The 56,427-nt window shown below is 65.9% G+C and carries 50 protein-coding genes and 3 pseudogenes (2 of these 53 running past the window's edge); 20 read left to right on the forward strand and 33 right to left on the reverse strand.

Features of this window, described 5'->3' with window-relative positions:
- From PKB_RS02080 to gshB, 6 genes are all read right to left on the reverse strand, one after another.
- Window positions 1–419, reverse strand: partial view of an aspartate carbamoyltransferase catalytic subunit gene (locus PKB_RS02080; RefSeq protein ID WP_043248624.1) — the 5' portion only. Its footprint begins 586 nt before the window's first position; only the first 419 of its 1,005 coding nucleotides appear in the window; the start codon lies at window positions 417–419; its stop codon lies beyond the left edge, outside the window.
- 41 nt (window positions 420–460) lie between these two features.
- Complete coding sequence (gene pyrR, locus PKB_RS02085; protein WP_043248627.1) at window positions 461–970, reverse strand: bifunctional pyr operon transcriptional regulator/uracil phosphoribosyltransferase PyrR; 510 nt, start codon at window positions 968–970, stop codon at window positions 461–463.
- 114 nt (window positions 971–1,084) lie between these two features.
- Window positions 1,085–1,513, reverse strand: coding sequence for a Holliday junction resolvase RuvX (gene ruvX, locus PKB_RS02090; RefSeq protein ID WP_043248629.1), 429 nt, complete (start codon window positions 1,511–1,513; stop codon window positions 1,085–1,087).
- On the reverse strand, window positions 1,513–2,079 hold the full coding sequence (locus PKB_RS02095) for a YqgE/AlgH family protein (protein WP_043248630.1): 567 nt from the start codon (window positions 2,077–2,079) through the stop codon (window positions 1,513–1,515). The genes ruvX and PKB_RS02095 overlap by 1 nt, the downstream gene beginning before the upstream one ends.
- 71 nt (window positions 2,080–2,150) lie before the next feature.
- Window positions 2,151–3,044, reverse strand: a complete 894-nt coding sequence (locus tag PKB_RS02100) for an energy transducer TonB (RefSeq protein WP_043248631.1) — start codon at window positions 3,042–3,044, stop codon at window positions 2,151–2,153.
- An 84-nt stretch (window positions 3,045–3,128) separates the two neighbouring features.
- Window positions 3,129–4,100, reverse strand: coding sequence for a glutathione synthase (gene gshB, locus PKB_RS02105; RefSeq protein WP_043248632.1), 972 nt, complete (start codon window positions 4,098–4,100; stop codon window positions 3,129–3,131).
- A 243-nt stretch (window positions 4,101–4,343) separates the two neighbouring features.
- On the opposite strand from gshB, the gene pilG reads away from it, so the two are divergent.
- From pilG to PKB_RS02160, 11 genes and pseudogenes are all read left to right on the forward strand, one after another.
- Window positions 4,344–4,751 carry a twitching motility response regulator PilG gene (gene pilG / locus PKB_RS02110; RefSeq protein WP_009615249.1) on the forward strand — a complete coding sequence of 136 codons (408 nt, stop codon included), beginning with the start codon at window positions 4,344–4,346 and terminating at the stop codon, window positions 4,749–4,751.
- A 44-nt stretch (window positions 4,752–4,795) separates the two neighbouring features.
- Window positions 4,796–5,161: a twitching motility response regulator PilH gene (gene pilH / locus PKB_RS02115; protein WP_043248635.1), complete on the forward strand. Its 366-nt coding sequence runs from the start codon at window positions 4,796–4,798 to the stop codon at window positions 5,159–5,161.
- 47 nt (window positions 5,162–5,208) lie between these two features.
- A complete protein-coding gene (locus tag PKB_RS02120) occupies window positions 5,209–5,745 on the forward strand; it encodes a chemotaxis protein CheW (protein WP_043248637.1) in 537 nt (178 codons plus the stop codon).
- A gap of 82 nt (window positions 5,746–5,827) precedes the next feature.
- Complete coding sequence (locus PKB_RS02125) at window positions 5,828–7,873, forward strand: methyl-accepting chemotaxis protein (protein WP_043248639.1); 2,046 nt, start codon at window positions 5,828–5,830, stop codon at window positions 7,871–7,873.
- A gap of 60 nt (window positions 7,874–7,933) precedes the next feature.
- Window positions 7,934–8,791: a protein-glutamate O-methyltransferase gene (locus tag PKB_RS02130; RefSeq protein ID WP_043248641.1), complete on the forward strand. Its 858-nt coding sequence runs from the start codon at window positions 7,934–7,936 to the stop codon at window positions 8,789–8,791.
- A 24-nt stretch (window positions 8,792–8,815) separates the two neighbouring features.
- Window positions 8,816–12,985: pseudogene (locus PKB_RS30675) on the forward strand (FimL-related protein); the annotation flags it as partial.
- Window positions 12,986–13,426: 441 nt separating this feature from the next.
- Window positions 13,427–17,222, forward strand: a pseudogene (locus PKB_RS30680) (hybrid sensor histidine kinase/response regulator); the annotation flags it as partial.
- Window positions 17,215–18,252 carry a chemotaxis protein CheB gene (locus PKB_RS02145; RefSeq protein ID WP_043248645.1) on the forward strand — a complete coding sequence of 346 codons (1,038 nt, stop codon included), beginning with the start codon at window positions 17,215–17,217 and terminating at the stop codon, window positions 18,250–18,252. The pseudogene PKB_RS30680 and the gene PKB_RS02145, both read left to right, overlap by 8 nt.
- Window positions 18,249–18,761 carry a chemotaxis protein CheW gene (locus tag PKB_RS02150; protein ID WP_084166553.1) on the forward strand — a complete coding sequence of 171 codons (513 nt, stop codon included), beginning with the start codon at window positions 18,249–18,251 and terminating at the stop codon, window positions 18,759–18,761. The genes PKB_RS02145 and PKB_RS02150 overlap by 4 nt, the downstream gene beginning before the upstream one ends.
- A gap of 7 nt (window positions 18,762–18,768) precedes the next feature.
- Entirely contained in the window at window positions 18,769–19,557 is a 789-nt protein-coding gene (locus PKB_RS02155) for an AraC family transcriptional regulator (protein WP_084166554.1), read from the forward strand.
- Between the two features lie 73 nt (window positions 19,558–19,630).
- A complete protein-coding gene (locus PKB_RS02160; RefSeq protein ID WP_043248647.1) occupies window positions 19,631–20,242 on the forward strand; it encodes a LysE family translocator in 612 nt (203 codons plus the stop codon).
- Window positions 20,243–20,246: 4 nt separating this feature from the next.
- Here PKB_RS02160 and PKB_RS02165 read toward each other — a convergent pair whose 3' ends face one another.
- Both PKB_RS02165 and PKB_RS02170 read right to left on the reverse strand, forming a co-directional pair.
- On the reverse strand, window positions 20,247–20,966 hold the full coding sequence (locus PKB_RS02165; protein ID WP_043248650.1) for a 16S rRNA (uracil(1498)-N(3))-methyltransferase: 720 nt from the start codon (window positions 20,964–20,966) through the stop codon (window positions 20,247–20,249).
- Window positions 20,967–21,043: 77 nt separating this feature from the next.
- Entirely contained in the window at window positions 21,044–22,447 is a 1,404-nt protein-coding gene (locus PKB_RS02170; RefSeq protein ID WP_043248651.1) for an adenosylmethionine--8-amino-7-oxononanoate transaminase, read from the reverse strand.
- 151 nt (window positions 22,448–22,598) lie between these two features.
- On the opposite strand from PKB_RS02170, the gene PKB_RS02175 reads away from it, so the two are divergent.
- The 3 genes from PKB_RS02175 (at window position 22,599) to PKB_RS02185 (ending at window position 25,497) form a co-directional block, all read left to right on the forward strand.
- Window positions 22,599–24,089 (forward strand): flavin monoamine oxidase family protein, encoded by a 1,491-nt coding sequence (locus PKB_RS02175; RefSeq protein ID WP_043248653.1) that lies wholly within the window; start codon window positions 22,599–22,601, stop codon window positions 24,087–24,089.
- Window positions 24,090–24,336: 247 nt separating this feature from the next.
- Window positions 24,337–24,891, forward strand: coding sequence for a cytochrome b (locus tag PKB_RS02180; protein WP_043248655.1), 555 nt, complete (start codon window positions 24,337–24,339; stop codon window positions 24,889–24,891).
- Window positions 24,892–24,921: 30 nt separating this feature from the next.
- Window positions 24,922–25,497 carry a YceI family protein gene (locus PKB_RS02185; protein WP_043248658.1) on the forward strand — a complete coding sequence of 192 codons (576 nt, stop codon included), beginning with the start codon at window positions 24,922–24,924 and terminating at the stop codon, window positions 25,495–25,497.
- Window positions 25,498–25,540: 43 nt separating this feature from the next.
- Here PKB_RS02185 and PKB_RS02190 read toward each other — a convergent pair whose 3' ends face one another.
- Window positions 25,541–25,990: a MarR family winged helix-turn-helix transcriptional regulator gene (locus PKB_RS02190; RefSeq protein ID WP_043248660.1), complete on the reverse strand. Its 450-nt coding sequence runs from the start codon at window positions 25,988–25,990 to the stop codon at window positions 25,541–25,543.
- A 268-nt stretch (window positions 25,991–26,258) separates the two neighbouring features.
- On the opposite strand from PKB_RS02190, the gene mexA reads away from it, so the two are divergent.
- From mexA to PKB_RS02205, 3 genes are read left to right on the forward strand one after another with little or no spacing between them, the layout of a single operon-like run.
- Window positions 26,259–27,407: a multidrug efflux RND transporter periplasmic adaptor subunit MexA gene (gene mexA, locus PKB_RS02195; protein WP_043248663.1), complete on the forward strand. Its 1,149-nt coding sequence runs from the start codon at window positions 26,259–26,261 to the stop codon at window positions 27,405–27,407.
- Between the two features lie 15 nt (window positions 27,408–27,422).
- Window positions 27,423–30,566, forward strand: a complete 3,144-nt coding sequence (locus tag PKB_RS02200; protein ID WP_043248665.1) for an efflux RND transporter permease subunit — start codon at window positions 27,423–27,425, stop codon at window positions 30,564–30,566.
- A gap of 1 nt (window position 30,567) precedes the next feature.
- Window positions 30,568–32,019: an AdeC/AdeK/OprM family multidrug efflux complex outer membrane factor gene (locus PKB_RS02205; RefSeq protein ID WP_043248666.1), complete on the forward strand. Its 1,452-nt coding sequence runs from the start codon at window positions 30,568–30,570 to the stop codon at window positions 32,017–32,019.
- An 88-nt stretch (window positions 32,020–32,107) separates the two neighbouring features.
- Here PKB_RS02205 and PKB_RS02210 read toward each other — a convergent pair whose 3' ends face one another.
- The 14 genes and pseudogenes from PKB_RS02210 to ubiE all read right to left on the reverse strand — a co-directional run bounded on the left by PKB_RS02210 (window position 32,108) and on the right by ubiE (window position 42,960).
- On the reverse strand, window positions 32,108–32,536 hold the full coding sequence (locus tag PKB_RS02210; RefSeq protein ID WP_043248668.1) for a UPF0158 family protein: 429 nt from the start codon (window positions 32,534–32,536) through the stop codon (window positions 32,108–32,110).
- Window positions 32,537–32,601: 65 nt separating this feature from the next.
- Window positions 32,602–33,027, reverse strand: a complete 426-nt coding sequence (locus PKB_RS02215) for a UPF0158 family protein (protein WP_043248669.1) — start codon at window positions 33,025–33,027, stop codon at window positions 32,602–32,604.
- Window positions 33,028–33,079: 52 nt separating this feature from the next.
- Window positions 33,080–34,651, reverse strand: a complete 1,572-nt coding sequence (locus PKB_RS02220; protein WP_043248671.1) for a methyl-accepting chemotaxis protein — start codon at window positions 34,649–34,651, stop codon at window positions 33,080–33,082.
- Window positions 34,652–34,855: 204 nt separating this feature from the next.
- Entirely contained in the window at window positions 34,856–35,728 is an 873-nt protein-coding gene (locus tag PKB_RS30465; protein WP_422613531.1) for a methyl-accepting chemotaxis protein, read from the reverse strand.
- Window positions 35,711–36,769, reverse strand: a pseudogene (locus PKB_RS30470) (methyl-accepting chemotaxis protein); the annotation flags it as partial. The gene PKB_RS30465 and the pseudogene PKB_RS30470, both read right to left, overlap by 18 nt.
- 157 nt (window positions 36,770–36,926) lie before the next feature.
- Entirely contained in the window at window positions 36,927–37,634 is a 708-nt protein-coding gene (locus PKB_RS02230; RefSeq protein ID WP_043248674.1) for a 16S rRNA (uracil(1498)-N(3))-methyltransferase, read from the reverse strand.
- Complete coding sequence (tatC, locus tag PKB_RS02235; RefSeq protein ID WP_043248675.1) at window positions 37,631–38,431, reverse strand: twin-arginine translocase subunit TatC; 801 nt, start codon at window positions 38,429–38,431, stop codon at window positions 37,631–37,633. Before tatC ends, PKB_RS02230 begins: the two co-directional genes overlap by 4 nt.
- A complete protein-coding gene (tatB, locus tag PKB_RS02240) occupies window positions 38,428–38,868 on the reverse strand; it encodes a Sec-independent protein translocase protein TatB (RefSeq protein ID WP_043248677.1) in 441 nt (146 codons plus the stop codon). Before tatB ends, tatC begins: the two co-directional genes overlap by 4 nt.
- Before the next feature lie 3 nt (window positions 38,869–38,871).
- Window positions 38,872–39,108 carry a twin-arginine translocase TatA/TatE family subunit gene (locus tag PKB_RS02245; protein WP_043248679.1) on the reverse strand — a complete coding sequence of 79 codons (237 nt, stop codon included), beginning with the start codon at window positions 39,106–39,108 and terminating at the stop codon, window positions 38,872–38,874.
- Window positions 39,109–39,136: 28 nt separating this feature from the next.
- Window positions 39,137–39,475 carry a phosphoribosyl-ATP diphosphatase gene (locus PKB_RS02250; protein ID WP_043248682.1) on the reverse strand — a complete coding sequence of 113 codons (339 nt, stop codon included), beginning with the start codon at window positions 39,473–39,475 and terminating at the stop codon, window positions 39,137–39,139.
- Entirely contained in the window at window positions 39,468–39,872 is a 405-nt protein-coding gene (gene hisI, locus PKB_RS02255; RefSeq protein WP_043248683.1) for a phosphoribosyl-AMP cyclohydrolase, read from the reverse strand. The genes PKB_RS02250 and hisI overlap by 8 nt, the downstream gene beginning before the upstream one ends.
- An 82-nt stretch (window positions 39,873–39,954) precedes the next feature.
- A complete protein-coding gene (ubiB, locus tag PKB_RS02260; protein ID WP_043248685.1) occupies window positions 39,955–41,556 on the reverse strand; it encodes a ubiquinone biosynthesis regulatory protein kinase UbiB in 1,602 nt (533 codons plus the stop codon).
- Window positions 41,553–42,176 (reverse strand): ubiquinone biosynthesis accessory factor UbiJ, encoded by a 624-nt coding sequence (locus tag PKB_RS02265; RefSeq protein ID WP_043248687.1) that lies wholly within the window; start codon window positions 42,174–42,176, stop codon window positions 41,553–41,555. Before PKB_RS02265 ends, ubiB begins: the two co-directional genes overlap by 4 nt.
- Before the next feature lies 1 nt (window position 42,177).
- Window positions 42,178–42,960, reverse strand: a complete 783-nt coding sequence (gene ubiE / locus PKB_RS02270; RefSeq protein ID WP_043248689.1) for a bifunctional demethylmenaquinone methyltransferase/2-methoxy-6-polyprenyl-1,4-benzoquinol methylase UbiE — start codon at window positions 42,958–42,960, stop codon at window positions 42,178–42,180.
- Window positions 42,961–43,090: 130 nt separating this feature from the next.
- On the opposite strand from ubiE, the gene PKB_RS02275 reads away from it, so the two are divergent.
- From PKB_RS02275 to PKB_RS02285, 3 genes are all read left to right on the forward strand, one after another.
- Complete coding sequence (locus PKB_RS02275) at window positions 43,091–43,366, forward strand: polyhydroxyalkanoic acid system family protein (protein WP_043248690.1); 276 nt, start codon at window positions 43,091–43,093, stop codon at window positions 43,364–43,366.
- Between the two features lie 159 nt (window positions 43,367–43,525).
- On the forward strand, window positions 43,526–43,948 hold the full coding sequence (locus PKB_RS02280; RefSeq protein ID WP_043248692.1) for a phasin family protein: 423 nt from the start codon (window positions 43,526–43,528) through the stop codon (window positions 43,946–43,948).
- Between the two features lie 10 nt (window positions 43,949–43,958).
- Window positions 43,959–44,804: a phasin family protein gene (locus PKB_RS02285; protein ID WP_043248693.1), complete on the forward strand. Its 846-nt coding sequence runs from the start codon at window positions 43,959–43,961 to the stop codon at window positions 44,802–44,804.
- Window positions 44,805–44,860: 56 nt separating this feature from the next.
- Here the strand turns inward: PKB_RS02285 and PKB_RS02290 are convergent, their stop codons facing one another.
- The 10 genes from PKB_RS02290 to PKB_RS02335 form a co-directional block, all read right to left on the reverse strand.
- Window positions 44,861–45,475, reverse strand: a complete 615-nt coding sequence (locus tag PKB_RS02290) for a TetR/AcrR family transcriptional regulator (RefSeq protein ID WP_043248695.1) — start codon at window positions 45,473–45,475, stop codon at window positions 44,861–44,863.
- Between the two features lie 167 nt (window positions 45,476–45,642).
- A complete protein-coding gene (gene phaC / locus PKB_RS02295; RefSeq protein ID WP_043248697.1) occupies window positions 45,643–47,325 on the reverse strand; it encodes a class II poly(R)-hydroxyalkanoic acid synthase in 1,683 nt (560 codons plus the stop codon).
- A 224-nt stretch (window positions 47,326–47,549) separates the two neighbouring features.
- Window positions 47,550–48,566 (reverse strand): poly(3-hydroxyalkanoate) depolymerase, encoded by a 1,017-nt coding sequence (phaZ, locus tag PKB_RS02300; protein ID WP_242411206.1) that lies wholly within the window; start codon window positions 48,564–48,566, stop codon window positions 47,550–47,552.
- Window positions 48,563–50,242 (reverse strand): class II poly(R)-hydroxyalkanoic acid synthase, encoded by a 1,680-nt coding sequence (phaC, locus tag PKB_RS02305; RefSeq protein WP_043248698.1) that lies wholly within the window; start codon window positions 50,240–50,242, stop codon window positions 48,563–48,565. The genes phaZ and phaC (PKB_RS02305) overlap by 4 nt, the downstream gene beginning before the upstream one ends.
- A 381-nt stretch (window positions 50,243–50,623) precedes the next feature.
- Window positions 50,624–50,995 carry a gamma-butyrobetaine hydroxylase family protein gene (locus PKB_RS02310; protein WP_043248701.1) on the reverse strand — a complete coding sequence of 124 codons (372 nt, stop codon included), beginning with the start codon at window positions 50,993–50,995 and terminating at the stop codon, window positions 50,624–50,626.
- A 132-nt stretch (window positions 50,996–51,127) separates the two neighbouring features.
- On the reverse strand, window positions 51,128–52,468 hold the full coding sequence (gene hslU / locus PKB_RS02315) for an HslU--HslV peptidase ATPase subunit (RefSeq protein WP_043248703.1): 1,341 nt from the start codon (window positions 52,466–52,468) through the stop codon (window positions 51,128–51,130).
- 29 nt (window positions 52,469–52,497) lie between these two features.
- Window positions 52,498–53,034, reverse strand: a complete 537-nt coding sequence (hslV, locus tag PKB_RS02320; protein WP_043248705.1) for an ATP-dependent protease subunit HslV — start codon at window positions 53,032–53,034, stop codon at window positions 52,498–52,500.
- Window positions 53,035–53,180: 146 nt separating this feature from the next.
- Window positions 53,181–54,023 (reverse strand): SPOR domain-containing protein, encoded by an 843-nt coding sequence (locus PKB_RS02325; protein ID WP_043248707.1) that lies wholly within the window; start codon window positions 54,021–54,023, stop codon window positions 53,181–53,183.
- 6 nt (window positions 54,024–54,029) lie between these two features.
- Window positions 54,030–55,769, reverse strand: a complete 1,740-nt coding sequence (gene argS / locus PKB_RS02330; RefSeq protein WP_043248709.1) for an arginine--tRNA ligase — start codon at window positions 55,767–55,769, stop codon at window positions 54,030–54,032.
- A gap of 144 nt (window positions 55,770–55,913) precedes the next feature.
- Window positions 55,914–56,427: the end of a primosomal protein N' gene (locus tag PKB_RS02335; protein ID WP_043248711.1), read on the reverse strand. 1,706 nt of this gene lie beyond the right edge of the window; 514 of the gene's 2,220 nt are visible here — the last part of the coding sequence; its start codon lies off the right edge, out of view; the stop codon is at window positions 55,914–55,916.

The following is a 56,427-nucleotide window of genomic DNA, read 5'->3' on the forward strand; positions in this document are numbered from 1 at the left end:
ACGGCCACTTTCGGGCTGACGTGCTCGGCGATGAAGTGCGCAGCGCCTGAGTCGCTGTGGCGCACGACGAACATGTCGGCAGCCATGGCCTCGAGGTTGCGCAGCGTGTCGGTGAGGGTCTCACCCTTGCTGGTCGAGGAGGTCGACACGTTCAGCGTGATGACGTCGGCGGAAAGCCGTTGGGCGGCCAGTTCGAAGGTGGTGCGGGTGCGCGTGGAGTTCTCGAAGAACACGTTGCACACGGTCTTGCCGCGCAGCAGCGGGACTTTCTTGACCGCGCGGGCACCCACTTCGAGGAAGGAGTCGGCGGTGTCGAGGATCTCGGTCAGCAGCTCGCGGGGCAGGCCGTCGAGCGAGAGGAAATGGCGCAGCTGGCCCTGGTCGTTGAGCTGCAGCGGGCGCTTGGCGTCTGTCGGCATGTGGCAGGCCCTGAAAGGTCGGAAGAAGGGTGCGCGCGTGCTCAGAGCGCGCCGATGAGGGTGCGCTCGAGTGCGAGTGGTGCGGGACCGCGCAATTTTACCCGTTCATTGGGTGCCAGCGACAGGGTTTGTCCCACCACATCGGGGCGAATCGGCAGTTCACGGGCATTCAGGTCGAGCAGGCAGACCAGCGTCACGCTTGCCGGACGGCCGTAGTCGAACAGCTCGTTGAGCGCGGCACGGATGGTGCGGCCGCTCATCAGCACGTCGTCCACGAGGACCAGGTGCTGGCCGTCGATCTCGAACGGCAGCTCGGACGGGCGCACCTGCGGGTGCAGGCCGCTGCGAGTGAAGTCGTCGCGGTAGAAGGAGACGTCGAGGATGCCGAGGATCTCCTCGCTGTGCAGTTCCTTGAGCAGCGCCTGGGCGACCCAGATGCCGCCGGTGTGGATGCCCACGAAGCGCGGCGAGTCTATGCCGCGGGAGGCGAGGTGGTTGCGCAGCTCGGTGGCCATGCGCGGCAGGAGTTCGGCGGGGCTTGGCAGGGTCATGTCATCTCCTGGGGCTCGGGGCAGCCCGCAGGCCGCCGGTGATTCCATGTGTGCCCGACGGCGCGGGCACAGGCTCTAGATTAGCGGTTGCAGCGAATCCGGCGCTGTCGCAGATCAAGCGGCGCCGTGTTCGGCCAGCCAGCCTTCGAGCAACAGGGCAGCGGCCAGCGCGTCCACCGGGCGTTCGCGATAACCATCGCGCTGGCCCTGGGCCAGGCGTTCGCCCTTGGCGGCGTAGGTGGTCAGGCGCTCGTCGTGGGTGTGCACCGGCAGGTTGTAGCGGCCGTTTAGGCGGCGGGCGAACTTCTCCGCGCGCTCGCTCATCTCGCTGGGCGTGCCGTCCATGTTCAACGGCAGGCCGACGACGATGGCGTCTGGTTGCCATTCCTTGATCAGCGCTTCGACGCGGTTCCAGTCCGGCACGCCGTTCTGTGCCTTGAGCACGCACAGCTCGCGGGCCTGGCCGGTGATCGCCTGGCCGACGGCCACGCCGATTTGCTTGGTGCCGTAGTCGAAACCGAGAAGCAGGCGGGGCGCGCTCATCAGGCGTGCCCGGCTTGCGCGGTGAGCAGGGCGAGGTTGATGCCCAGGCGCTCGGCGGCAGCGGCCAGGCGCTGCTCGTGGGGGACGTCGAAGAGCACCGAGGGATCGGCCGGGCAGGTCAGCCAGGCATTGTCGGCGAGCTCTGCTTCCAGCTGGCCGGCTTCCCAGCCGGCGTAGCCGAGGGTGATCAGGCTCTTCTGCGGACCGCTGCCGTCGGCGATGGCGAACAGCACGTCCTGCGAGGTGGAGAGGCTAAGCTCGCCCAGCTCCAGGGTGGCCTGGAACTGCTGGCCGGCTGGATGCAGGACGAAGCCGCGATCGGTCTGCACCGGGCCGCCGTTATAGATAGTGATGCCCTGGCAGCGCGCCGGCGGCAGTTCGTCCGCGCGCAGTTGTTCGAGCACGTCGCTGAGCGTGAGGCCGCTCGGGCGGTTGATCACCAGGCCCATGGCGCCCTGCTCGTTGTGCTCGACCAGGTAGGTGACGGTCTGGGCAAAGTTGGGATCGGCCATGTGCGGCATGGCGATCAGGAAGTGGTGCTTGAGGTAGGTGGGCGCTGTATTCATGCCGGCTAGTTTCCGGCTAAGCGAAAGGCCCTGCAAGCACCAGGGCCCCTAAAACAAGGGAGGCGCACGGCCTACCGGCTCGACAGGCGGTCGCCGCGCTCGAAGCGCCAGGTGCGGATGATTTCCAGGCGGTCGATGTCCGCCAGATCGCCGGTGAAGGGCGCGAAGGGCGCGGCCAGGCGCACGATGCGTTGGGCGGCCTGGTCGAGCAGTGGCTGGCCGGAAGACTCCAGCACCTGCACTTCGTACAGCGAACCGTCGTGGTTGATCGAAACCAGCAGCCGTAGGCTGCCATAGACACGCTGGCGACGGGCCTCGTCGGGGTAATTGAGGTTGCCGATGCGCTCGATCTTCTTGCGCCACTCTTCCTTGTACCAGGCGCCCTTGTCGCGCATGGTCGAGGCGGCGGTCAGGCGCTGGATGCGCGGACGCTTGGCGTAGGCCTGGCGATCCTTGGCGAGGTCGGCCTCGAGGCTGGAAATCTGCGCCGAGAGCTCGCTGGAGTCGAATTGCGGCACAGGATCGGCAACAGGTTCGGCCTTGGGCGTCTGCTGCTTGGTCTGCACTTTCTGCTGGCGCGGCGACTTGGTGGTCACGGCAGTCTTGGGTGCTTCTTCCTTTTGCACCTGCTTCGGCGTCTGCGGAAGGGTGACCTTCTTCGCCTCCGAGTCCTGGAAGGGGGCCTTCTCTGTGGTCTTGGGCACCGCTTTCTTGTCCAGGGTGCCGCTGCCCTGCTGGTTCATCTGTGCCAGGTAATCGGCCTTCTCCGGCTTCTTCTCGCTCTTGAAGGTGGCCAGGGTGATTTCCAGGGTCTTGCTCAGCAGGCTCGGCTTGGGCATGGAGAAGCCCACGCCGAGGATTAGCGCGACGTGCAGCACGGCGGCCACGAACAGGGTGAAGCCCAGCCGGTCCGCCGGGCGGACGCCGGAGGATTCGAAGGCTTGGGGGGAGGTTGCAGCGTTCATTACGGTTCGAGCTGGCCGGGGTGGGCGAAGTCTGCTTTCCCCGGCCGTCGCCTGCAAGCGGCAAGCGTCAAGTTGTCGGCTGCGTCAAACTTGCGGCTGCGCAGCGTGCGCCTTGAGCTTGCCCTCGATGGCGTCCATCAGACGCTCGCCGATGCGCGTGTCGTAGGCCTTGTCGATCTCGCGGATGCAGGTCGGGCTGGTGACGTTGATCTCGGTGAGGTAGTCGCCGATCACGTCCAGGCCGACGAACAGCAGGCCGCGTTCGCGCAGCTGCGGGCCGACCTGTTCGGCGATCCAGCGATCGCGCTCGGACAACGGCTGGGCCACGCCGCGGCCACCGGCGGCGAGGTTGCCGCGCGTCTCGCCCTGCGCCGGAATGCGCGCCAGGCAATATTCCACCGGCTCGCCATCGATCATCAGGATGCGCTTGTCGCCATCCTTGATCTCCGGGATATAGCGCTGCGCCATGATTTGCTGGTGGCCATGCAGGGTCAGGGTCTCGAGGATCACCGACAGGTTCGGGTCGCCCTCGCGGTGGCGGAAGATCATGGTGCCGCCCATGCCTTCGAGGGGTTTGAGAATGATGTCACGATGTTCGGCGGCGAACTCGCGCAGAATGTCCCCGCGCCGGGTGACCAGGGTCGGCGGCGTGCATTGGGGGAACAAGGTGGCGAAGAACTTCTCGTTGCAGTCGCGCAGGCTCTGCGGGCGGTTCACCACCAGGGTGCCGGCGCGTTCGGCCTGCTCCAGCAGATATGTGGAATAGATGAACTCGTTGTTGAAGGGCGGATCCTTGCGCATCAGGATCACGTCCAGCTCGGACAGCGGCAGGTCGGTCTCCTCGGCCAGCTCGTACCAGTGCTCGGCATCGTTGAAGACTTTCAGGGCGCGAACCTTCCCATGGGCAGTGTTCGCCTTCTGGTAAAGATCCTGTTGTTCCATATAGAAGAGCGACCAGCCTCGTGCCTGGGCCGCCAGCAGCATCGCCAGGGAGCTGTCCTTCTTGAAGTTGATGCTCGCGATGGGGTCCATCACGATGCCCACGCGTACGCTCATGGGGGGGCTCCGAAAGGGGCAGGGTGCGGCGAGAAACCGCGCCGAAAAGGGCTGAAAAGGACGCTCAGAGTGGCGCTGGAGGCGATCCCGGTCAAGGAAAAGCCGGTGCCTCCGGGGTGTTATGGATGGAACGGGGAGAGTGTGCTAAAAGACTCCGACGATTGGGTCGCAGCCCGACGGTGGCAGGGCGTTAGCGCACTGAATATAAGACAGTAACGATTCACCGAGATGCTAAGGGCGAACATGGAACAGCATTCCGATGGTTTGAAGGTAATGGTGATCGACGATTCCAAAACGATTCGTCGCACCGCGGAAACCTTGCTGAAGAAAGTCGGCTGTGACGTCATCACGGCGATCGACGGCTTCGACGCTCTGGCGAAGATTGCCGATACCCATCCCAACATCATCTTTGTCGACATCATGATGCCGCGACTCGACGGCTATCAGACCTGCGCCCTGATCAAGAACAACAGCGCCTTCAAATCCACCCCGGTGATCATGCTGTCCTCCAAGGACGGCCTGTTCGACAAGGCCAAGGGTCGAATCGTCGGCTCCGACCAGTACCTCACCAAGCCTTTCAGCAAGGAAGAGCTGCTCGGCGCCATCAAGACCCATGTGCCCGACTTCACCCCGGTGGAGCAAGCTTCCTGATGTCCGGCCTTTGTGCCGGTGATGCCTTTTCCTAGGGGAACCCCATGGCTCGAATCCTGATTGTTGATGACTCGCCGACCGAGATGTACAAGCTGACCGCGATGCTGGAGAAGCACTCGCATCAGGTACTCAAGGCGGAAAATGGCGCCGACGGCGTGGCCCTGGCTCGCCAGGAAAAGCCGGACGTGGTCCTGATGGACATCGTCATGCCCGGGCTGAACGGCTTCCAGGCCACCCGGCAGCTGTCCAAGGACCCGGAAACCAGTGCCATCCCGGTCATCATCGTCACCACCAAGGATCAGGAAACCGACAAGGTCTGGGGCAAGCGCCAGGGCGCGCGCGACTACCTGACCAAGCCGGTCGACGAAGACACCCTGCTCAAGACCATCAATGCAGTGCTGGCCGGCTGAAGCCGGACGGCGCGCTAATAACTATTAGAAAAAAGGCCAGGGCCGGCATGTCGGAAGTCCAGACTCCCTTCCAGCTCCTCTATGAAATCGACCAGCGTTGCCGCCTCCTGGCTGCGGGCCTGCCCGCGCAGCGCGAGGTCGTGCAGAGCTGGAACGGTATCGGCTTCCGCATGGCGGGCCGGCTGTTTGTCGCACCCATGGGCGAGGTCGCCGAGGTTCTCCATGAACCCCGCTACACCTTGCTGCCGGGCGTGCGCGACTGGGTAAAGGGCGTGGCCAACGTGCGTGGCCGCCTGCTGCCGATCATGGACCTGTGTGGCTTCCTCGGTGCCGAACTGTCGGCCCTGCGCAAACAGCGTCGGGTGCTGGTGGTCGAGCATGGCGAGGTATTCGCCGGACTGATCGTCGACGAAGTATTCGGTATGCAGCATTTCCCGGTGGATACATTCAGCGAACAGCTGCCACCTCTGGAGGCCGCGCTGCAGCCATTCATCCATGGTGTCTTCCATCGGGAGCAACCCTGGTTGGTGTTCAGCCCACACGTGCTGGCACAGCACCCGGGCTTCCTCGAAGTCGCAAGCTAGTTGGAACCGGTTGGGTCGGGACTCCGGCCCTTAGTCGAGACATGGAAATCGTAAGCGTGGTAGGTCCAGGCGGGGGCCGCATATGAAGAAAATCAAGACTGGCAATCTCTTTTCGGGCGCGCGTAGCAGCTCACTGATCGCGGTGCTGTTCATCGTTCTGATCGTCGCGATCGTGTTGCTGTTCGCCAACTTCGCCTACCTCAACACGCAGTCGAACCACGACAAGCAGTACATCGGCCACGCCGGCGAACTGCGCGTGCTCTCGCAGCGTATCGCGAAGAACGCCACCGAAGCGGCGGCGGGCAAGAGCGAGGCGTTCAAGCTGCTGAAAGAAGCACGCAACGACTTCGAAAAACGCTGGAACGTGCTGCAGAAGGGTGACGAAACCACCGGCCTGCCGCCGAGCCCGGCGATGGTTCAGCCGCAGATGGCCGACGTGCAGAAGGACTGGGACCAGCTGCGCAAGAACACCGACTCCATCCTCGCCAGCGAGCAGACCGTACTGTCCCTGCACCAGGTGGCAGCGACCCTCGCCGAAACCATCCCGCAGCTGCAGGTCACCTACGAGGAAGTCGTGGACATCCTCCTGGAGAACGGCGCCCCGGCCGAGCAGGTCGCGGTAGCCCAGCGCCAATCGCTGCTCGCCGAACGTATCCTCGGCTCGGTGAACAAGGTGCTCGCCGGCGACGAGAACTCGGTGCAGGCCGCCGACAGCTTCGGTCGCGACGCCAGCCTCTTCGGCCGCGTGCTGAAAGGCATGAAGGAAGGCAACGCGGCAATGAACATCACCAAGGTGACCAACGCCGAGGCGCTGGACCGCCTGAACGAGATTTCCGAGCTGTTCGAATTCGTTTCCGGCTCGGTGGACGAAATCCTCGAGACCTCGCCTGAGCTGTTCCAGGTGCGTGAATCGGCGAACACCATCTTCACCAGCTCGCAAACCCTGCTGGACAAGGCGTCCAAGCTGGCCGACGGCTTCGAGAACCTGGCCGGTGGCCGTCACCTGAACCAGTTCGCCAACATCGCCCTGGCGATCATCGCGTTGGGTTCGATCATCCTCATTGGCCTGGTGATGGTGCGTGAAACCAACCGCCGGCTGTCCGAGACCGCGGAAAAGAACGAACGTAACCAGGCGGCGATTCTGCGTCTGCTCGACGAAATTGCCGACCTCGCGGACGGTGACCTGACCGTGGCCGCGACCGTGACCGAAGACTTCACCGGCGCCATCGCGGACTCCATCAACTACTCCATCGACCAGCTCCGCGAGCTGGTGGAAACCATCAACCAGACCGCCGTGCAGGTGGCCGCCGCCGCCCAGGAAACCCAGGCTACGGCGATGCACCTGGCCGAGGCTTCCGAGCACCAGGCGCAGGAAATCGCCGGCGCATCCGCGGCGATCAACGAGATGGCGGTGTCCATTGACCAGGTATCGGCGAACGCCAGCGAATCCTCCGCGGTAGCGGAACGTTCGGTAGCCATCGCCAACAAGGGCAACGAGGTGGTGCACAACACCATCACCGGCATGGACAACATCCGTGAGCAGATCCAGGACACCTCGAAGCGGATCAAGCGCCTCGGTGAATCGTCCCAGGAGATCGGTGACATCGTTAGCCTGATTAACGACATCGCCGACCAGACCAACATCCTCGCCCTGAACGCCGCGATCCAGGCGTCCATGGCCGGCGACGCGGGCCGTGGCTTCGCGGTGGTAGCGGACGAAGTACAGCGCCTCGCGGAACGTTCCTCCGCGGCGACCAAGCAGATCGAAGCGCTGGTAAAGACCATTCAGACCGACACCAACGAAGCGGTGATCTCGATGGAGCAGACCACCTCCGAAGTGGTCCGCGGTGCTCGCCTGGCGCAGGACGCCGGTGTGGCCCTGGAAGAGATCGAGAAGGTATCCAAGACCCTGGCGGCGCTGATCCAGAACATCTCCAACGCCGCCCGTCAGCAGGCCTCTTCGGCCGGCCACATTTCCAACACCATGAACGTGATCCAGGAGATCACCTCGCAGACCTCCGCCGGTACCACCGCCACTGCGCGCAGCATCGGTAACTTGGCGAAGATGGCCAGCGAGATGCGCAACTCGGTGTCCGGCTTCAAGCTGCCGGACCTGGAACAGGCCTGAGCAGGAGGTGCGCGGCCCTGAGAGGGGCCGCGCGCGAAAGCCTTGAGCGAGGGGCGCGACATGCAGGCACCGGGCGTCTGGTCGTTGCAGCCGTTGGCCGACATGTCGGCAGCGGAGTTCCGCGACTGGCAGGCTCTGCTGGAGGATCGGACCGGCGTCGTGGTCAACGAGCAGCGCCGCGCCTTCCTGCAGACCAGCCTGGGCGCGCGCATGCGCGAACTGGGCATCAACGACTACGCAAGCTATTACCGCCAGGTCACTGACGGCCCGCGCGGTGCGGTCGAATGGTCGAACCTGCTGGATCGCCTGACCGTCCAGGAGACCCGCTTCTTTCGCCATCGGCCGTCCTTCGAGCTTCTGGTCGAGTACCTGCGCGGCCGCCTGGTTGGTCTGGACCGGCCACTCGCGCTATGGAGCGTAGGTTGCTCAAGCGGGGAGGAGCCCTACTCGCTGGCGATGGCTGTTGCCGAGGTGCTGCGTGAGCAGGAGCTGCCGGCGCTCTACGGGGTGACCGGCACCGATATCAGTCTCAATGCGCTGGGCAAGGCGCGCGAAGCCTTGTACCCGGCACGCAAGCTGCAAGATGTCGACGCGGAGCTGGCGCAGCGCTACTTCCGCGAGGAGTCCGAGGGCCGCTTCCGGGTGCTGCCGGAACTGACCGAGCGGGTCTGCTGTACGCGATTGAACGTGCTGGAACTGGCGCAGGCGCCTATGTCCGGCCTGGACGTGATCTTTTGTCAGAACCTGCTGATCTATTTCCGCCGTTGGCGACGCCGGGAAATCCTCAACCGCCTGGCCGAGCGCCTGGCGCCGGGAGGATTGCTGGTGGTGGGCCCGGGTGAAGTGGTCGACTGGCGCCACCCGGAGCTTGAACCGGTGGCCGATGAGCGCGTTCTGGCCTTTACCCGCAAGGGATGACACAGACACATGAGTGGAGTGGCTATGGGTGATCGGCACGATTATGTCGCCCTCGAATGGGTGAAAGGCGAGATTGCCGAAACGCTCAAGCAAGCGCGGCAGGCTCTGGAGTCCTATGTCGAAAATCCGCAGGATCCGACGCGCATGGGCTTCTGCCTGGCCTATGTGCATCAGGTGCGTGGCACTCTGCAGATGGTGGAGTTCTACGGCGCAGCCTTGCTCGCCGAAGAAATGGAGCAGCTCACCCAGGCCCTGATCGACAAGCGCACCCCCAGCCAGGGCGAGGCGCTGGAAGTGCTGATGCAGGCCATCCTGCAACTGCCGGTCTACCTCGATCGCATCCAGAGCGCGCGCCGCGACCTGCCGATGGTCGTGCTGCCACTGCTCAACGACCTTCGCGCCGCGCGGGGCGAAAAGCTGCTTTCGGAAACCAGTCTGTTCGCCCCCGACCTGTCCCACGGCAAGCCGGTACTGCCGGTAGATGCGCTGGCCCGGCTGCAGACCGCCGAGCTGCCAGCCCTGCTGCGCAAGCTGCGGCAGATGCTGCAGGTCGCGCTGGTTGGCGTGATGCGCAACCAGGATCTGGCCACCAACCTGGGTTACATGGCGCGCGTCTTCGCTCGCCTCGAAACGCTGTGCGCTGAAGCGCCGCTCGGTCGCCTGTGGACTATCGCCTCGGCCATCGTCGAGGGGCTGGCCAACGGCAGCGTCGCCAACGGTACTACTGTTCGCAACCTGCTGCGCCAGGTCGACCGCGAGGTTAAACGCCTGGTCGAGCAGGGCGTCGAAGGCATGAACCAGCCGGCGCCGGACGAGCTGGTGAAGAACCTGCTTTTCTATGTCGCCAAGGCATCGGACCAGACGCCCAAGGTGCGTGCGGTCAAGGACGAGTACCGCCTGGACGAAGCCCTGCCGGGTGCTGCAGTGGTCGACGAGGAACGTGCGCGCCTGGCCGGTCCCGACCGCGACGCCATGCGCTCGGTGGTCGGCGCCCTGTGCGAGGAACTCGTTCGCATCAAGGACAGCCTCGACCTGTTCGTGCGCAGCGACCGTTCCGCAGCGGCTGAACTCAAGGGCCTGGTGACTCCGCTCAAACAGATCGCCGACACCCTTGCGGTGCTCGGCTTCGGCCAGCCGCGCAAGGTGATCCTCGACCAGATCGATGTGGTCGATGCACTGGCTGCTGGCCGGCGCGAGCCCAGCGACGCGACCCTGATGGATGTCGCCGGTGCGCTGCTCTATGTCGAGGCGACCCTGGCTGGCATGGCCGGCCCCGCCGAAGAGCAGGGCAGCGAAGAGAACCGTCTGCCGACCACCGACGTCGAGCAGATCCACCAGGTGGTGATCCGGGAAGCGCGCAATGGCCTGGAGCTGGCCAAGGACGCGATCATCGAGTTCATCGCCTCGCAGTGGAATCACGAGCATCTGGCTCGCGTGCCGGAGCTGCTGACCCAAGTCCGCGGCGGCATGGCGATGATCGGCCAACCGCGCGCGGCCAAGCTGCTGGAGTCGTGCAACAGCTACATCCAGGAGCAGTTGCTGGCGCGCAAGGCCGTGCCTGATTGGCAGAGCCTGGACACCCTGGCCGACGCCATCACCGGGGTCGAGTACTACCTCGAGCGCCTGTCCGAGGACCAGAGCAGCTCGGGCGAGCTGATTCTCGATGTCGCCGAGGAAAGCCTGGGCGCCCTCGGTTATCCGTCGCAACCGCGTCCCTCGATCCTCGACCTGCCGCCGGTCATCGAGCCAGAGGCGCTGGACGAAATCGCGTCATTGGCCGCCATGGGCGCTGCCGAAGCTGCCTTGGAGCAGGGCCTTGAAGCGCCGCTCGAGCCTGTCGAGGCTGAGCTGCCCGAAGCTGAGCCGCTGGCGGACGCACCGATCTTCGAGCTGCCGGTGGTCGAGGAGGAGCTCGCCGCTGCTCCAGATATCGACATCGCCTGGGAGCTGCCCGCGGCCAACGAAACTGCTGCTGAGGCAGAGGCCCCGAACGGGGCGTCGTTCACCGAGAGCGAGCCGGAGCTGCTGGTTTCCGATGACAACTGGACCCTGGCGGAAAGCAAGCCGGTCGAGGCCGCCGAAGCCGGCGTCGACCTGAGCCTGGATGCCCCGCTGGACGCCCCGGTCGAAGCGGCCGGTGAGTCGGACTGGGCGCTGTCGGAGGAACTGTCGGCCATTCCGACCGTTGAGCCTCTGCCGGAGGTCGTCGACTTCTCCACGCTTGGCGAGTCGACGGAAGCTGTCGAACCCGGCTGGGAGCTGGCAGAGCCGGCCCCCGTTGCCGCGCCGAACGATCTCGAGCAGACCTGGAGCCTGGACGAACTGCCGTCGCTCGACTCGCCCGCGGCGCCGGTCGACGACGAAGCCTGGAGCATTTCCGAAGAACCTTTCAGCGCGCCAGGCGAAACCCTGGGGTCGAGCTGGACCCTCGATGAACTGCCGGCGCTGGATGCCAGCGCCGAACTGCCCTTGGCCGATGAAGCCTTGAGCGAGCCGGCAATTGGCGCCGGTGCCGAACTGAGTTGGGACATCGAGTTGGAGGCACTCGCGCCTGCAGCAGGCAACGAGGCAGCTGAGCAAGCCCTGTCCGGCGCTGACGAGCCCGTGACCTTCGAGGCGCTGGAGTCGCAACCCGCCGAGCTGCCGACGCTGGAATCCTGGGCAGAAGAAATCCCTCTCGAGACGCTGGTTTCCGAGGAGCAGCCAAGCGCCGCCGAGCAGGCCTGGGATGCCCTGGACATGGCCGCCCTGGATCTCCCCGAGGTCGAATTGCCGTCGCCGCCCGCCGCCCTTGAGGTGGCCGAAGTCGTCGAGAAGCCCCTTTCGCTCGCGGAAGTGATGGCCGCGCCGACCCAGGCGATCAACCCGCCCGCCCGCGAGGTGCCGCCGAGCCTGTTGCCGCCGCCCGCCGACGAGGAGCCAGTGGATGACGACCTGCGCGAAGTCTTCATCGAGGAAGCCGGCGAGGTCCTGGAAACCATCCACGAATACCTGCCGCGCTGGCACGCCGACGGTGACGACCGCGAGGCGCTGACCGAGATCCGCCGCGCCTTCCACACCCTCAAGGGCAGCGGACGGATGGTCCGCGCGCTGGTCATCGGCGAATTGGCCTGGTCGATCGAGAACCTGCTCAACCGCGTGCTCGACCGTAGCATTAGCGCGCATCCGGCCGTTCTGCAGGTAGTGGGCGATGTGGTTGCTCTGATGCCCGAGCTGGTCGAAGAGTACGCCGCAAGCGCCCAGCGCCAGCGCGATGATGTCGATCTGCTGGCCGCCACCGCGCACGCCCTGGCCAAGGGGCAGCCGCTGCCGCCGCAGCCGCAGCCCTCTGATGAAGAGGCCGAGACCGTCGCGGAAAGCGCGGATGTGGACGCCGAGGACAGTGAAGAGGCGCTCGATCCGCAACTGCTGGAAATCTTCCGCAACGAGGCCGAAGCGCACCTGGAGACCCTGGTGCACTTCCTCGCCGACTGCGATCGCGAATTGCCGCAGGCCGTCACAGACGACCTGCAGCGCGCGCTGCATACCCTCAAGGGCAGCGCGCACATGGCCGGCATTCTGCCGATTGCCGATATCGCCACGCCGCTGGAGCGGCTGGTCAAGGAGTTCAAGACCAACCTGCTGCAGATCGACCTGCGCGAAGCCGAACTGCTGAAGGAGTCCGAGCGCCTGATTCGCGCCGGACTCGAGCAACTCAGCGCCCGCCAGCCGTTGGCGCCGATCGAGGGCAGCGACGAACTGCTCGCCCGTATCGCGCAGATCCAGCAGGAGCGCCTGGACGCCGTCGCGGCTCAACGTCGCGGCGATACTGCGACTGAAGTGGCCGATCCACACATGCTCGGCGTGTTCCTCGCCGAGGGCATGGATATCCTGCTCGACGCCGAAGACCTGCTGCGTCGCTGGCGCGAGCACCCCGAGGAGCGCCTCGAACTGGGCGCGCTGCGCGATGAACTCGCGACCTTGGGGCGCGGTGCGCAGCAGGCTGAATTGCCGCAGATGAACGAACTCTGCGAGGCGTTGCTGGCGGTCTACGAGGCTGTGCAGCAGGGCCGCCTGAAAGTAGGTGAAGCCTTCTTCTCCGCCGCCGAGGAGGCGCACGAAGCGCTGATCGGAATGATGGACCAGGTGGCGGCCGCCCTGCAGGTTTCGCCCTGCCCGCGCGAAGTGGCTGCGCTGCTCGGTCTGCTGGACGCCGACCCGTTGCAAGACGAGCCTGCCGAAGCCGAAGCCGAAGCCGAAGCCGAAGCCGAAGCCGAAGCCGAAGCCGAAGCCGAAGCCGAAGCCGAAGCCGAAGCCGAAGCCGAAGCCGAAGCCGAAGCCGAAGCCGAAGCCGAAGCCGAAGCCGAAGCCGAAGCCGAAGCCGAAGCCGAAGCCGAAGCCGAAGCCGAAGCCGAAGCCGAAGCCGAAGCCGAAGCCGAAGCCGAAGCCGAAGCCGAAGCCGAAGCCGAAGCCGAAGCCGAAGCCGAAGCCGAAGCCGAAGCCGAAGCCGAAGCCGAAGCCGAAGCCGAAGCCGAAGCCGAAGCCGAAGCCGAAGCCGAAGCCGAAGCCGAAGCCGAAGCCGAAGCCGAAGCCGAAGCCGAAGCCGAAGCCGAAGCCGAAGCCGAAGCCGAAGCCGAAGCCGAAGCCGAAGCCGAAGCCGCTGCCGAAGCCGAAGCCGAAGCCGAAGCCGAAGCCGAAGCCGAAGCTGCATCGCCGCTGGCCGGGCTGCCGGAGGTCGAAGAGGAGTTCATCGATCTCGATGCCCTGACCGCGGAAGATTTCCCCGCCGAGGACGAAGAGCTGCTGCTCAACCCGCGTCCCACGGCGCCGGAAGACTTGCCCGAAGGCCTGCACTGGCCAGCCGAAGCGCCCGAGTCGCGCGAGCCGGAAAGCGAAGCGACCGGCGTGGTCGACCTGCAAGTCGCGGGCGCTCCGTCGCGTGTGCTCGACGACGAGATGGTTGCGATCTTCCTCGAAGAGGCAGTCGATATCCTCGAAAGTGCCGGCCAGGCCCTCGAACAATGGCGCCAGGCGCCGGAGACCCTGGCGGCCTTGTCGACGCTGCAGCGTGACTTGCACACCCTCAAGGGTGGCGCACGCATGGCCGACATCCGCGAGATCGGCGATCTTTCCCACGAGCTGGAGTCGCTTTACGAAGGCCTGCTGGATCGTCGATTCCAGGCTTCCGCCGGTCTCGCCGACCTGCTCCACGCCTGCCACGACTGCCTGGCCGTGCAGCTCGATCAGCTGCAGGCGGGCCAGGTGCTGGTCGATCCGGCGGCGCTGATCCAGAGCATTCGCAATTTCCGCAACAACCCGACGGCGGACTTGACTGAGTCCGCCGCCGCCCCCGAGCTTGCCTCCGAAGCCGAAGCCGAAGCCGAAGCCGAAGCAGTGGCCCTGCTGCCCGAGGTCGCGGAAGAACTGTCGGCGGAGGTCGTCGAGTGGCCGGAGCCGGCTGTCGAGGTCGAGCCTGCGCCGCTCAAGGAAGTCGATCTGCAGACCTTCCTCGACGAAGCGGAGAGCGAGCCCGAGGCGCTCGAGGCCTCGGGCCGAAGCCGAGGCCATCACGCCACCGGCCGCCGTCGAGAGCAGCTTCGAGGTGCATGACCAGGAGCTGGTGGAAATCTTCCTGGAAGAGGGTTTCGACATTCTCGAAAGCGCTGCCGGCGAGCTGCAGCGCTGGATGGCCAATGTCGACAACAGCGTCGAACTCGAAGCCTTGCAGCGCGACCTGCATACCCTCAAGGGTGGCGCGCGCATGGCCGAGATTCGCCCCATCGGCGATCTCGCCCATGAGCTGGAATACCTCTACGAAGCGCTTTGCGCCGGCCGTCTGCGCGCCAGTTCGCAGCTGTTCGGCCTGCTACAGAGCTGCCATGACCGCCTGGCAGAAATGCTGGAAGCTGTTCAGGCGCATCGTGCCGTGCCCGACGGCACTGCGCTGATCGAGGCCATCAACCACTTCCGTAGCAATCCCGACGAGCAACTGAACGTTCCCTCCAGCGTCAGCCTGCAGCCGCTGATGGACCGCCTGCCGTTGCTGGACGAGCCGGCAGCGGACATCCTGGACATCTTCCTCGAAGAGGCGGATGACCTCCTCGAAGGCATGGAGCAGGCACTGGGCCGCTGGGACGCCGAGGGCGACCACGGCGCGCTCGATGAACTGCTGCGCATCCTGCACACCCTCAAGGGTGGCGCGCGCCTGGCCGGGCAGGTCAGTCTCGGCGACCTCGCCCATGATCTCGAAGAGCACCTTACCGATGCCCAGCGCCAGGGCGCGCCCTGGCCGGACAGCCTGCTGCTGGACGTGCAGTCGGGCTTCGAAGGGCTGCAGAGCGAGGTCGATACCCTGCGCCAGCGCATCGACGAGGCCGATGCCGCCGTCGAGGCCGAGGCTGCGCCGCGCCTGCAGGAAGTGCTGGAGCAGCCTGAGCTGCCGGAACCGATCGAGGCGATGGTGCGCGCGCCGTCGCTGCCCGGCGGTGCGCTCATGGCCGTTGCCGAGCCGGTGCGTAGCGAAGCACCGAAGGTCCTGCCCTTCGTTCAGCGTGCCCAGGAGGCAGCGCAAGCCGCCGCCGCACGCCGCGCTCCGCAAGAGCTGGTCAAGGTGCCGGCGCCGCTGCTGGAGAGCCTGGTCAACCTGGCCGGTGAGACCTCGATCTTCCGTGGTCGCGTCGAACAGCAGGTAAGCGATGTCGGCTCGACCCTGGCGGAAATGGAAGCGACCATCGAGCGGGTGCGCGACCAGCTGCGCCGCCTCGACACCGAAACCCAGGCGCAGATTCTCTCGCGCCACCAGGCCGACGCCGAGCGCGCCGGCTACGAAGACTTCGATCCCCTGGAGATGGACCGCTACTCGCAACTGCAGCAGCTGTCGCGTGCCCTCTTCGAATCGGCTTCCGACTTGTTCGACCTCAAGGAAACCCTGGCGACCAAGAACCGCGATGCCGAGACCCTGCTGCTGCAGCAGGCGCGGGTGAACACCGAACTGCAGGAAGGGCTGATGCGTACCCGCATGGTGCCCTTCGACCGCCTGGTGCCGCGTCTGCGGCGTATCGTCCGGCAAGTTGCCGGCGAACTGGGCAAGCAGGTCGACTTCATCGTCGGTAACGCCGACGGCGAAATGGACCGCACCGTGCTGGAGCGCATAGTCGCGCCCCTGGAGCACATGCTGCGTAACGCCGTCGACCACGGCATCGAATCGGCCGACGTCCGTCGCGCCGCCGGCAAGCCCGAGGTCGGCAGCATCCGCCTGACCCTTGGCCGCGAGGGTGGCGACATCCTCCTGACGCTCGCCGACGACGGCGGTGGCATCCGCCTCGATGCGGTGCGCCGCAAGGCCATCGAGCGTGGCCTGATGGCGCCCGACGCCGATCTGTCCGATTTCGAAGTGCTGCAGTTCATTCTCGAAGCCGGCTTCAGCACGGCCGAGAAGCTGACGCAGATTTCCGGCCGCGGTGTCGGCCTGGACGTGGTCAACGCCGAGGTCAAGCAACTCGGCGGCTCGATGAACATCCATTCGGACGCCGGGCAGGGCACGCGCTTCGCCATTCGCCTGCCGTTCACCGTGTCGGTGAACCGCGCGCTGATGGTGCTCTCCGGCGAAGACCTCTACGCGGTCCCGCTGAACACCATCGAAGGCATCGTCCGCGTTTCGCCGTACGAGCTGGAAGCGCTCTATGAAGGCGCCGCGGTCGATGGCCATGCACCACGTTTCGAGTACGCCGGACAGGACTACGAGCTGAAATACCTCGGCGACCTGCTGAACAACGGGCAGCAGCCGAAGCTGGTCGGCCAGTCGCTGCCGCTGCCGGTGATCCTGGTGCGCTCCGCGGAGCACGCGGTGGCGGTGCAGGTCGATGCGCTCGCCGGCTCCCGCGAGATCGTGGTGAAGAGCCTGGGCGCGCAGTTCGCCGGGGTCAGCGGGATCTCCGGCGCGACCATCCTCGGTGACGGGCGCGTGGTGGTGATTCTCGACCTCCTGGCAACCATCCGCGCGCGCCTGGCAACCCTGGCCCTGCATACCCAGCCACGTCGTGCGCTGCCGTCCGCTCCGGCGGACAGCGAGCAACTGCGGCCGACCCTGGTCATGGTGGTGGACGACTCGGTCACCGTGCGCAAGGTCACCAGCCGCCTGCTGGAGCGCAACGGCATGAACGTGCTGACCGCGAAGGACGGGGTGGACGCCATCGCCCAGCTGCAGGAACACAAGCCCGACATCATGCTGCTGGACATCGAGATGCCGCGCATGGACGGCTTCGAGGTGGCGACCCTGGTGCGCCACGACGAGCGCCTGAAGGACCTGCCGATCATCATGATCACCTCGCGGACCGGCGAGAAACACCGCGAGCGCGCCCTGGCCATTGGCGTCAACCAGTACCTGGGCAAGCCCTATCAGGAATCCGAGCTGCTCGACAGCATCCAAGAACTGGTGAAAGCCCATGTCTGAACAGGCTGGCGCAAGGATCGCGGTACTGGCCGACACTTCGCTGCAGCGCCATGTGCTGCAGCAGGCGTTGATCGGCCACGGCTATCGCGTGGTGCTCAACGCCGATCCGGGACGGGTCGACGAGGCGCAACTGACGGAGTGCGACACCGACCTGTGGCTGGTGGACCTGGCCCAGCAGGAGGACTCGCCTCTGGTGGACAGCCTGCTGGAGCAGTCCAGCGTGCCGGTGCTGTTCGGCGAGGGGCACGCTCCGGAACGGCACTCGGAACACTATCCGCGCTGGGAACGGCGCCTGGTCGGCAAGCTGCGCCGCCTGGTCGGCGACCCCAGTGCAAACGTCGCGCAGAGCCTGGAGGCGCTGCTCGCCGAGGCACAACGACCCACTCGCATCGCCCTGCCGGAAGACCTCGCGGCTTCGCCGCTGCAGGCCGGCGAGCCGGCGCGGCAGGTCTGGCTGCTGGCGGCCTCGCTGGGTGGTCCGGCTGCGGTCAAGGCTTTCCTCGACGCACTGCCTGGAGGTCTGCCACTGGCGTTCCTTTATGCGCAGCACATCGACCCGGCCTTCGAGGCGAACCTGCCGCAAGCCGTCGGCCGGCACAGCCAATGGCACGTCAATCCGGCGCGCGACGCCGACTGGCTGCGCTGTGGCGAGGTGGTGGTGGTGCCGGTGCGTCAGGAGCTGGGCTTCGCCGACGATGGCCGCATGCGCCTGGGTGAGCGTGCTTGGCCAGAGCCCTACAGTCCGTCCATCGACCAGATGATGCTCAATCTGGCCCAGCGCTTCGGTAGCCGCTGCGGGGTGATAGTCTTCAGCGGCATGTGCAGCGACGGCAGCGCCGCCGCCGCCTACGTACGCCGCCAGGGCGCCGAGATCTGGACCCAGCGTGCCGACAGCTGTGCCTGTTCGAGCATGCCCGACAGCCTCCGCGAAGGGGGCTACAGCAGCTTCTCGGCCGAACCGCGCGAACTCGCCGCGGCCCTGGTCAACCATCTGGCCGCGCAGTGTGCGGCCACCGGAGTGGAGTCATGAACGATCTTTCCGTGCGCCAGGAAGCCGAGCCGGCCGCCGTCGCCAATCCGCCGGCCGTGGGCGATTCCCCGGCCAGCCTGACCGGCCTGCTGGTGCCTCTGGCCGACCGCACGCTGCTGCTGCCCAACGTGGCAGTAGCCGAGCTGATTCCCTACCGTGCACCGCAAGCCCAGCCGGGCCTTCCGGCCTGGTACCTCGGCCAGGTGGCCTGGCGCGACCTGCGCCTGCCGCTGCTGTCCTTCGAGGCCGCGTCGAACGGCCACGCGCAGATCGGCCACGGTGCCCGTGTGATAGTGCTCAACGCGCTGGGTGGCCGTCCCCATGTGAAGTTCCTGGCCTTGCTGGCCCAGGGTATTCCGCGCTCCTGCAAGGTCGGGCCGGAACTGGCGCGCGCCGACCTGGAGTTGGCTCCGCTCGAGCTGGCGGCAGTGAAGATCGGCGACGACGTGGCGCGGATTCCCGACCTGGTCGCGCTAGAACAGAAGCTCGCCGACCTCGGATTGCTCTGAGGCCGGTGTGGCGCTGCGGCATGCCTGGCTGGGCGATTTCGAAGTCGCCAGCGCCGAGTTGAGCGGGCACCGTTTCGACAAGCACAGCCACGACGAATTCGTCATCAGTGCCAACCTGCGCGGCGCAGAGCAGGTCTGGCTGGATGGCCGTACTTTCGCGGCCGGCCCTGGCGACATCACGGTCTACAACCCCGGGCAGATCCAGGGCGGCGGTGCCGCAGACGGCGAGCCCTGGCGCTTTGTCAGCCTCTACCTGCCCGAGTCCACGCTGGCCGAATGCCTGGGTTTGCAGCGTGTCGCCTTCGACCGTCCGGTGCTGCATCACCCACATCTGGCCGCCGAGCTTTCATGCGCGGTGGAGCAGGTGCTGGCTCCAGACAGTTTCGTCGGCGAGCGGGGCGAGGAGCGCCTGACCCTGGTGCTGGGGGAGCTTGCGCAGGACGTTGGGACCCATCTGCCGCGCGTTTCCGCGCTGGGTCGGCGGCCGGTGGAGCGCCTCCAGGAGCTGCTGGCCGAACACCTCTGCGAACCCCTCGGGCTGGACGAGATGGCCGCTCAGCTGCAGGTTTCCAAATTCCACCTGCTGCGTGCTTTCAAGCAGCACACGGGCATGAGCCCACGGCAGTGGGCCATGCAATTGCGCACCCGGAGGGCGCTGGCGCTGCTTCGCGACGGCCATTCCGTCGGGCATGCCGCGCACGCGCTGGGCTTTGCCGACCAGAGCCATCTGACCCGGCACTTCCACGCCGCCTATGGTGTCAGTCCAGGGCGTTATCAGCGCGTGCTGCGCAGCTGAGCAATCCGGTTCAAGTTTTTCCTGCGACCACCGGCGACAATCGGCCTTCCGCTGATCGTTGGAGTCTTTCGCCGTGCTAGCCATCTTCCTCGCCGCCTTGTTGTTCGGATTCGCCTTCAACGTTTCGCCCGGCGCGGTGTTCAGCGAGACCTTGCGTCGCGGACTTACCGGCGGCTTCCGTCCGGCACTGCTGGTGCAGCTGGGGTCGCTGATCGGCGATGCGGTCTGGGCGCTGGTCGGGCTGACCGGACTGGCGTTGCTGCTGGCCCACGACCAGGTCCGTGTGCCGCTGACCCTGGCTTGCGCCGCCTACCTGGCGTGGCTTGGTATCCAGGGCCTGCGCGATGCCTGGCGCCCGCCGTTGGGCGAGGCGGAAGCGACGGCTGCCAACGGCAATGCCTTCGCTTCCGGCGCAGCCATTTCCCTGTCCAACCCGAAGAACATCGTCTATTGGGGCGCGCTGGGCAGCGCCTTGGCGGGCATCGTCGAGGGGGCGCCGAGCCAGGCGCAATCGCTGGTGTTCTTCGCCGGCTTCATGCTCTCGTCGCTGATCTGGTGCTTCCTGTGCGCCGGCCTGGTGGACTGGTTGCGGCGCAACACCTCGCTGTTCTGGCACAGGGTCAGCTATGCCGGTTGCGGCGTGCTGTTGCTGGGGCTGGCCGGATTGGCGCTGCGCGGGATCTGACCGGTCAGAAGTCGCCCCAGAGCTGCTGCGCCACGCTCAGCGCGACCACTGGAGCCGTCTCCGTGCGCAGTACGCGAGGGCCGAGACGGGCCGCAAGGAAGCCGCCAGCGCGTGCCTGCTCGACTTCCGTGTCACTCAGCCCGCCCTCGGGGCCGATGAGGAAGGCCAGGCTGGCCGGCGGCGCGTGGCTTACCAGCGGCTCGGCGACTGGGTGGAGGACGAGCTTGAGTTCCGCCTCGACGCCCTGCAGCCATTCGGCCAGGGTGATGGGGGCGTTGATCTGCGGCAGCACCGAGCGGCCGCACTGCTCGCAGGCACTGATCGCGATCTGCCGCCAATGCGCGGTGCGCTTGTCGGCGCGTTCGTCCTTCAGACGCACTTCGCAGCGCTCGCTGATGATCGGGGTGATTTCCGAGGCGCCCAGCTCGGTGGCCTTCTGGATTGCCCAGTCCATGCGCTCGCCGCGCGACAGGCCCTGGCCGAGGTGGATCCGCAGTGGCGATTCGGCGAGGCCGGCGAAGGCCTCGCGCAGTTCCACGCGCACGCTCTTCTTGCCGACTTCGATCAGTTCGCCGAGGAATTCCTGGCCGGAGCCGTCGAACAACTGCACAGCATCGCCGACGGCGTGGCGCAGCACGCGGCCGATGTAGTGGGCCTGGGCTTCGGGCAGTTCGTGCTGGCCGAGGGAGAGGGGAGCATCGATGAAGAAACGGGAGAGGCGCATAAGGGCAGCTGCAAGCGGCAAGTGGAAAGCGGCAAGTCTAAAGCCTTCGGCTTGCCGCTTATAGCTACCCGTGCCCGCTAGCCCGGATCGCGGTGATCAGGGTAAAGGCCGCTCACCGCCACGCTGACGCTGTCGCGGCAGGCGATGTCGATGCCTTCGCTGGCGACTTCGGCGAGGAAGTCGATTTCCTCCGGGGTGATCACGTACGGCGGCAGGAAGTACACCACGTTGCCCAGCGGGCGCAGCATGGCGCCGCGCTCCAGGGCGTGCTGGTAGACCTTCAGGCCACGGCGCTCCTGCCACGGGTAGGCGGCGCGGCTGGTCTTGTCCTGGACCATCTCGATGGCCAGGGCCATGCCGGTCTGGCGGATTTCCGCGACGTGCGGGTGGTCGGCCAGGTGCGCGGTCGAGGAGGCCATGCGCGCGGCCAGGGCCTTGTTGGCCTCGATGACGCGGTCCTGCTCGAAGATGTCGAGGGTCGCCAGGGCTGCCGTACAGGCCAGCGGATTGCCGGTGTAGGTGTGCGAATGAAGGAAGGCGCGCAGGGTCGAGTAGTCGTCGTAGAACGCCTGGTAGACCTTGTCGGTGGTCAGCACCGCGGCCATCGGCAGGTAGCCGCCGGTGAGCGCCTTGGACAGCACCAGGAAGTCCGGGGTGATGCCGGCCTGCTCGCAGGCGAACATGCTGCCGGTGCGGCCGAAGCCGACGGCGATCTCGTCGTGGATCAGGTGCACGCCGTAGCGATCGCACGCTTCGCGCAGCAGCTTGAGGTAGATCGGGTGATACATGCGCATGCCGCCGGCGCCCTGGATCAGCGGCTCGACGATCACTGCCGCCACCTCATGGTGATGCTGCTCCAGGGTGCGCTCCATGTGCTCGAACATGACCCGCGAGTGGTCTTCCCAGCTCTGGCCTTCGGCGCGGAAGTAGCAGTCCGGGCTGGGCACCTTGAGGGTGTCGAGCAGCAGCGACTTGTAGGTCTCGGTGAAGAGCGCGACGTCGCCGACCGACATCGCCGCCACGGTTTCGCCGTGGTAGCTGTTGGTCAGGGTGACGAAGCGCTTCTTGCTCGGCTGGCCGATGTTCTGCCAGTAGTGGTAGCTCATCTTCAGCGCCACCTCGATGCCCGAGGAGCCGTTGTCGGCGTAGAAGACGCGCGACAGGCCTTCCGGCGTCAGGCGCACCAGGCGCTCGGACAGCTCGACCACCGGCTGGTGGCTGAAGCCGGCGAGGATCACGTGCTCCAGCTGGTCGACCTGGTCCTTGATGCGCTGGTTGATGCGCGGGTTGGCGTGGCCGAACACGTTGACCCACCAGGAACTGACCGCATCCAGGTAGCGCTTGCCCTCGAAGTCCTCGAGCCACACTCCCTCGCCGCGGCGGATAGGGATGACCGGCAGGCGTTCGTGATCTTTCATCTGCGTGCAGGGGTGCCAGAGCACCGCCAGGTCGCGCTGCATCCACTCGGCGTTGAGGCCCATGAGCTGTCTCCTCTAGAAGTCGGGCAAGCCTATGCAATGCCTCTTCGATGAACAAGGCGGGCGCCGCGACACACGGCAGATGGCGGCCTCTGGCCGCTCCTCGGGCGCTGGCGTATGCTGCGCGCCTTTGCAACATGCTGGGGGATGCACGATGAAAATGGGATGGCTGCGCGCGGCCAGTTTGCTGGCGCTTTCGGCGCTGAGCGTGGTGGCGCTGGGCAAGGACAAACAACCGACGGCGATCGTCGTGGGTGGCGGTCTGGCGGGGCTGAGTGCCGCTTACGAACTGCAGCATTCGGGCTGGGACGTGACCCTGCTCGAGGCCAAGCCGAGCATCGGCGGCCGTTCGGGCCTGGCGACCAGCGAGTGGCTGGGCAGCGCCAAGGTGCAGCCGACGCTCAATAGCTACCTGGATACCTTCAAGCTGAAGTCGGTGCCGGCGCCGGACTTCGTGCGTACCCCGGGCTACCTGATCGACGGCATCTACTACAGCAATGCCGACCTGCAGCAGAAGCTGCCGACCGTGGCGGCTGACCTGAAGCGTTATGAGAAGTCGCTGGACGAGCTGTCGGCGTCCGTCGAAGACCCGCTGAACCCGCTGGCGAACAAGACCCTGTTCGCGCTCGACCAGATGAACGTCGCGCGCTGGCTGGACAAGCTGAACCTGTCGCCCACCGGTCGCATGCTGGTCAACCAGCGCATCCGTTCGCACTACGACGAGCCGTCGCGTCTGTCGCTGCTGTACCTCGCCCAGCAGGGCCGGGTCTATCGCGGCGTCGACGATCGCGACCTGCGCGCCGAGCGCCTGCCCGGCGGCAGCCAGGTGCTGGCCCAGGCCTTCGTCAAGCAGCTGAAGAACATCAAGACCAACGCCCGCGTCTCGGCCATCGTGCAGGACAAGGACGGCGTCACCGTCAAAGCGGGCGCCACCAGCTACAAGGCGGACTACGTGGTTCTCGCCGTACCGCTGCGCGCACTCGGCCAGATCCAGCTGACCCCGGCCCTGGATGCCAAGCAGCAGTCCGCGCTGCGGGACACCAACTACGGCTGGCGCGACCAGATCCTGATGAAGTTCAAGCGCCCGGTTTGGGACGACAAGACCCGTCTCTCCGGCGAGATCTACAGCGACCAGGGCCTGGGCATGATCTGGGTCGAGCCGGCGCTCAAGGGCGCGGCCAACGTGCTGATCAACCTGTCCGGCGACAACGCGCGGGTGATGCAGGCCTTTGGCGACCGTCAAATGGTCGACCAGGTGCTGATCCGCATGAACAAGTTCTATCCGAAGATGCGCGGTGCCTTCGACGGCTACGAGCTGCGTCGTTACAGCACCGACGTCGGTACCGGCGGTTCCTACCTGGCCTTCGGTCCGGGCCAGATCAGCCGCTTCTGGCGCGTCTGGGAGCAGCCGTCGGCACGTGTCGCATTCGCCGGCGAGCATACCGATGCGCTCTATCCGGGCACCATCGAAGGCGCCCTGCGCAGCGGTAAGCGCGCCGCTGGGCAAGTCCGCGACCTGGCCGCCGGCAAGAGCGTGAGCATCGAGGCCGCTGCACCGGCCAAGGCTGCCGAGGCGCCGGCCACCACCGTCGCTGCCGATGGCAAGAAGAAGGGCATGTTCTCCTGGTTCACCGATCTGTTCTGAACCGCAGTGGGAGACTTCCCCGCATAGAAAGAGGGCGCCGAAAGGCGCCCTTTTTCGTTGTGGCGCCAACGTTGGCGAATAAGTTCGTCTGGGAAGGTGTTGTAGGAAATATCCTGTGGAGGCTTTGGAACGGTCGTTAGGTGGCAAAGCTATCTTGTGAATCGATGTTTCAAAGCAGGAAATTCCACTTTCATTCGATGAATTTGCCGCTAGCCTTGCTGGTCCGGCTTTGTCAGGAAACCTCTAGATGCAATGGCGTAACTCGCCCTCCCGTTATGGTCTGGTCAGTCTTTTCCTGCACTGGGGCAGCGCTCTGGCTGTCTTCGGTCTGTTCGCCCTGGGGCTGTGGATGCGCGAACTGGACTACTACGACGCCTGGTATCACCGGGCTCCGGAAATCCACAAGAGCATCGGCATCCTGCTGCTGATCGCACTGGTGCTGCGGGTGCTCTGGCGCTTCGTCAGTCCGTCGCCGCCGGCCCCGGCCAATCACAGTCCGCTGGTGCGCAAGGCCACCAAGCTCGGCCACCTGACCATCTACCTGCTGCTGTTCGCGGTGATGATCGCCGGCTACCTGATCTCCACCGCCGAAGGCAAACCCATCAGCGTCTTCGGCTGGTTCGACGTCCCCGCAACGATCAGCGGCCTGCACGAGCAGGCTGACGTGGCCGGGGCCATCCACCTCTACCTGGCCTGGGCCCTGGTGGTCCTCGCCGTGCTCCACGTCCTGGCGGCGCTGAAGCACCACTTCCTCGACCGTGATGCGACCCTGGTGCGCATGCTCGGTCGCGCCAAGGATTGATCCAACCTCGCTGCACTAAGGAGATGCACCATGCTGAAGAAGACAATCGCCGCGCTGGCCCTGGGTTCCGCGCTGTTTGCCGCCGGCCAGGCCATGGCCGCCGACTACAAGATCGACAAGGAAGGCCAGCACGCCTTCATCGAGTTCCGTATCAAGCACCTGGGCTACAGCTGGGTCTACGGCCGCTTCGATGACTTCGACGGTGCCTTCACCTACGACGAGAAGAACCCGGCCGCCGACAAGGTCAAGGTGACCATCAACACCTCCAGCGTGAACACCAACCACGCCGAGCGCGACAAGCACCTGCGCAGCCCGGACTTCCTCAACGTCGGCAAGAACCCCACCGCGACCTTCGAGTCCACCGGGGTGAAAGTCGAAGGCAAGCAGGCCGAGATCGCCGGCAACCTGACCCTGAACGGCGTGACCAAGCCGGTCACCCTGAAGGCCGAGCTGATCGGCCAGGGCGACGACCCGTGGGGTGGCTACCGCGCCGGTTTCCTCGGCACCACCACGCTCAAGCTGAAGGATTTCAACATCCAGCGCGACCTCGGCCCGGCTTCCCAGGAAGTCGAGCTGACCTTGTCGGTCGAGGGTGTGCGCCAGTAAGCGCAATGCGATGGGAGCGCCGGCGAATGCCGGCGTTTTCGTTTCAGGAGGCGCCGTCTTCGCCAGGCAGCGAGTCCAGGCAGCGGCGCAGCAGGGTGGCGAGGGTTGCCTGCTCGGCGTCGTTCAGTGGCGCAAAGAGGTTTTCATGGGTTTCTGCGAGGATGCGCTGGGTCAGGCTGTCCACCGCCTTGCCGGCGTCCGTGAGGAACAGCTGGAAGCTGCGCTGGTCGTCCGGATTGCGTTCGCGCCGGACCAATCCACGCTCCTCCATTTCCCGCACCTTGCGGGTGATCAGTGCCTTGTCGCGGCACATCTGCCGGCCGACGTCCTGCAGATTGAGGCCTTCGCTCGCGCCGATCAGTTCGAGCAGGCGAATGTCCGGCGGCGCCAGGTCGATGCCCTGGGCGTTGAGGCCCTGCAGCAGGCTGGCGCGCATATGGTCGAAAAGCGCCATCAGGCTCAGGGGCAGGTCGGGATTCAGGGAGCGGGTCATGGCAGAGATCGAGTAAACGGAATGTAAAGCCGATTGATCGGCTCGGTTATTTTTCTTATTTTAGTTGACGCTATCAACTTTAGTACAAGCCTTTTCCTGCCCTGCACGAATTCCGCTGAAGCTTGCGCCCATGGCTAAAACGTTTCAGTCCTTTTCGTTCCGGGCTTTCGGGCGTTTACAAACAGGCTTGAATGTAAGTATTTTGCCAGCCTTTCCGGCCCGGTGCCCAGGCGTCGAGTCGGCTGCTTATGCTCATGAGGACCACGATATGCAAAGAACGCCAGCCAAGAGCGCTCTGGTTTCGGCCTTGCTCGTCGCCTTGGCGACCCTGTCGGGCTGCGGCAAGAGCGAAGCCCCGCAGCAGGCGCAGATTCCGGAAGTGGGAATAGTCACCCTGCAGGCCCAGACGGTCTCCCTCAGCACCGAGCTGCCGGGCCGCACCAATGCCTACCGCGTCGCCGAGGTTCGCCCGCAGGTCAACGGCATCATCCTCAAGCGCCTGTTCAAGGAAGGCAGCGACGTCAAGGAAGGCCAGCAGCTCTACCAGATCGATCCTTCCACCTACGAAGCCACCTTCCAGAGCGCCCAGGCCAACCTGGCGGCGACGCAGCAACAGGCCGAGCGCTACAAGCTGCTGGTCGCCGACGAGGCGGTCAGCAAGCAGCAGTACGCCGACGCCCTTGCTGCTTCGCTGCAGGCCAAGGCTGCTGTGGAGAGCGCCAAGATCAACCTGCGCTACACCAAGGTGCTGTCGCCGATCTCCGGACGCATCGGTCGCTCGGCGGTGACCGAGGGCGCCCTTGTGACCAACGGCCAGAGCAACGCCATGGCCACCGTGCAGCAACTCGACCCGATCTTCGTCGACGTCACCCAGCCGTCCACCGCGCTGCTGCGCCTGCGCCGCGAGTTGGCCGCCGGCAACCTGCAGAAGGCCGGCGACAACGCCGCCAAGGTCAAGCTGTTCCTCGAGGACGGCTCGGAATACCCGCTGGAAGGCAAACTGGAGTTCTCCGAAGTCTCGGTCGACCAGGGCACCGGCTCGGTGACCCTGCGCGCCGTGTTCCCCAACCCCAAGCATGATCTGCTGCCGGGCATGTTCGTCCACGCGCAGTTGCAGGAAGGGGTGAAGGACCAGGCGATTCTCGCCCCGCAACAGGGCGTGACCCGCAGCCTGCGTGGCCTGCCTACCGCCCTGGTGCTGGGTGCCGACGACAAGGTCGAGCTGCGCGAGCTGAAGGCCGACCGCACTGTCGGCGCCTACTGGCTGGTCACCGATGGCCTGAAGCCGGGCGATCGCCTGATCACCGAAGGCCTGCAGTACGTACAACCAGGCGTCAAGGCCAAGCCGGTGCCGGCGAAGAACGTCGCCCCCGCACCAGAGGCCGGCAAGCCCGCCGCTTCGGGCAGCCAGGGTTAACCAAGGGGTTTCGCAATGTCGAAGTTTTTCATTGACCGGCCGATTTTCGCCTGGGTGATCGCCCTGGTGATCATGCTGGCGGGCGGGTTGTCGATCCTCAAACTGCCGGTGAACCAGTACCCGGCCATCGCCCCGCCGGCGATCGCGATCCAGGTGAGCTACCCGGGCGCTTCCGCGGAAACCGTGCAGGACACCGTGGTGCAGGTGATCGAGCAGCAGATGAACGGTCTCGACCATCTGCGCTACATCTCCTCGGAGAGCAACTCCGACGGCAGCATGACCATCACCGTGACCTTCGATCAGGGCACCAGCCCGGACATCGCGCAGGTCCAGGTGCAGAACAAGCTGCAGCTGGCCACGCCGCTGTTGCCGCAGGAAGTGCAGCAACAGGGCATCCGCGTGACCAAGGCGGTGAAGAACTTCCTGATGGTCGTCGGCGTCGTCTCCGAAGACGGCAGCATGACCCGGGAAGACCTGTCGAACTACATCGTCTCGAACATCCAGGACCCGCTGTCGCGTACGCCCGGCGTGGGCGACTTCCAGGTGTTCGGCGCGCAGTACGCCATGCGTATCTGGCTCGACCCGGCCAAGCTCAACAGCTTCCAGCTGATGCCCAGCGATGTGGTCACCGCCGTGCAGGCGCAGAACGTGCAGATATCCTCCGGCCAGTTGGGCGGCCTGCCCGCGGTCAAGGGGCAGCAGCTCAACGCCACCATCATCGGCAAGACCCGCCTGCAGACCGCCGAGCAGTTCGGCAACATCTTCCTGAAGGTCGCCTCCGACGGCTCGCAGGTGCGCCTGAAGGATGTCGCCACGGTCGAGCTGGGCGGCCAGGACTACAGCATCAACGCGCAGTTCAACGGCAAGCCGGCCTCGGGTATCGCGATCAAGCTGGCTACCGGCGCCAACGCGCTGGACACCGCCAAGGCGATCCGCGCCACCCTAGAACGCCTGAAGCCGTTCTTCCCCGAAGGCATGAAGGTCGTCTACCCGTACGACACCACGCCGGTGGTCTCGGCCTCCATCCACGAGGTACTCAAGACCCTGGGCGAAGCGATTCTGCTGGTGTTCCTGGTGATGTACCTGTTCCTGCAGAACTTCCGCGCCACCCTGATCCCGACCATCGCCGTACCCGTGGTGCTGCTGGGTACCTTTGGTGTCCTGGCGGCATTCGGCTTCTCGATCAACACCCTGACCATGTTCGGCATGGTGCTGGCGATCGGTTTGCTGGTGGACGACGCCATCGTGGTGGTGGAGAACGTCGAGCGGGTGATGGCCGAGGAAGGCCTGCCACCCCGCGAGGCGGCGCGCCGCTCCATGGGACAGATCCAGGGCGCCCTGGTGGGTATCGCCCTGGTGCTTTCCGCGGTGTTCCTGCCGATGGCCTTCTTCGGCGGCTCCACCGGTGTGATCTACCGGCAGTTCTCCATTACCATCGTCTCGGCCATGGCCCTGTCGGTGCTGGTGGCGCTGGTCCTCACCCCGGCGCTGTGCGCGACCATGCTCAAGCCCATCGAGAAGGGCGACCACGGCGAGCACAAGCGCGGCTTCTTCGGCTGGTTCAACCGCAGCTTCATCGCCGCCACCTCGCGCTACGAGCGTGGCGTCACCTCGATCCTCAAGCGCCGCGCACCCTACCTGCTGGTGTACGTGGTGATCGTGATCGGTATGGGCTGGCTGTTCAGCCGCATTCCCACCTCGTTCCTGCCGGACGAGGACCAGGGCGTGCTCTTCGCCCAGGTGCAGACTCCGCCGGGCTCCACTGCCGAGCGCACGCAGAAGGTCGTCGACCAGATGCGCGAGTACCTGCTCGACAAGGAAAGCGCCGCGGTCAACTCGGTGTTCACCGTCACCGGCTTCAACTTCGCCGGTCGCGGCCAGAGCTCGGGCATGGCGTTCATCATGATGCGGCCCTGGGAAGAGCGCCTGGGCGAGCAGAACAGCGTGTTCGCCGTGGCCCAGCGCGCCCAGCACTACTTCTTCACCATCAAGGACGCGATGGTCTTCGCCTTTGCCCCGCCGGCGGTGCTGGAACTGGGTAACGCCGTGGGCTTCGACATCTTCCTGCAGGACCAGGCAGGGGTAGGCCATGACACGCTGGTGCAGGCGCGCAACAAGTTCCTCCAGCTTGCAGCGCACAACCCCGTGCTGCAGCGCGTGCGCCCCAACGGTCTGAACGACGAGCCGCAGTACGAGCTGCTGATCGACGACGAGAAGGCCAGCGCCCTCGGTGTGTCCCTGGCGGACATCAACAGCACCGTGTCCATTGCCTGGGGCTCGAAGTACGTCAACGACTTCATCGACCGTGGTCGGGTGAAGAAGGTCTATGCCCAGGGCGAACCGAATGCGCGGATGAGTCCCGAGGACCTGGCCAAGTGGTACGTGCGCAACAGCAGTGGCGACATGGTGCCGTTCACCGCGTTCGCCACCGGCAAGTGGGTGTACGGATCGCCGAAGCTGGCGCGCTACAACGGCGTACCGGCCATGGAGATTCTCGGTGAGCCGGCCCCGGGCCGCAGCACCGGTGATGCCATGGCGGCGGTCGAGGAAATCGTCAGCCAGCTGCCGGCGGGTGTGGGTTACTCCTGGACCGGCCTGTCCTTCGAGGAACGCCTCGCGGGCTCGCAGACCACCGGGTTGTTCGTGCTCTCGACCATCGTGGTGTTCCTCTGCCTGGCGGCGCTCTACGAGAGCTGGTCGATCCCGTTCTCGGTACTGCTGGTGGTGCCGTTGGGGATCATCGGTGCGTTGCTCGCCACCTCGATGCGCGGGCTCTCCAACGACGTGTTCTTCAAGGTCGGTCTGTTGACCACCATCGGCTTTTCGGCGAAGAACGCCATCTTGATCGTGGAGTTCGCCAAGGAGCTGCACGAGCGGGAAGGCAAGCACATTGTCGATGCGGCCATCGAGGCCTGCCGCATGCGTCTGCGCCCGATCGTCATGACCTCGCTGGCCTTCGTCCTCGGCGTTGTGCCGCTGGCGATTTCCTCCGGCGCCGGCTCCGGTAGCCAGCACGCCATCGGTACCGGCGTGATCGGCGGGATGATCACCGCGACCGTGCTGGCGATCTTCTGGGTGCCGTTGTTCTACGTGGTGGTCAGCACCCTGTTCAAGGACAAGACGTCCAAGGAACAGGCGGCCGCCGAGAAGGGGCATTGATATGAGAAAGTCCTTACTCTCCCTGGCCCTGGCGGCTGCCGCACTGTCCGGCTGCTCGCTGATTCCGGACTACCAGCGCCCCGAGGCGCCGGTAGCCCAGGCCTATCCCCAGGGCCCGGCTTATGCCGGCGCCCAGGGCGTTGTCGGTGGCACTCCCGCCGCGGACCTGAACTGGCAGAGTTTCTTCAACGACCCGCAACTGCGTCGTCTGATCGACGTGGCGCTGGAAAACAACCGCGACCTGCGCGTCGCCGCGCTGAACCTCGAGGCCTTCCAGGCGCAGTACCGCATCCAGCGCGCCCAGCTGTACCCGGCGGTCAGCGCCGACGTCGCCGGTTCGCGCCAGCGCCTGCCGGCCAAGGTGTCGTCCACCGGCAACGAGATGATCAGCAGCCAGTACGGCGCGACCCTGGGCGTCACCGCCTGGGAGATCGACCTGTTCGGCCGCCTGCGCAGCCTGCGTGACCAGGCCCTGGAGCAGTATCTGGCCAGCGACGAAGCCCGTCGCAGCACCCAGACCGCCCTGGTGGCCAGCGTCGCCAACGCCTACCTGACGCTACGTTCCGACCAGGACCAGCTGAAGCTGACCCGCGACACCCTGGCCACCTACGAGAAGACCTACGCGCTGACCAAGCGCAGCAACGAGGTCGGTGTGGCCTCGGCGCTTGACCTGAGCCAGGCGCAGACTTCGGTCGAAAGCGCCCGGGCAGCCCTGGCGCAGTACACCCGCCTGGTCGCCCAGGACCAGAACGCCCTGACCCTGCTGCTCGGCACCGGCGTACCCGCCGATCTGCCGCAGGGCCTGGCGCTGGACCAACCGATTCTGGCCCCGATTCCAGCCGGGCTGCCGTCCGACCTGCTGCAACGCCGCCCGGACATTCTCGAAGCGGAACACCAGTTGAAGGCAGCCAACGCCAACATCGGCGCGGCGCGCGCGGCGTTCTTCCCGAGCATCAGCCTGACCGCCAACGCGGGTAGCCTGAGCCCGGACCTGTCCGGTCTGTTCGACGGCGGTTCCGGCACCTGGCTGTTCAAGCCGTCCATCAGCCTGCCGATCTTCAACGCCGGCAGCCTGCAGGCCAGCCTGGACCTGGCCAAGGTGCAGAAGAACATCCAGGTGGCGCAGTACGAAAAAGCCATCCAGACCGCCTTCTCGGAAGTCGCCGATGGCCTGGCCGCTCGTGGCACCTATGGCGACCAGTTGGCCGCCCAGCGCGCCCTGGTCGACGCCAACGCCCGGTACTACACGCTGGCCGAAAAGCGCTACCGCACCGGAGTGGACAACTACCTGACCCTGCTCGTTGCCCAGCGGTCCCTGTTCAGCTCTCAGCAGCAGTTGATCACCGATCGCCTGAACCAGCTCACCAGCGAGGTGAACCTGTACAAGGCGCTCGGCGGCGGCTGGCAGGACAGCACCGCCCAGAAGCAAGCCGCGCAACAGCCCAAGGGCTGACGCTGGCGCCAACGAAAACGCCGCCCCTCGGGGCGGCGTTTTTGTTGGCGTGGAACGGATTCACTTGTAGGAGCGAGCCGTATCGCGGTTAGAGGATCGCGCTCTGCCCGGCCGGACGGATCTGGTGGTCGGCCAGCCAGTCGAGGGCGCATTCGCGCAGGCGTTCGCCCTGGTAGACGTACCAGGCCTGGAGCAGTTCCGGATAACCCATCAGCACATGCCTGAAAGCCTTGAACGGCTTGCGGCCTTCCAGGGCGGCGGCGAGCAGGGGATAGGCGTGGGGCTCGTCGACTTCGCGGAGGAAGTCGCGCATCAGTTCGAGGGATTCGCGGGTGCTCAGCGGCTCGATCGGCAGCAGGCGCTCCGGGTCTTCCTCGAGCAGGGTCAGCAGGCCGGGGTCGGGGGAGTCCTCGATCAGCGGCACCACCTGGCCGCTGCCCAGGTCCAGGTAGTGCTCGATGTCGCTGGTGTCGAGGGCTACGGCGAGTTCGTCGAGGTCGATGGTCAGCGGACGCATGGTCACTCTCCCAATGGACGAGGCTTCCAACCTACCGCAATAGCAGCGCGTTTGTATTGCAGTATTCAGTCCGTCGACTGGGGCAGTCCGATGCCTTCCTCGGCGAGCCATTCCAGGGCCAGCTGCCGCAGGGGGGGGGGGGGGGGGGGGGGGGGGGACTCGCGAATCTCGGGGTAGTCGAAAAGCCGGTCCTTGAAGCTGCGGAAGGGCTTCCGGTCTTCCAGCGCACGCACGAGGCTGTCGCTGGCCCGAGGGTCGTCCACTTTCTCCCGGACGAAGTCCTCCATGATCCGGAAACCGTCGCGGGAGGAGACTGGCTCGATGTACAGGAAACGTTGGGGCTGTCGCTCGAGCAACTGCTCGAACTCCTCATCGAGGTCATCTTCCGGGCGTAAGCGAATCTCGCCGGTCTCGAGGTCCAGATGGAACTCCATGCCGTTGCTGTCGAGCACGAGGACCAGATCATCGATGTCGACGGGCAGGATCTTCATAACCTTCCTCCAATTTGGCATCGGAGGAAGGTTATCAATGAAGCGCTGCCGGTTACAGGCGGAAGCGCGCGACCTGGCCCTGCAGATCGTTGCCCAGGCGTGCCAGTTCGTTGCTGGATACGGCGGTCTGCTCGCTGGCGGCGGCCGATTGCTCGGCGATCTCGCGGACCTGGGCGACGCTGCGGCTGATCTCGCCGGCAACGCTGCTCTGCTGCTCGGCGGCCGAGGCGATCTGCAGGTTCATGCCCTGGATCTCCGATACCGTGCGGGCGATGGCGGCCAACGCATCGCCGGCGCGACGGGTCAGCTCCACCGAGTTGCCGGTCAGGCGACGGCTGTCGTCCATGCGTTGCGCTGCCTGCTGGGTACCGGTCTGCAGGCTGGCGATCAGCTCTTCGATCTCGGCGGTGGACTGCTGGGTGCGCTGGGCCAGCGCCCGTACCTCGTCGGCGACCACGGCGAAGCCGCGACCGGCCTCGCCCGCGCGGGCGGCTTCGATGGCGGCGTTGAGCGCCAGCAGGTTGGTCTGCTCGGCCACCGACTTGATCACGTCGAGGACGCTGCCGATCTTCTCGCTGTCGCCGCGCAGACGGCCCATGGCTTCGCTGGAGCGCTCCACTTCTGCAGCCAGGTTGTCGATCTGCTCGATCGCCTGGCCTACCACCTGCTCGCCGTCACGCGCCTGGCGGTCGGCCTGGCGTGCGGCGCCGGAGGCTTGCTCGGCGTTGCGGGCGACTTCCTGCACGGTGGCAGCCATTTCTTCGATGGCGCTGGCGACCTGCTCGGTCTCGATGCGCTGGCTGTTGACGCCGGCGCGGGTCTGTTCGGTGACTGCGGAGAGTTCGTCGGCGGAGGTAGCCAGTTGGCCGACGCCACTCCCGAGGTGGCGCAGCAGTTCGCCCAGGCTGTCGCGCATGCGCAGCATGGTGCGTTGCAGCTGGCCCAGCTCATCGCTGCGCTGCAGGTGCAGGTCGCCGGCCAGGCCGCGCGTCAGGTCGCCCTGGGCGATGTGTTCGGCGAGGCCGAGGGCCTCGTGCAGCGGGCGGACGATCTGGCGGTTGATCGCCCACACCGAGAGCGCGCCGAAGAACAGGGCAAGCAGGGTGATCAGCACCAGGCGCTGCTTGGCCTGGCTGGCCACGTCGCCGCGCAGGTGCAGGCCATCTTCGTGGACGGTATGGCTGGCGGCAGCCAGCGCAGTACTGCGGGCGTCGAGATCGGCGGTGAGCGAGGCGCTGCTGGCGCCGGCGCTGAGCAGTTGGTCGACCGCTGCGGCGTAGCTGTCGACGGCTGCCTGCAGGGTCTCGAAGTCACGTTCGGCAATGCCGTCGCGAGCCAGCTTCTGCACTTGCGTGCGCAGATCGCCAAGGCGTTCACGCAGGTTGCCAGCGGCGGTCGCACCGGGTTCGAGCTGGTAGCGCAGGCGGGCGAGCTCGACTTCGCGGGTCTGGCTGTCGAGGTGGCTGTTGGCGGTGAGCCGCTCGCTGTGCGCGGACTGTTCGTCGAGGGCGTTGAGGCCGCTGACCAGCACCAGCAGGGTCAGCAGCAGGCAGATGCCGAAGCCCACTGCGAGCTTGAGGCTGACGCTCAGGCGGCCGAGCTGCAGGACGAGCCAATCGTACATGTCGAATACTCCAGGCAGACACGCCCACGGCAGCGCTGCTTCCGTGGGCATGGGAATCGAGTGATGGCGTTTTTTCTTGTACAGGCGAGGAGTGTTTTTTCGAGACGCATCTTCGTGCGTCTGTGCGTATCGGCAGGAGGATAACGAACTTCAGCTTTTTCGGCGGGGAAAAAGCAACGGCCCGCATTGCGCGGGCCGTCAGGGTCAGATGCGGAAGCGGCCGACCAGCCCCTGCAGCTCCGTACCCAGGCGCGCCAGCTCGATGCTGGAGGCGGCGGTCTCTTCGCTGGCGGCGGCAGTCTGTTCGGAGATATCGCGCACGCTCATCACACTGCGGTTGATTTCTTCGGCCACCGCGCTCTGCTGCTCGGAAGCTGCGGCGATCTGCTGGTTCATTGCCTGGATGCCGGACACCGTGCGGGTGATCGCCTGCAGGCGCTCACCGGCGCGGCGGGTCAGCTCGACGGTGCTGTCCGTCAGCGAGCGGCTGTTGTCCATGCGCTGGGCTGCTTGCTGGGTGCCGGTCTGCAGGCCGGCGATCAGTTCTTCGATCTCGGCGGTGGATTGCTGGGTGCGCTGCGCCAGGGCACGCACTTCATCGGCGACCACGGCGAAACCGCGCCCTGCTTCGCCGGCACGGGCCGCTTCGATGGCGGCGTTGAGCGCCAGCAGGTTGGTCTGTTCGGCGACTGCCTTGATCACGTCGAGCACGCTGCCGATCTTGTCGCTCTCGCGCTTGAGCTGTTGCACCGCCTCGTTGGAACGGCCGACTTCGTTGGCCAGGCGATCCATCTGCTGCACCGCCTCGCTGACGGCACCGGCACCGGCAGTAGCCTCGCGGTCGGCAGCGCTGGCGGCTTCCGAGGCTTCTTCGGCGTTGCGCGCGACTTCCTGCACGGTGGCGGCCATCTCGTTCATCGCGGTGGCGACCTGATCAGTCTCGGTTTTCTGGTTGTTGACCCCGGCGCTGGTCTGTTCGGTCACGGCGGACAGCTCTTCGGCGGCGCTGGCGATCTGCGTCACGCCGTCATGGATATGGCTGATCAGCTCGCGCAACGAGCTGCTCATGCGCTGCATGCTGGCTTGCAGCTGGCCCAGTTCGTCGCGGCGGTCGACCTTCAGCGTCTGGCTGAGGTCGCCATCGGCGATGCGCTCGGCGGCGGCGAGCGATTCGCGCAGCGGCAGGACGATCTGCCGGGTGATCATCCAGGCGGCCAGCGTGCCCAGAACCATTGCCAGCACCGAGGCCAGCGCCAGCAGGCTCTTCGCCTGGTCGGCGGCTGCATCGCGCTTGGCGGTCTGGATGGTGCTCAGCTCGCTGCTGAGCTTCTCGATCTGCAGGCCGCTGTCACGCATGCGGTCACGCATCGCCTGGCTGTTGTTGACCTCTTCACGGTAGCGGTCGAGGGCCTTGTGATAGTCCTGCAGGGCGTTGACCGCGGCCTGGAAGTTGTCGTGCTGGTCGGCCGGAGCGGTCTGCATGTGCTCCTGCACGGTCTTGGTCGCCTGCTCAAGGGCATCCACCGCGGTCTGTTCCTGGGCCGGGTCCTCGCTGGAGGTGTACGCCAGCACCTGGAAGCGCGCGGCCATCACCACGCGGCCCAGTGCGGAGACAGCGGCCAGCTCCTTGATCGCTTCGGGCGACGTGGAGGCGACCAGGCTCTGCTCGATCAGCTCCAGCCCCTGGGTCACCACGGCTGCCTTGCGGATCAGCGTCTTGCGTGCGCTGTCGCGGCCGTCGAAGGACTTCTGCAGGCCCTTGAAGAGGGTGCGGTACTCGGCAGTGAGCTTTGCCTGTTGCGCGACCTTGTCGAGGTCGATGGGGTCGCTGAGCTGGCTGCCGACCAATTGCTGCTGGCGATCCAGCTGCGCAATCGCATCCTCGACCAGCTTGGCATCCGCCGGGGCGCGGCTGGCCTGGAATTTCAGGCGCGCGGTGCGCAGGTCCTTGGTCATGCCCAGCAGGTGGGAAATCTCGCCGAGCTTGTCGCCACGCGAAATCAGGTTGTTCAGGTTGAGCCAGCCGGTGACGGCGATCAGCAGCGTAAGCAGCAGGACCAGGCCAAATCCGATGGCAAGTTTCCGATTGACCGTGAGATTGCTGAACCAGCGAGACATGAAAGCGCAACTCCAGAGGAGGATGGAGACGGGAACGCGTGATGCGTTGCCTGGCAGGGGCCGGCATCCTTCCTATCGGCGAGGCGACGTAATTCTGAAGTTTCTTTAGGAAGTTTCTGACTAGTGGTTCGCGTCGGGACTTGAACGTGTCGTCGGGTCAGAAGAGGCGTGCGAGCAGGGCGGTTACCGCCGTCTCCACGCGCAGGATGCGTTCACCGAGCTGGACCGGGGCGAGGCCCGCTTCGCGCAGCTTGTCGACCTCGTAGGGAATCCAGCCGCCTTCCGGGCCGATGGCCAGGGTCACCGCCTGCTCGACTGCGCGCGGGCAGGCCGGCCAGGGGCCGGGATGGCCGATCAGGCCGAGGCTGCCTTCGGCCAGGGCGGGCAGGCGGTCTTCGACGAAGGGCTTGAAGCGCTTCTCGATGATCACCTCGGGCAGCACGGTGTCGCGCGCTTGCTCGAGCCCAAGAACCAGTTGCTCGCGGATGGCGTCCGGCTCAAGGAAGGGGGTCTGCCAGAAGCTCTTTTCCACCCGATAACTGTTCAGAAGTACCAGGCGTGGCACGCCCATGGCGGAGACGGTCTGCAGGACGCGGCGGAGCATCTTCGGGCGTGGCAGGGCGAGCAGCAGGGTCAGCGGCAGCTTGGCCGGCGGCGCCTGGGTGAAGCTCACCTGGAGTTCGGCTTCGTCGCGCTCCAGCTTGAGAATGCGGCCTTCGCCCATCAGCCCGCCGAGGCGGCCGACACGCAGGCTGTCGCCGCTTTCGGCGCGGTGCACTTCATGCAGGTGGGTGAGGCGGCGGTCGCGCAGCAAAACGCGGTCCGCCGCGACGAAGTCGGCGTCGTCGAGCAGCAGCAGGTTCACGGACGGGTCGCCGGGGGCTGGTCGCCGTTCTCGCTGGTTTCGTCTTCCTCGTCCCGGCTGCGCTTGCGGATCAGCCGGCTGAACAGCACGCCGGCCTCGAACAGCATCCACATGGGCACCGCGAGCAGGGTCTGCGACATCGGGTCCGGCGGGGTGAGGATCATGCCGACGACGAAGCAGCCGATGATGACGTAGGGGCGGATCTTCTTCAGGTAGGCGACATCGACCACGCCGATCCACACCAGCAGCACGGTGGCGACCGGAATCTCGAAGGCCACGCCGAAGGCGAACAGCAGGGTGAGGAAGTCGAGGTAGCTGTTGATGTCCGTCATCGGCGTCACCCCTTCCGGGGCCGCGCCGAGGAAGAAGTGGAACATCAGCGGGAACACCAGGAAGTAGGCGAAGGCCATCCCGGCGTAGAACAGCACCACGCTGGAGGCCAGCAGCGGCAAGGCGATGCGCTTCTCGTGCTTGTACAGGCCGGGCGCGATGAAGCCCCAGATCTGCGCGAGGATGAAGGGCATGGCCAGCAGCAGCGCCACGATCATGGTCAGCTTCAGCGGCGCGAGGAAGGCTGACGCCGGGTCGATGGCGATCATGGTCGCGCCTTCCGGGAGGAAGCGGCGCAGCGGCGCGGAGGCCAGGGTGTAGATCTTCTGCGAGAAGTACAGCAGACCGATGAAGATCACGAAGATCACCGCAACGCAGCGCAGAAGGCGCGTGCGCAGCTCGGTCAGGTGCGCGACCAGGGGCATCTCCTGGTCGTTCTCGGGCTGTTCGGGTTTTTCGGCGCTCATGGGTTACGCGGCGTCTCGGACGTGGGAGGCGTCTGGGGGGCGGCGACTGGCGGCTCGACCGTGCTGGCCGGCGCTTCGGCAACCTTCACCCCGGGCAGGTTGGCCAGGCGGCTGTGCGCGGCGACGGTCGGCGGCTCGCTGGGCGTGGCGGGCGCAGCCGGAGCCTGGGGCTCGGCCGGTTGCTCGCCGGTCAGCGGCGCCAGCAGTTTCTTGGCGTCGCGCTCCATCTGCAGGATGTGCTCGTTATGCAGTTGCCGACGGATCTCGTCGGCACCCAGCTCGCGCTCCACTTCCTGCTTGATGGCGTTGAAGCTGCGCTTCAGCCGGCCGACCCAGAGGCCCGCGGTGCGCGCGGCGCCGGGCAGGCGCTCGGGGCCCAGCACCAGCAGGGCGACGAGTCCAACCAGCATCAACTCGCTGAAGCTGATTCCGAACATCGATCAGTCCTTGCGGGCCGGCTCTTCGACCTTGTGCGCCTGTGCGTCGATGGTGGTCGGCTGGTTCAGCGGCGGGTTGGGTTGCTGAGGCTTCTCGTCCTCTTCGGTGTTCATTGCCTTGCGGAAGCCCTTGACCGCTTCACCGACGTCGGAGCCCAGGGTCTTCAGGCGCTTGGTGCCGAAGACCAGGACCACGACGATGAGGATCACTACCCAGTGTTTCCAGTCGAAAATGCCCATGCTTATTGTTCTCCTCGTTGAATGCGGTTCAGTTCGACGGCTGGCGGGCGGCTTTTTCGTCGTGGCCGGAGAGGCCGAAGCGACGTTCCAGCTCGTCCAGTACTGCCTGGGGATGCTGGCCGAGGGCGGCGAGCATGACCAGCGAGTGGAACCAGAGGTCGGCGGTTTCGTAGATCAGGTCGGTGCAGTCGCCGCTCTGGGCAGCGTCCTTGGCGGCGAGAATGGTTTCCACCGACTCTTCGCCGACCTTCTCCAGAATCTTGTTCAGGCCCTTGTAGTACAGGCTGGCGACGTAGGAACTCTCGGGCGCGGCGTTCTTGCGCGATTCGAGCACTTCGGCCAGGCGGGCGAGGGTGTTGTCACTCATGGCTGTGTCCGGGCTTGTCGTAGATGGCGTGCGGATCTTTCAGGACCGGGTCGACGACTTGCCAGTCGCCGTCCTGGAAGACGCGGTAGAAGCAGCTCTCGCGGCCGGTGTGGCAGGCGATGCCGCCCAGTTGCTCGACCATGAGGATGATGACGTCGGCGTCGCAGTCCAGGCGCAGTTCATGCACCTTCTGCACATGCCCGGATTCCTCGCCCTTGCGCCACAGCTTTCCGCGCGAGCGCGACCAGTAGATGGCGCGGTTTTCGGCGGCGGTCAGGGCCAGGGACTCGCGGTTCATCCAGGCCATCATCAGTACGCGGCCCGTCTTGTGGTCCTGGGCGATCGCCGGCACCAGGCCGTCGGCGTTCCAGTGAATTTCGTCCAGCCAGTCTTTCATTCTCGCTTCCGTACAGCGGGCGCCTGCGCGCCCCGCGGCAATTGCATCAACGACCAAGTGTGCCAGCAGTGGCGACGACTGGCTATCGGCGCAGGATCAGATACAGACCACCGGCCAGCATGGCCCAGGCCGGCCAGGCTTCCAGCGAATGGGTGGCGAGGCCTGTCTGGGTGGCGCCGGCGACCAGCACTGCGCCGATCAGCCGCGCAACCCAGGCGCCAGCTGGCGTCGCACCGTTTGTGACCGGTTGCTCGGCGGCTGGTTGCGACAGACGCTCCAGGGTATCGCGGGTCATCTGTGCCAGGTGCGGCAGCTGCTCGATGTGCTGCTGGGCGTTGCGCAGCAGTTGGCCGGGGCTGACGCGGTCGCGCATCCAGCGCTCGAGGAAGGGCTGCGCGGTGCTCCACAGGTCCAGGTCCGGATAGAGCTGGCGGCCGAGGCCTTCGATGTTCAGCAGGGTCTTCTGCAGCAGCACCAGTTGCGGCTGCACTTCCATGTTGAAGCGGCGTGCGGTCTGGAACAGGCGCAGCAGCACCTGGCCGAAGGAAATGTCCTTGAGCGGCTTCTCGAAGATGGGTTCGCAGACGGTGCGGATCGCCGCTTCGAAGTCGTTGACCTTGGTTTCCGCCGGCACCCAGCCGGAGTCGATGTGCAGCTGGGCGACCTTGCGGTAGTCGCGCTTGAAGAAGGCGATCAGGTTGCGCGCGAGGTAGTCCTGGTCCTCGTCGGTCAGGCTGCCGACGATGCCGCAGTCAACCGCGATGTACTGCGGGCTCCAGGGCGCGCGGGTGCTGACGAAGATGTTGCCCGGGTGCATGTCGGCGTGGAAGAAGCTGTCGCGGAACACCTGGGTGAAGAAGATCTCCACGCCGCGCTCGGCGAGCGCCTTGAAGTCGGTGCGCTGGTCGCGCAGGGTCTCGAGGTCGGTGACCGGAATGCCGTAGATGCGTTCCATCACCAGCACTTTCGGGCGGCACCAGTCCCAATAGACCTGCGGCACGTAGAGCAGCGGCGAGCCCTCGAAGTTGCGCCGCAGCTGGCTGGCGTTGGCCGCCTCGCGGAGCAGGTCGAGCTCGTCGTAGATGGTCTTTTCGTAGTCGCTGACCACTTCCACGGGATGCAGGCGGCGGGCATCGGCGGAGACGCGCTCGGCCACACGGGCGAGGATGAACAGCCAGGCGATGTCGGCGCGAATCACCGGCTTGAGGTTCGGGCGGATCACCTTGACCACCACTTCCTCGCCGCTCTTTAGCTGCGCGGCGTGCACCTGGGCCACCGAGGCCGAGGCCAGCGGTTCGCGCTCGAAGCGCGCGAAGACCTGTTCGACCTTCGCCCCGAGCTGTTCCTCGATCAACGCCACCGAGGCTTCCGGCGAGAACGGCGGAACCTTGTCCTGCAGGCGCGCAAGCTCGTTGGCGATGTCGTCGGGGAGCAGGTCGCGGCGGGTGGAGAGGATCTGGCCGAACTTGATGAAGATCGGTCCCAGGCCCTCAAGGGCCAGGCGAATGCGCTCGCCGCGGCTCAGCTCGAGGGTGCGCCGCGGCAGCCAGCGCCAGGGCAGCAGGCCGCCGAGCAGGCGCAGCCACCAGGGCAGCATCGGCAGTTCGAGGATGAGGTCGTCGAGGCGGTAACGGATCACCACGCTCTGGATGCGCAGCAGGCGGCGGAAGGCGAGCAGCTTCATGCGTCGGGGTTCGGCTTCTTGGACAGGCGCGCCAGGCGCGCATCGAGGCGGTCGAGGGCGATCTTCAGCTGGTCAAGCTCGGCGAAGCGCGCTTCGGCTTCGTTGCGCCCGACCAGGGTGCGGCTTTCTTCGGCGAGGTAGTCGGCCAGGCTCAGGCGCAGGCTTTCCAGGCTGTCGCCGGCCCAGCGCGCGCCTTCGCGCAGACGGCTGCCGAGCAGCTGCGTGGCCAGCGGGCCGAGCCATTGCTGGACTTCGTACTCCCAGTCCAGCTCCAGGCTCTGCAGGATGTCGGCGAGCTCCAGCAACAGCGCGCTGTCGCCGCCCATCTCGACTTCCGGGCTGTGCAGCACGCGGGTCTTGTCGGCGGCGAGCGCCAGTTGCAGCAGGCGCCCGGCCGGTGCCCGCAGGGTGCAGTCGACCTCGGCTTCATGCTGCGCGGCGAAGTGCAGGCCATCGCCGCCGGGCAGGATGAACAGGCGCAGCAACGGGGCCTGGCAGTCCACTTCGAGGACCCTTCCGGCAAGCCGCGAGAGACGCTGCAGAGCCACGCCGTCCAGGCGTAGCACGCGGTTCACGCCGGCTTCGGCGCTGGCCAGCAGCGCCTGGGTCAGGAGCGCCATCTCAGGGCTTGATGCCGCGGTGCAGGGCGACCACGCCGCCGGTCATGTTGTGGTAGGTGACGCGGTCGAAACCGGCCTCGACCATCATCGACTTCAGCGTTTCCTGGTCCGGGTGCATGCGGATCGACTCGGCCAGGTAGCGGTAGCTCTCGGCGTCGTTGGTGACCAGCTTGCCCATCAGCGGCAGCAGGGTGAAGGAGTAGGCGTCGTAGGCCTTGGACAGCAGGCTGCTGGTCGGCTTGGAGAACTCCAGCACCAGCAGGCGGCCGCCCGGCTTGAGCACGCGCAGCATCGAGCGGATGGCAGCGTCCTTGTGGGTGACGTTGCGCAGGCCGAAGGCGATGGTCACCACGTCGAAGTAATTGTCCGGGAAGGGCAGCTTCTCGGCATCGGCCTGGACGAAGTTGACGTTGCCGGCGACGCCGCTGTCGAGCAGCTTGTCGCGGCCGACCTTGAGCATCGAGGCGTTGATGTCGGCCAGCACCACTTCGCCGGTCGGGCCGACCAGGCGCGAGAACTGGCGGGTCAGGTCACCGGTGCCGCCGGCGATGTCGAGCACGCGGTTGCCGGCGCGCACGCCGGACAGCTCGATGGTGAAGCGTTTCCACAGGCGGTGGACGCCACCGGACATCAGGTCGTTCATCAGGTCGTACTTGGCGGCGACCGAGTGGAAGACCTCGGCGACCTTGCCGGCCTTCTCGCTCTCGCGCACGGTCTTGTAGCCGAAGTGCGTGGTGGGATCGGCGGGGCCCTGGTCCCCTGCCGGCTTGCGCGGCTCGCTCATGGCGTTTCTACCCTGGAAGTCAGTGGCGGGCATTCTAACAGGAAGACGGCAAAACGCCCCCCATGCCTCGGGGTGCGGCGAAAGGTCATGCCGCGTATCATCGGCGCGTCTGTCAATTCCGGAGCCATTCATGTCCCGTATCCACGTCGAACGTTCCCACTCCCTCGGCCGCGAGGCCGCCCGCGAGAAGGCCCAGAAGCTGGCCGAGAAGCTGTCCCGCGAGCACGGTGTGAGCTACGAGTGGCAGGGCGACGTCCTGACCTTCAAGCGCAGTGGCGTGGACGGCCGCATCGAGGTCGGCGACGACCGCGTGGCGGTAGAGGTCAAGCTGGGCCTGCTGCTGTCGGCCATGGGCGGCATGCTCAAGGGCGAGATCGAGCGCGCGCTGGACAAGGCCCTGGCCTGAGGCGCATTCGCAGGAGCGAGCAAGTTCGCTCCTGCGATGAACACCGCAGCCGCTTTCGCCGGCTGGTATGTGTTTTCTAATTTTCCCCGATACCTTGCACTCAAGCTCGCAGCGAAGCGGGCTTCTTCGGAACCCCGATAACAGTGTGAGGATCCCGCCATGGCCAAAGTCGCCAGCAAGAAGAAAGTCGAGAAAGCCGTCAAAGACAGCTCCGTGATCACCGACGTCAAACACTACGCCCGCCAGATCTGGCTGGCCGGCCTGGGCGCCTATGCGCGCGTGGGTCAGGAAGGCGTGGACTACTTCAAGGAGCTGGTGAAGTCCGGCGAAGGCGTAGAGACCAAGGGCCGCAAGCTGGTCACCGAACAGGTCGAAGCCGCCAACGACAGCGTCAAGAGCAGCGTATCCAGCGTGAAGGGCAAGGTTGAAGTGCAGCTCGATAAAGTCGAGAAGGCATTCGACAGCCGCGTCGCCACCGCGCTGAACCGCATCGGCATCCCTTCGCGGCAGGACGTGGAAGCGCTCTCTGCTAAGCTGGATGAGCTGAGCGCGGTGCTCGAGCGTGTCGCGAAAACTCATTGAGGAGAGCGGGATGGCTGGCAAGAAAACTACCGATAAAAAAGAGTCCAGTTGGGTCGGCGAAGTCGAGAAGTACTCCCGGCAAATCTGGTTGGCTGGTCTGGGTGCCTACTCGAAGGTCAGCAAGGATGGCAGCAAGCTGTTCGAGACCCTGGTCAAGGATGGCGAGAAGGCCGAGAAGCTCGCCAAGAGCGAGGTCGACAAGTCCGTCGGCGTGGTGAAGACCACTGCGCGTTCCGCCAAGTCCAAGGTCGACGAGGTCAAGGACAAGGCACTGGGCAAGTGGAGCGAGCTGGAAGAGGCTTTCGACAAGCGTCTGAACAGCGCGATCTCGCGCCTGGGCGTGCCGAGCCGCAATGAGGTCAAGGAGCTTCACAGCAAGGTCGCAAGCCTGACCAAGCAGATCGAGAAGCTCACCGGCGTCAGCGTGAGCAGCGTCAAACCGGCTGCCAAGACCGCCGCCAAGCCGGCTGCGAAACCGGCCGCTGCCAAGCCTGCCGCCAAGACCGCTGCCGCGAAACCCGCCGCCAAGGCCGCCGCCAAACCTGCTGCCAAGCCCGCGGCCAAACCGGCAGCCAAGCCTGCCGCCAAAGCTGCTGCTGCGAAGCCCGCCGCCGCTAAACCGGCTGCCAAGGCTGCTGCCAAACCGGCCGCTGCGAAGCCTGCAGCTGCCAAGCCCGCTGCGGCGAAACCGGCTGCCAAGCCTGCTGCGGCGAAGAAGCCGGCGGTGAAGAAGGCTGCTGCACCCAAGCCGGCTGCCGCTCCTGCCGCTGCCCCGGCTGCTGCTCCGGCTGCGACTCCGGCCCCGGCCGCCGCTGCTCCGGCAGCCACTCCGGCACCGTCGTCGACCCAGGCCTGAGTGTCTCGCGGTACCCAACGCCCGGCCTAGCGCCGGGCGTTTTCTTTGGGCCTTCGTCAGGCCTGCAGGTAGCGCAGCGCCAAGTGCTCGGCAGCGACGCGCGACTCTCCGCGCAAGTGCGGCGCCACCAGCATCATTACCTGGTAGACCACCATGCGGACTTCGCCGGCGCCGCCCAGGATGCGTTGGTAATCCAGCGAGAACAGCAGGGTCAGGGTGATCTGCTCGACCAGTTGCCCCAGTGACGCGGTGTCGCTGATCAACTCGCCCTCGGCCTTGAGTTTGGCGAGCAGCGCCGCGAGCGTGCGCTTGAGTGCGTTCAGCCAGTTGCGCATGCCGCGCGCGAGCTTGGGCAGGCGCCCGGCGAGGTTGGAGAGGTCCTGGAAGAGGAAGCGGTAGTGCGCCAGGCGCTCGACGATCAGGTGCAGGAACAGCCAATAGTCTTCCGCGCCCAGTCGCGCTTCGGCGGGCGGATCGAGCAGGGGCTGCAGCTCTTCCTCGAAATGGGCGAAGAGCGCCATGACCAGGGGCTCCTTGCCGTGGAAGTGGTAGTACAGGTTGCCCGGGCTGATGCCCAGTTCGGTGGCGATCTCCAGGGTGGAGACGTTGGGTTCGCCCTGCTCGTTGAACAGCAGGCGGGCACACTCGAGGATTCTGTCGCGGGTCTTCATCCGTGTTCTTGTTCTGGCCTCGGGAGCGCCGACGATAACCGCGCCTTTGGGTGGCGGCCAGCCCCCCGAGGAGAGGGATTTCCTGCAGGAGCCGACCTTGTCCGCGATGGCCTGAGGTCCCGGCACGATTCGCGGATGAGATCAGCCCCTGCAGATTCGAAGGAGTTCTAGCGCTCGTGGACGTAAGTGCCCGGCGCCGCCTCCATCGGCGGGTGCTCGGCGTTGCCCAGCTCGAAGTTCACCGCGCCGCGCTCGCCGGAGCGCTCCTGGATCCACTGCAGCCACATCGGCCACCAGCTGCCCTCGTGGCGCTGGGTGTCGTAGTACCAGGCGCGCGGGTCGGACTGCAGCTTGCCATTCTCGAAGTAGCAGGCCTTGGGGTTGCCCGGCGGGTTGAGGATGCTCTGGATGTGCCCGCTGTTGGACAGCACGAAGCGGCTGTCGCCGCCCATCAGCAAGGCCGAGCGGTAGACCGCGTCCCAGGGCGTGATGTGGTCGGTGATGCCGGCGACGTGGAAGTTGTCCACAGCCACTTTCTTCAGGTCGATCGGCGTGCCGCAGATTTCCATGGCGCCGGCGCGGGCCAGCGGGTTGTGCTTGAAGAAGTCGAGGAAGTCGCCGTGCAGCGCGGCGGGCAGCCGGGTGTTGTCGTTGTTCCAGTAGAGGATGTCGAAGGCCGGCGGCAGCTTGCCGAGCAGGTAGTTGTTGACCCAGTAGTTCCAGATCAGGTCGTTCGGCCGCATCCAGGCGAACACCTTGGCCATGTCCTTGCCTTCGAGCACGCCGTGCTGGTACGAGCGGCGCTTGCTGGTCTCCAGGGTCTGCTCATCGGCGAACAGCGCGGCCGGCGTCTCTACCTGGCTGTCCAGCAGGCTCACCAGGTAGGTGGCGCTGCTGATCTTGCGCAGTTGCCGGCGCGCCTGCAGGTGGCCTTGCAGCGCGGCGATGGTGAGGCCGCCGGAGCAGGCGCCCATCAGGTTGACGCTGCGGCTGCCGCTGATCGAACGGCAAACCTCGATGGCTTCGTCGAGGGCCTTCACGTAGGTCGACAGGCCCCACTCGCGGTGGCGCGCGTCGGGGTTGCGCCAACTGACCATGAATACCTGCAGATTGTTCTTCAGGGCGTACTGGACGAAGCTCTTCTCCGCGCTGAGATCGAAGATGTAGTACTTGTTGATCTGTGGCGGAACTATCAGCAGCGGCTTGGCGTACAGGTGCTCGCCCATGGGCTTGTACTGGATCAGCTCCAGCACTTCGCTGCGGAACACCACCGCGCCCGGCGTGTTCGCCAGGTTCCGGCCGACCTCGAAGGCCTGCTTGTTGACCTGGCTGGGCATGCCGCCGTTGTGCATCAGGTCGGCGAGCAGATGGCGGCCGCCGGAGAGCAGGCTCTGGCCGCCGGTATTGAAGATTTCCTTCACCGCCTGGGGGTTGATCAGGCTGTTGGAGGGCGCCATGGCATCGGCGAACAGCGACAGCACGAAGCGCGCGCGGGTGCGGTCGTCGCATTCCATGTCGCTTTCGTCGATCCAGGCGAGCAACTGCTGCTGCCAGGCCAGGTAGGCCTGCAGGGTGCGCCGGTAGAAGGGGTTGAGGCGCCAGGACGGGTCCTGGAAGCGGGCGTCCTGCGGGTTGGGCTGCAGCGGCGAATCCCCAAGCAGCACGCGACCCATCTGCTTGCCGAACGCCGCCAGGTGGCGGGCGTTGTACAGCGGTCTGCGCACGCCCTGCAGCGCCAGGGAGCGCAGAGTGGACAGCATGTCCTTGCCGCGCAGGCCGACCATGGCGCTCTGCGCGTTCATGAACTCGGCGGGGGCCGGCAGGCGGCCGGCGCTAGAAGTCTCTCGCATGTGCAGCTCTCCATCGATGAAAGAACCGTCTCGGTGCAGACCCAGCAAGGCCCATACCAGCTTTGCCGCAGGCCCGTGCCTGACGCGCGCAAGGAGGCAAGCATAGGCTGCCTGGCGAGCATGTGCCGGCTCAGGAGCATGCCTGTGCACTATTACGAGGCGATGATGCTGCGCATGCCTCCCTGTCGCGGCGGTGGAAGCCGGGCGCGACAGGGTGCCGATGGTTAGCTGGCCTTGGGTGCGAACAGGCGCGGATGCATGATCGCGCGCTGCCGTTCCTCGTGGAGGAATTTCATGATGATGGGCGCGACCGTCTCGGCGCGGGTCACCAGGAACAGGTGGCCATCGTCGATCACGTGCAGTTCGGCGTTGGGAATGCGCCAGGCGATCAGGCGCATGTTGATCAGCGGAATGATCGGGTCGTCGTCGCCGGCTAGCACCAGGGTCGGCTGCTGGATCTTGTGCAGCCAGTGCACGCTGGTCCAGCCGAGCCCGGCGAACAGCTGCCAGTAGTAGCCGAGCTTGCCGGAGGAGCGCACCTTGGCGGCGAACGCCATGGCCAGCTTGGGATCGCGGCGGAAGGCCCCGCCGTAGATGTCCGGGGCAATGTGTGCGCCATAGGACGGCTGGATGTAGCGCCGCGGGCTGGCCATGCGCCAGAGAACCTTTGGTTTTCCCGGGACCATCACTGCCCCCGCCGCGGTGGCGGCGAGGATCAGTTTCTTGCAGCGTTCGGGATAGTCGTGGGCGAACTGCTGGGCCAGCGCGCCGCCCCAGGACACGCCGATCGCGGCCACCTGGCCGTAGTCCAGGTAGTCGAGCATGCGCGCCGCCAACCGGGCCAGGCCCGGGAAGCGGTAAGGCGTGCTCGGCGTCGACGAACCACCGACCCCGGGCACGTCGAAGGCGATCACCTCCAGGTCCGAGTCCAGCGCCGCCACAAAGGGGAACACCAGCTCGAGGTTGGCGCCAATGCCGTTGAATATCAGCAGCGGCGTCATGTGTCCCTTGCCGGGGCGCACCGCCGTGCGAATGCTCTGCCCATCCAGCTCGATGGTGCGGAACACGAAGGGTTGCGGCGCGATCTCCTTTTTCGCCTGGGGTTCAGCCGCGACGGCCTCGGCCACCACCTTGGCCGCGCGCGCACGGGGCGCGCGGCGGGTGGCGGGCAGGGGCTCTGCCTGCGGTTGCTGGGCCGGCTCTTCGGGGAGCGGCGCGTCGGGAAGCGTCTCTGTCTTCATCGTTCGTGTACGTAGGTTCCGGGGGAAGCCTCGCCGGCCGGATAGGCCTTGTTGCCCAGCGTCGCCGATGCCTTCTTCAACTTGCCGGAGCGCTCAGCCAGCCACTGCTGCCAGTGCAGCCACCAGGAGTCGGCGTGCTTGCTGGAGTTCTCCTGCCAGGTCTTGGGATCGACGGACAGTTCGGGGCCGGTCATGAAGCGAGCCTTGGGGTTGCCCGGTGGGTTGAGGATGCTCTGGATGTGCCCGCTGTTGGAGAGGATGAACTCGCACTTGCCGCCAAGCAGGCGGGCGGAGCGATAGCAGGCTTCCCAGGGCGTGATGTGGTCGGTCAGTCCGGCCAGGCAATAGAAGTCGCATTTGACCTGCTTGAGGTCGATGGGGGTGCCGGCGACCTCCAGCGCGCCGGGGCGGCTGAGCGGGTTGCTCTTGAACATTTCCACCAGCTCGCCGTGCAGCGCGGCGGGCAGGCGCGTGGTGTCGTTGTTCCAGAACAGGATGTCGAAGGCCGGCGGCTCGTTGCCGAGCAGGTAGTTGTTGACCCAGTAGTTCCAGATCAGGTCGTTCGGCCGCATCCAGGCGAACACCTTGGCCATGTCCTTGCCTTCCAGCACGCCGGATTGGTAGGAGCGGCGCTTGGCGGCCTCGAGGGTCTTCTCGTCGGCGAACAGGGCGATGGTGGTGTCGAGCTCGAAGTCGAGCACGCTGACCATCTGGGTGAAGGCGTGGACCTTCTCCTCGCCCAGCGCGGCGTAGTGGCCCAGCAGGGTCACGGTGGTGATGCCGCCGGAGCAGGCGCCGAGCATGTTCAGGTCCTTGGCGCCGGTGATGGCGAGGACCACGTCGATGGCTTCCTTCAGCGCCTCGATGTAAGTGGTCAGGCCCCACTCACGCTGTGCCTTGGTCGGGTTGCGCCAGCTGACGATGAAGGTCTGCACCTGGTTGCGCAGGCAGAAGCGCGCGAGGCTCTTCTCCGGCGACAGGTCGAACACGTAGAACTTGTTGATCTGCGGCGGCACCACCAGCAGCGGGCGTTCGTGCACGCTCTCGGTGATCGGCTTGTACTGGATCAGTTCCAGCACGTCGTTGCGGAACACCACGGCGCCTTCGGTGGTGGCGAGGTTCTTGCCGACCTCGAAGGCGTCCATGTTCACCTGGCTGGGCATGCCGCCGTTGTTCACCAGGTCCTTGGCAAGGTGGCTGAGGCCGTCGAGCAGGCTCTTGCCGCCGGTCTCGAAGAAGCGCTTGACCGCTGCCGGGTTGCTCAGGGTGTTGGTTGGCGCCATGGCTTCGGTCATCAGGTTGATGACGAACTGCCCGCGGCTGATGTCCTGCGGCGTAAGGTCGCTGCCGCCGAGCCACTCGTGCAGCTCCTTGCGCCAGGCCAGGTAGGTCTGCAGATAACGGCGGTAGAGCGGGTTCTGGCTCCAGGCCGGATCGTTGAAGCGGCGGTCGTCGTCGGACGGGCGCAGCTGTGAGGTCCCGAGCAGGACGTTCTTCAGTTCCAGGCCGAAATGGCCGACGTGCTTGACGCTATGGAAGGGTTGCTTGAGTGCTTGCATCAGCACCATGCGGGCAGAGCTCAAAATATCCTTGCCGCGAATCCCTATCACTGGGTTCAGGTTCAGGGTGTTTTCCGCGGCTTGCTGGGGTAGATCGTTGTTCTTCTTGTCGGTCATCGACGACGCTCCAATGTCCTAGGACAAACAGTCAGGAATGCACCTGGCGCCGGTCGCCAGGTACTGCTCGGAACCAGTTGGCGTGAAGCGCGCTTCACGTCGGTCAACCTCTGTCGGCCCATTCCTGGGCCCGGCCTCGATTGCGCCCAAGGCGCATCGTTTTGGTTATCCCGAATTCCTGCTGCATGCAAGAGGTTGTCACTCAAGGCCTTTCAGTATTTTCCCGAGAAAATCTAGAAAGAACGCCCTAGAAAACAGCCGAATGCGCAGTAGATCGGGAATGGCCTGATCGGAATCCAGTCTGCTTGGAGAATGTTGCAAATGACGTGCCCTGTACAGGGCCGGGGAGGGGAGGAATATTCGCCTGGACGAAAGGCCGGGTCACAGCATAAGCCGAACCACCGATTCAGACGGGTCGCGGGATTTTCCGGCCTTTTGCAGCTCTTCCAGGTACTCGTTCCACAGTTGCTCCTTGCGGGTGCACAGCTGGTAGAGGTAGTCCCAGGAATAAAGCCCGCTGTCGTGGCCGTCGTCGAAAGTCAGCTTGAGCGCGTATTGGCCAGCCGGCTCCAATCCGACCAGGGCGACGTTGAGTTTGCCGTACTGCAGGATCGGGTTGCCGTGGCCCTGCACTTCTGCCGAGGGCGAGTGCACGCGGAGGAATTCGGCGGGCAGGTCGTAGGACTCTTCGCCGTACTTCAGGGTCAGGGTGCGCGAAGCCTTGTGCAGCTGGATGGCGGTTGGGATGTGCATGGGGGAAACCTCCGGCTACGGGCGGCGGGTGGCTCTTCGTAGGAGCGAGCTTGCTCGCGAACCGGGTGGGCACGAAGCCGTGTTTGGTTCGCGAGCAAGCTCGCTCCTACAGGCATGAAGTCTGCAGCCGCTTTACAGAATGTAGCGCGACAGATCTTCGTCCTGCGCCAGCTCGCCGAGGTGGCCGTTGACGTAGGCGGCGTCGATCACGATCGGCTTTTCGCTGTGCTCGCTGGCAAGGTCGGCGGCGTCGAAGGAGACTTCTTCCAGCAGGCGCTCCAGCAGGGTATGCAGGCGGCGAGCACCGATGTTCTCGGTCTTCTCGTTGACCTGCCAGGCGATCTCCGCCAGGCGCTGCACGCCGTCGTCGGCGAACTCGATGTCCAGCCCCTCGGTCTTCAGCAGCGCGGTGTACTGCTCGGTGAGCGACGCGTGTGGCTCGCGCAGGATGCGCTTGAAGTCGTCTGGAGTCAGGGCCTTGAGCTCGACGCGGATCGGCAGGCGGCCTTGCAGTTCCGGCACCAGGTCGCTGGGCTTGGACAGGTGGAAGGCGCCCGAGGCGATGAACAGGATGTGGTCGGTCTTGACCATGCCCAGCTTGGTGTTGACGGTGCAGCCCTCGATCAGCGGCAGCAGGTCGCGCTGCACGCCTTCGCGGGAAACATCGGCGCCGCCGACATTGCCGCGCTTGGCGATCTTGTCGATCTCGTCGATGAAGACGATGCCGTTCTGCTCGACCGCTTCCAGGGCGCGGGCCTTGAGGTCTTCTTCATTGACCAGGCGCTGCGCTTCCTCGTCGCGGATCAGCTTCATGGCCTCGGCGACCTTCAGCTTGCGTGTCTTCTGCTTGCCCTTGCCCATGTTGGAGAACAGGCTCTGCAGCTGGTTGGTCATCTCCTCCATGCCGGGCGGCGCCATGATTTCCACGCCGGCCGGGATGTCGGCCACTTCGATGTCGATTTCCTTGTCGTCCAGCTGGCCTTCGCGAAGGCGCTTGCGGAACAGCTGGCGGGTGTTGGAGTCCTCGCGCGGCGCCGGCTCGTCGCCGAAGCCGGTGCGTGCCGGCGGCAGCAGGGCGTCGAGGATGCGTTCCTCGGCAGCGTCCTCGGCGCGGTATTTCACCTTCTGGACTTCCTGCTCGCGGAGCATCTTGATCGCCGCATCGGCGAGGTCGCGAATGATCGACTCGACGTCACGGCCGACATAGCCGACCTCGGTGAACTTGGTCGCCTCGACCTTCAGGAAGGGCGCGTTGGCCAGCTTGGCCAGGCGGCGGGCGATCTCGGTCTTGCCGACGCCGGTCGGGCCGATCATCAGGATGTTCTTCGGCGTCACTTCGGCGCGCAGCTCCGCCGGCAGCTGCATGCGCCGCCAGCGGTTGCGCAGGGCGATGGCAACGGCGCGCTTGGCGTCGTCCTGGCCGATGATGTGGCGATTGAGTTCGTGGACGATCTCGCGGGGAGTCATGGACATTTGATCGGGTTCTCCGGAGCGACAGGGCCTCAGACGGCGCTGTCGAGCTCCTCGATGGTGAGATTCTGGTTGGTGAAGACGCAGATCGAGCCGGCGATGTTCAGCGCGGTCTCGGCGATCTCGCGGGCACTCATGCTGTCATCGGCCTTCTGCAGCAGGGCCATGGCTGCGGCCTGGGCGAAACCGCCGCCGGAGCCCATGGCGATCAGGCCGTGCTCGGGTTCGACCACGTCGCCGTTGCCGGTGATGATCAGCGAGGCGTCCTTGTTGGCGACTGCCAGCATGGCTTCCAGGCGGCTCAGCGAGCGGTCGGTACGCCAGTCCTTGGCCAGTTCGACGGCCGCGCGGACCAAGTGGCCCTGGTGCTTCTCAAGCTGCTGCTCGAAGCGCTCGAAGAGGGTGAAGGCGTCGGCGGTGGCGCCAGCGAAGCCGGCCAGCACGTTGCCGTGGTAGAGGCGGCGGACCTTCTTCGCATTGCCTTTCATGACGGTGTTGCCAAGGGAAACCTGGCCGTCGCCGCCCATGACGACTTTGCCGTTGCGGCGGACAGAAACGATAGTGGTCAAGGGGGAGTTCTCCACACAGCGGGGCAGATTTGCCCGAATGCGGAGTCATATGGGGATGAAGGATGCGGCCTTCAACCCAGGCCGACAGGCGACCGTCCGGCAGGGCGCCAGACGGTCTTTGCCAGGAATGGCTGCAGGCCGCGCCCTTAGCGGGTCTGGCGCTGCTGTAACAGCACGTTGCTGAAGCCGTTGGCGGAGAGCTGCTTCTGCGCCGCCGACACCTGCGCGCGGTCGCTGTACGGGCCGACCATCACGCGGTACCAGGTTTCGTCCTTGACCGCGCCGGACTCCACGCGAGCGGCCTGGCCAAGAAGGATGACCTGGGCGCGCACGCGGTCGGCGTCGGCCTGCTTACGGAACGAGCCGGCCTGCAGGTAGTACTGGGTGGCGGCGACCGACGGCGGGGCGATCGGCTTGCTCGCGGGCGTGGCGGCGGCTTTTGCCGTATTCGCCGGCTGCTGCTTCTGCTGCTGCGTAGCGGTTGCACCCGGAGTGGTTGCGGTAGTCGCAGCGCTCGTCGTTGGCGTGGCCGGGCGGACGATTGCCGGCGGCGGCGGAGTCTGCCCGTTGAGCGCAGCCTGCGCTCGGTTGGCGTCGATCTTCGCGGCGTCTTCCGGGGTGCTGACCACGGTCGGCGTCTGCTGATTCGCCGGCGGCGTCTGCGGTTTCTCCGGGACGGATTCCGGCGGCACCACCACTTCCGAGCCCGGCAGCAGGGTGTAGAAGTCGTACTTCGGCTTCACCGCGATGGCCGAGGGTGGCTGCGCCGGGGTGCCAGGCTTGGCACCCTGTGCGACGCCCGGCTTCTGCTGCTCGGGTTTCTCCCGGCGCACCTCGTTGCGGCCCGGTTCCAGCTTCATCAGGAACATGATGAAGCCGCCGATGGCCAGGCCGGCGACCAGCCAGACCCAGCCGGGCATCGAGCTCTTCTTGGCCGGAGCCTGGTAGCGGCTGGCGCCGCGCTTGGGTGCGGGTTTCTTCTTCGCCATGGGCAGTTACATGCGCTCGAGGGTTTCCAGGCCCAGCAGTTCCAGGCCCTGCTTGAGGGTGCGGCCGGTGAGGGCGGCCAGCTTCAGACGGCTTTCCTGCTGCTCGGGGGTTTCTGCGGCGAGGATCGGGCAGTGCTCGTAGAAGCTGGAGAACAGACCGGCCAGTTCGTACAGATAGGCGCAGAGGATATGCGGTACGCCCTTGAGCGCGACATTGTTCAGCAGGTCGCCGAACTGCGCCAGCTGGGCGGCCAGGGCCTGCTCCTGCGGCGCTTCCAGGACGATCTTGCCGGCGACTTCGTCGTAGCCCTTGCCCAGCTTGCGGAAAACGCTGGCCACGCGGGTGTAGGCGTACAGCAGGTAGGGCGCGGTGTTGCCTTCGAAGCTGAGCATCTGCTCGAAGTTGAAGCTGTAGTCGCTGGTGCGGTGCTTGGACAGGTCGGCGTACTTCACCGCGCCGATGCCCACGGCATGGGCGATCTGGCGCAGCTCGTCGTCGGCCAGTTCGGGGTTCTTCGCCTTGACCAGGGTGTAGGCGCGCTCTTCGGCCTCGTTGAGCAGGTCGATCAGCTTCACGGTGCCGCCGTCGCGGGTCTTGAACGGCTTGCCGTCCGCGCCGTTCATGGTGCCGAAGCCCATGTGCTCCAGTTCCATGCTGGCCGGGACGAAGCCGGCGCGGCGGGCCACTTCGAAGACCTGCTGGAAGTGCAGGGCCTGGCGCTGGTCGACGAAATACAGCACGCGGTCGGCGTGCAGCTTGTTGTGCCGGTAGCGCATGGCGGCCAGGTCGGTGGTGGCGTAGAGGTAGCCGCCTCCGGCCTTCTGCACGATCACCGGCAGCGGGTTGCCTTCGGCGTTCTTGAATTCTTCGAGGAAGACGCAGAGGGCGCCGTCGTCCTCGGTGAGCAGGCCCTTGGCCTTGAGTGCCTCGACCACGTTGGCCAGGTCGTCGTTGTAGGCGCTCTCGCCCATCACGTCGGCCATGGTCAGCTTCACGCCGAGCTGGTCGTAGACCTTCTGGCAGTGCGACAGGGAAATCTCGTTGAAGCGGGTCCACAGGCGCAGGCATTCGGGGTCGCCGGCCTGCAGCTTGACCACCAGCTCGCGGGCGCGGTTGGCGAAGGCTTCGGATTCGTCGAAGCGCTTCTTGGCGGCGCGGTAGAAGACTTCCAGGTCGTGCAACTCGGCCTGGGCGTCGACCGGCTGCTCTTCCAGGTAAGCCAGCAGCATGCCGAACTGGGTGCCCCAGTCGCCGACGTGGTTCTGCCGGATCACGGTGTCGCCGAGGAACTCCAGTACGCGGGCTACGGCGTCGCCGATGATGGTCGAGCGCAGGTGGCCGACGTGCATTTCCTTGGCCAGGTTCGGCGAGGACAGGTCGACGACTACGCGCTGCGTGGCGCCGGCCTTGTGCACGCCCAGGTGCGCGTCAGACAAGGCGGCGTCGAGGCTGGAGGCCAGCCATGCCTGGTCCTGGAAGAAGTTGAGGAAGCCGGGGCCGGCGATGTCGACCTTGGCCACCTGCGGGTTGGCCGGCAGGGCGGCGACCAGCTGGGTCGCCAGGTCGCGCGGCTTCATGCCGGCGGGCTTGGCCAGCATCATCGCGATGTTGCTGGCGTAGTCGCCGTGGCTGCGGTCCTTGGTGGTCTCGACCTGGATGTCGGGCGTCAGGCCGGCCGGCAGGGTGCCGTCCTCGACGAGGCTGGCGAGGGCGTGCTGGATCAGCTGGCGGATGGTGTCTTTCATGATTTTCTCCGTGCTCGCGCGCGACTCGGGGCGGCGACCGCATATCTGGCTCAGAACCGCGCATTATCGGTGTCCGAAGGAAAAGCTACAAGCAAGCCGCCGGCTTCGCCTTGACCTCGGCCAGGTCGGACGGGAATTGGACGATCAGAAGAGGTCGATAGGGTCGACGTCGAGCGACCAGCGCACCTGGCGCCCGCTCGGCATGCCTTCGAGCACTTGCAGCCAGGGCGTCAGCAGGCGATGCAGCGGCGCGCGGGCCGTGCTCATCAGCAGCAACTGCGCGCGGAAGCGGCCGGCGCGGCGTTCCATGGGCGCCGGCACCGGGCCTAGCAGCTCCACGTCGCTGCCCAGCTGCGCCTGCAGGTGTTCGGCTTCGGCGCAGGCTTCGTCGAGGAAGCCCTCGGCCTGGCCCGGCTTGTGTGCCTCTGCGCGCAGCAGCGCCATGTGGCAGAAGGGCGGCAGGCCGGCGGCGCGGCGTTCGGACAGTGCCTGTTCGGCGAAGGCGAAGTAACCCTGCTCGGTGAGCTGCACCAGCAGCGGATGCTCGGCCAGGTGGGTCTGGATCAGCACGCGTCCGGGCTCCTCGGCGCGGCCGGCGCGGCCGGCGACCTGGACGATCTGCTGGGCCATGCGTTCGCTGGCGCGGAAGTCGGCGGAG

Origin of the sequence: Pseudomonas knackmussii B13, assembly GCF_000689415.1 — a bacterium.
Taxonomy (GTDB): Bacteria; Pseudomonadota; Gammaproteobacteria; order Pseudomonadales; family Pseudomonadaceae; genus Pseudomonas; species Pseudomonas knackmussii.

Coding starts and splice junctions, on each gene's coding strand:
- PKB_RS02145 (WP_043248645.1), top strand. CDS start 17,215: ATGTCTGAACAGGCTGGCGCAAGGATCGCGGTACTGGCCGACACTTCG.
- tatB (WP_043248677.1), bottom strand. CDS start 38,868: ATGTTCGGAATCAGCTTCAGCGAGTTGATGCTGGTTGGACTCGTCGCC.
- PKB_RS02125 (WP_043248639.1), top strand. CDS start 5,828: ATGAAGAAAATCAAGACTGGCAATCTCTTTTCGGGCGCGCGTAGCAGC.
- gshB (WP_043248632.1), bottom strand. CDS start 4,100: ATGAGCGTACGCGTGGGCATCGTGATGGACCCCATCGCGAGCATCAAC.
- PKB_RS02265 (WP_043248687.1), bottom strand. CDS start 42,176: ATGGCGCTCCTGACCCAGGCGCTGCTGGCCAGCGCCGAAGCCGGCGTG.
- PKB_RS02200 (WP_043248665.1), top strand. CDS start 27,423: ATGTCGAAGTTTTTCATTGACCGGCCGATTTTCGCCTGGGTGATCGCC.
- PKB_RS02220 (WP_043248671.1), bottom strand. CDS start 34,651: ATGTACGATTGGCTCGTCCTGCAGCTCGGCCGCCTGAGCGTCAGCCTC.
- hslU (WP_043248703.1), bottom strand. CDS start 52,468: ATGTCCATGACTCCCCGCGAGATCGTCCACGAACTCAATCGCCACATC.
- PKB_RS02275 (WP_043248690.1), top strand. CDS start 43,091: ATGTCCCGTATCCACGTCGAACGTTCCCACTCCCTCGGCCGCGAGGCC.
- argS (WP_043248709.1), bottom strand. CDS start 55,769: ATGAAAGACACCATCCGCCAGCTGATCCAGCACGCCCTCGCCAGCCTC.
- ruvX (WP_043248629.1), bottom strand. CDS start 1,513: ATGAGCGCGCCCCGCCTGCTTCTCGGTTTCGACTACGGCACCAAGCAA.
- PKB_RS02170 (WP_043248651.1), bottom strand. CDS start 22,447: ATGGGCCTCAACGCCGAGTGGATGCAGCGCGACCTGGCGGTGCTCTGG.
- mexA (WP_043248663.1), top strand. CDS start 26,259: ATGCAAAGAACGCCAGCCAAGAGCGCTCTGGTTTCGGCCTTGCTCGTC.
- PKB_RS30465 (WP_422613531.1), bottom strand. CDS start 35,728: ATGCAGCGCATGAGCAGCTCGTTGCGCGAGCTGATCAGCCATATCCAT.
- PKB_RS02290 (WP_043248695.1), bottom strand. CDS start 45,475: ATGAAGACCCGCGACAGAATCCTCGAGTGTGCCCGCCTGCTGTTCAAC.
- PKB_RS02150 (WP_084166553.1), top strand. CDS start 18,249: ATGAACGATCTTTCCGTGCGCCAGGAAGCCGAGCCGGCCGCCGTCGCC.
- tatC (WP_043248675.1), bottom strand. CDS start 38,431: ATGAGCGCCGAAAAACCCGAACAGCCCGAGAACGACCAGGAGATGCCC.
- pyrR (WP_043248627.1), bottom strand. CDS start 970: ATGACCCTGCCAAGCCCCGCCGAACTCCTGCCGCGCATGGCCACCGAG.
- PKB_RS02180 (WP_043248655.1), top strand. CDS start 24,337: ATGCAATGGCGTAACTCGCCCTCCCGTTATGGTCTGGTCAGTCTTTTC.
- PKB_RS02175 (WP_043248653.1), top strand. CDS start 22,599: ATGAAAATGGGATGGCTGCGCGCGGCCAGTTTGCTGGCGCTTTCGGCG.
- phaC (WP_043248698.1), bottom strand. CDS start 50,242: ATGACCGACAAGAAGAACAACGATCTACCCCAGCAAGCCGCGGAAAAC.
- PKB_RS02185 (WP_043248658.1), top strand. CDS start 24,922: ATGCTGAAGAAGACAATCGCCGCGCTGGCCCTGGGTTCCGCGCTGTTT.
- PKB_RS02100 (WP_043248631.1), bottom strand. CDS start 3,044: ATGAACGCTGCAACCTCCCCCCAAGCCTTCGAATCCTCCGGCGTCCGC.
- PKB_RS02285 (WP_043248693.1), top strand. CDS start 43,959: ATGGCTGGCAAGAAAACTACCGATAAAAAAGAGTCCAGTTGGGTCGGC.
- pilH (WP_043248635.1), top strand. CDS start 4,796: ATGGCTCGAATCCTGATTGTTGATGACTCGCCGACCGAGATGTACAAG.
- PKB_RS02215 (WP_043248669.1), bottom strand. CDS start 33,027: ATGAAGATCCTGCCCGTCGACATCGATGATCTGGTCCTCGTGCTCGAC.
- PKB_RS02205 (WP_043248666.1), top strand. CDS start 30,568: ATGAGAAAGTCCTTACTCTCCCTGGCCCTGGCGGCTGCCGCACTGTCC.
- PKB_RS02190 (WP_043248660.1), bottom strand. CDS start 25,990: ATGACCCGCTCCCTGAATCCCGACCTGCCCCTGAGCCTGATGGCGCTT.
- pilG (WP_009615249.1), top strand. CDS start 4,344: ATGGAACAGCATTCCGATGGTTTGAAGGTAATGGTGATCGACGATTCC.
- hisI (WP_043248683.1), bottom strand. CDS start 39,872: ATGAAAGACTGGCTGGACGAAATTCACTGGAACGCCGACGGCCTGGTG.
- PKB_RS02325 (WP_043248707.1), bottom strand. CDS start 54,023: ATGGCGAAGAAGAAACCCGCACCCAAGCGCGGCGCCAGCCGCTACCAG.
- PKB_RS02310 (WP_043248701.1), bottom strand. CDS start 50,995: ATGCACATCCCAACCGCCATCCAGCTGCACAAGGCTTCGCGCACCCTG.
- PKB_RS02095 (WP_043248630.1), bottom strand. CDS start 2,079: ATGAATACAGCGCCCACCTACCTCAAGCACCACTTCCTGATCGCCATG.
- phaZ (WP_242411206.1), bottom strand. CDS start 48,566: ATGAAGACAGAGACGCTTCCCGACGCGCCGCTCCCCGAAGAGCCGGCC.
- PKB_RS02250 (WP_043248682.1), bottom strand. CDS start 39,475: ATGAGTGACAACACCCTCGCCCGCCTGGCCGAAGTGCTCGAATCGCGC.
- ubiE (WP_043248689.1), bottom strand. CDS start 42,960: ATGAGCGAGCCGCGCAAGCCGGCAGGGGACCAGGGCCCCGCCGATCCC.
- PKB_RS02245 (WP_043248679.1), bottom strand. CDS start 39,108: ATGGGCATTTTCGACTGGAAACACTGGGTAGTGATCCTCATCGTCGTG.
- PKB_RS02210 (WP_043248668.1), bottom strand. CDS start 32,536: ATGCGTCCGCTGACCATCGACCTCGACGAACTCGCCGTAGCCCTCGAC.
- PKB_RS02280 (WP_043248692.1), top strand. CDS start 43,526: ATGGCCAAAGTCGCCAGCAAGAAGAAAGTCGAGAAAGCCGTCAAAGAC.
- PKB_RS02130 (WP_043248641.1), top strand. CDS start 7,934: ATGCAGGCACCGGGCGTCTGGTCGTTGCAGCCGTTGGCCGACATGTCG.
- phaC (WP_043248697.1), bottom strand. CDS start 47,325: ATGCGAGAGACTTCTAGCGCCGGCCGCCTGCCGGCCCCCGCCGAGTTC.
- ubiB (WP_043248685.1), bottom strand. CDS start 41,556: ATGAAGCTGCTCGCCTTCCGCCGCCTGCTGCGCATCCAGAGCGTGGTG.
- PKB_RS02165 (WP_043248650.1), bottom strand. CDS start 20,966: ATGCGCCTCTCCCGTTTCTTCATCGATGCTCCCCTCTCCCTCGGCCAG.
- PKB_RS02120 (WP_043248637.1), top strand. CDS start 5,209: ATGTCGGAAGTCCAGACTCCCTTCCAGCTCCTCTATGAAATCGACCAG.